Genomic DNA, 55278 nt, shown 5'->3' with positions numbered 1-55278 from the left:
AGCGTCCATCCGGCCACGAGTGTCGCCGGACGCTTCGCCGAGCCGGTCACCGCGTGGGAAGGCGTGCTGCAGAGCGTGGGCGTGGAGGAACACCATGAGGAGGGAATCCTCATCGAGGCCACCGCGACCCCGCCCGGGATGGGCTCCTTCGTCCTCCCCGGACTGGGAACCGAGCTCCGCCGTGAACTGGAGGACGCCGACCGGCTCGCCACACTCGGCGCGATGATCGCCGACCGTCCCTCCGGTCGCGTCCTCGGCCGCGACCGCACACTGGTCCGCTACGACGTGGACCCCCGCGACGCGGGACGCCTCGTGCGGGCCCTGCGTGCCATGGGCGAGCTGCTGTTCGCCGCCGGCGCCGAGGAAGTGCTCACCGGCATCCCGGGCACACCCCGCGTACGCGGCCTCCCGGAACTGGACGCCGTGCTGGCGGGCACGAGCGTGCGGCGGCTGCATCTGTCCGCCTACCATCCCACCGGCACGGTCGCCGCGGGCCAGGACCCCCAGCGTTGTCCCTGTGACCCGCTGGGCCGGCTGCGCGGCGTACGGGGTGTACTGGTCGCCGATGCCTCCGCACTGCCCAGCTGCCCCCAGGTGAACCCCCAGTTGAGCATCATGGCGGGAGCCCTGGCGATCACCGAGGCCTTCCTGGACGGCCGGTGAGGCCGCCGCCCCGCGCATGGCCGGCCGGTCGGCTGCCGGTGCAGTGGTGCGGCAGCGTGCACGCAGGTCATGGCGCGGTCGGGCGACCCGCGAAGAGCGGGAGACCTACGCCCGCAGGGCGCCGGAGGCACTCCGCTCGGTCTGTTCCAGCGCCGTGCGCAGTGCCAGCGGTGTCGCGGCCGCCCATGCCTGGGGTGAGGACGCGTGGGGATAGGGAACCGGTCCGGTGGTGGCGGCCCGGTCGTAGCCGGCGATGACCTCGGGCAGGCGGTGTCCGTACCGGGTGGCCGCCGCCACGAGGCCCTCGGTGACGAGCTCGACCTGTTCGGCGAGTCCGTAGCGGGCCAGGCCCAGGGCGATGAGCGCGTTGTCGTGCGGCCAGGCGCTGCCGCGATGGTAGGACAGCGGATGGTAGGGCCGCTGACCGGCGGCCAGGGTGCGGATCGCCCAGCCGGAGAAGAAGTCCGGCTCCAGCAGGCGTCGCCCGACTCGGCGCGCGCGTTGCGTGTCGAGGATGCCGGACCACAGCAGGTGGCCGGCGTCCGACGCCAGGGCGTCGGCCTGACGGCCGGCGCCGTCGAGCGCGAGCGCGGGAAAGTCGGCGTCCGGCATCCAGAAGTCCGCCGCGAAGCGGTCGCGCAGCCGCTGTGCCGCCTCGCGCAGGCGGAGCGCGTACGGCGCGTCCTGCCATACCTCCTGGGCCAGTTCCGCGGTGCGCAGCAGGGCGTCGTAGGCGTAGCCCTGGACCTCCGACACCGCGATGGGTCCCTGTGCCTGGGTTCCGTCCGCGAAGCAGATCGCTCCGGCCGAGTCCTTCCAGTTCTGGTTGACCAGGCCACCCGGGTCGGGGGTGTAGACGAGGTAGCCGTGTTTCTCCAGGCCCCCGTCCGTGAGCATCCAGTCCACGGCCCGCCGGGCATGGCTCTCCAGGCGTACGGCCAGTGAGTTGTCGCGGGTCGTCTCGTGGTGCGCGTGCAGAAGGACGAGAAAGAGCGGTGTGGCGTCGACGGTTCCGTAGTAACGGCCGTAGGGCACCTGCCGGAAGTGGGCGAGTTCGCCGTGGCGGGTCTCGTGGACGATGCGACCGGGTTGTTCGCCGCTGAAGGCGTCGTGGCGCTGCCCCTGGACCGCGGCGAGCGCGCTCAGGGTGGCGGCGGCCGTCTCCGGGCGGTACGGCAGGAGGAAGTAGGACGTCAGCAGGGAGTCGCGGCCGAACAGGGTGAGGAACCACGGGATGCCCGCCGCGGGTACGTGCGCCTCCTCGCCGTCGACGCCGGTGACCGGGATGGTCAGCAGGTCGACGTCGTCCAGTCCCCGTTCGCAGGCGCGGGCCAGGTCGTCGCCCGCCGGCGGAGTCCGGTGCCGCTGCGGACGCGGTGCCGCCGGCGGCCGGTCCGGCAGCCCGTGCGGGCGGGCGCGGACGGTCAGCTGGAGTTCGGCCTCGCCGTGGCTGTCGAGGCCGAGGTCCCAGGTGAGGGTGCGCGCGGTGGGCTCCGTCGTCGTCCGCACGGCGTCGGGGGCCGGGTCGCAGGTGAGGACGGTCCGGGAGTGCCAGTCGGCGCGCCGGTAGTCGAAGCGCAGTCCGTCGGCCGTGGTGTGCGTCTCGTGCCGGCCGCCGGGTTTGGGGTAGGTGCGGTCGTCGGCGCGCAGTTCGAACAGGTCGGCGAAGTCGGCGTCGACGGTGAGGTCGATGCGTGCGGTCACCGGTTGGGGGCGGTTGCTGACCAGCCGCAGGTGTTCGGTCAGTGTGCCGGCGGTGACGGTCTGGCGGCGGAAGACGGTGTAGGCGGGCGGATCGTCGCGTGTGCCCCGGGGGGTGAGGACGCAGGACGCGGTGTCGTCCGACTCCGCCGCGGCGGGGACCAGGGCCACGGGGGCGGTGTCGTCGACGGTGAGCTGCCAGCGGCTGAGGTGACGGGCGTCGCGCAGGAACAGGCCGTCGGGTGTCGTCCCGCGGCTGCCGCTGATGCCTCCTGCCGCGTCCAGGTGGGCGAAGGTGGCGTCGCGCACCAGCTGGACGCGGTGGGCGGCGGTGGTCATGGCGTGGGCTCCTTCGGCTGCGTGCTCAGCAGGTCGAGCGTGAGGGCGGCGGTCCATGAGAACTGCCGGGCGCCGCGGGCGGTGCCGCTGACGGGGTCGACGTATTCGGCGAACCGCGATCGTCCCGCCTCGGTGAGGAAGCCTTCACGGAGGCGTTCGGCGTCCGTGTGGAGGTGGTGGGTGCGCAGTCCGCGGTGGATCAGCCAGGCGGTGTTGAACCAGGCCGGGCCGCGCCAGTAGCGCTGGGGGTCGAAGGCGTGGCCGGTGAGGTCGTAGCTGGGAACGAGCTGCGTGCCGGGCGCCGTGAAGTGCGGGCTGCCGAGGGCCGCGTGCAGTCGCCGGACGATGTCCTCGGGCAGGTGCGGGAGGATGAGCGGGACGAGCCCGCTGATGCTGCGTTCGTCCACCATGGCTCCGGTGGCCAGGTCGCGGGCGCGGAAGATGCCCGCGGTGTCGTCCCACAGCCGGTCGACCAGCCGCAGGCCGAGGTTCCGTGCGCGCTCCGCGTGCGCCGCGCCGGTCTGGCCCAGCTCGCGGGCCATTGCCCCGAGGGCCAGTTCGCTGACGGCGAGCAGCGCGTTGAAGCAGGGGTCCTCGACCGCGAAGCGGTGCCGGGTCGCGCGGTCGTCGTAGCCCGCGTCGCGGTAGTCGGCCGCCAGCCGGACGTAGCGGCCGTAGTCGAGGTCGGTGGGCCGGTCGGCGGGGTGGCCGTGGTCGAGGTCGGCGCGGTGGAACGCCTCGGGCGCGGCGGGCTCGACGCGTTCCAGGGCCCGGTCCCAGCAGGGGCTGTTGTCCATGCCCGGCTCCCATGGGTGCACGACCGCGGCGAGGCCGGCGCCGCCGAGGTCGCGGCGGGTGAGGAGGTAGTCGTGCCAGGCGGCGAGCCGTGGGTGGACTCGGGCCAGGAAGCCGCGGCGGCGGGACTCGCCGGGATCGGCCTCGTGCACGAGCCAGGCGGCCAGTGCGTGCACGGGCGGCTGGACGAGGCCGGACGTCTGCGGCGTGGAGGGCGCGCCGGAGGGCCGGCCCGCGTGTGCGGACTGCCAGAAGTCGGGGCTCGGGAAGTAGGCGTCGTACGGTACGGCGGGGTTGAAGACGATGTGGGGGATGCGGCCGTCGGCCCACTGCCCGGCCAGCAGGGACTCCAGTTCCTGCTGGGCGCGGCGCACCGAGAGGTGGCGCAGTCCGATGGCGATGAACGCGGAGTCCCAGCTCCACTGGTGCGGATAGAGGGTGCGGGAGGGCACCGTGGAGGTGCCCGTCCAGTTGTCGATGAGGACCCGCGCCGCACCGCGCCGCAGTGTCAGGTCTGCGGCGGCGGTGGGCGCGGGCCGGTCCAGGAGGGACTTCACGCGCCGGACCTCTTCAGGAAGGCGGGGATGGAACGCACCGCTTCCACGGGGTCTCCGGTCAGGCGGCACTCGGCGGCGAGGTGGCCGTCGTAGCCGATGGTGTGCAGGGCGCCCAGCCAGGCCGGCCAGTCCAGGTGTCCGGCGCCGGGCTGGAAGCGGTTGGAGTCGGAGACCTGGGCGTGGCCGATGAGGTCGGCGTGCGCGATGATCGCGGCCGCCGGATCGCTCTCCTCGATGTTCATGTGGTAGCTGTCGATGCCGATCCTGATCGAGTCGAGACCGGTGGCGCGGATCAGGTCGGCTGCCTGCTCGAGCCGGTTGACCATGTGGTCCTCGTACCGGTTGAGCGGCTCCAGAAACAGCGTGACGCCTTCCCTGCGGGCGTGCTCCCCGAGTTCGGACAGGCCGGCCAGCAGGATCTCGCGGTCCTCCTCTTCGGAGCGCGGCGGCTCGAAGGGGGGAAGCCGGCGGGAGAACATGCCGTAGGAGGCGGGGGTCTGGGCGCCGAGCCCACCGATCTCGGCGATCACGGTCAGCTGCGACTTCATCTGCGCGATGGCGTCGCGGCGCAGGTCGGCGTCGAAGGCGCCGAAGAAGTGCAGCATGTCGACGCACACCGTCGGCATGACCACGCCGTCCTTGCGGGCCTGCTGGAGTTCTTCGATCCGGGAGGCGAAGTGGAAGTCGCCCTTGGCGCGCAGTTCGATGGCGTCGTAGCCGGCCTGCTGCGCGAACTCCCACTTGGCCTGGAGGGTGTCTCCGGGCAGGAGTTGTTCCTGTACGGCGGTCTTGAGCATGAGAGGGCCTTTGCCTTTCAGAATTCCAGGACGACCTGCAGCGCGTCGGCAGGACGCTCGTCCAGCAGCACGTACGCGTCGGCGGCTTCGGCGGCGGGGACGACATGGCTGACCAGGGAGGCCACGTCCACGTGCCCCTCGGCGACCAGGCGCAGGAAGGTCTGCTGAAGGCGTTCCACGCTCCAGCGGTGGGACAGCTGCGGGGGGACACCGCCGATCTGGGAGCAGACGAGCTGGACGCGGTTGTGGTGGAACTCGTCGCCCAGCCGCAGGCCGATGCCGTCGCCCTGATAGAAGCCGGAGGCCACCACGCGACCGCCTGCCGCGACCGAGCGCAGGGCTTCGTGCAGGGCCGGGTAGGCGCCGCTGATCTCGATGGCGAGGTCGGCGCCGAGACCGTCGGTGGCGTGGCGGATGGCTTCGGCGACGGCCTCGGTGCGGGCGTTGAGGGTGTGGTGGGCGCCGTAGCGCTTGGCGGTCTCCAGACGGCCGTCGAGGGCGTCGACGGCTGTGACCCGGGCGCCGTTGAGCTGCGCGAGCCGTGTGGTGAGCAGGCCGATCACGCCCTGGCCGAAGACGGCGACGTCCTCACCGAGGTGGATGTCGCCGGCCAGGACGGCGTTGTAGGCGATCGCGCCGACGCGTGCGAAGGCTCCGGCCAGGGGCTCCAGTCCGGTGGGCAGGGTGTGGCCGATCATCCGCTCGGCCGGGACGATGCCCTCGCTGCGGTGTCCCCAGATGCCCCAGACCAGGTCGCCGGGGCGGGGCAGGCCGGCGGTGCCCTCGAGCTCCGGGGAGATCTCGACGACCTCTCCGACCTCGGAGTATCCCCAGCCCGCGACCGGGTACTGGATGCCGGCCGCCCCCTCGCGGAACAGCCGCGCCTCGGGGTCCCAGGTCCGCGTCAGGTAGGGGTTGGTGCCGCGGTACGCGGTCAGTTCGGTGCCGGCCGAGATGCCCGAGTAGCGGGTGCGGACTCTGAGGTGGCCTTGGGGCAGTGCGGCTTTGGCGTGCTCGGCGACCTCCACCTGGCGGGGGCCGGTGAATTGGACGACGCGTTCCACGGGGGCTCCGGAGGGGTTGCGGATGTTGGTTGCGTCGACAATATCTCGCACTTATGTCTTGTCAACCAGCAAAAGTGATGCTGAGATGCGTGCTCAGTAGACGTAAGTCGGAACGAGGACACGCAATGCACACCAAGAGCCGGCGGTCGAGGACGACCGCGGTGGGCATCACCGCAGCCCTGGGACTCGGGCTGCTCGCAGGCTGTGCCGGCGGCACCGGGCCCGGGAAACCGGACCGCGAGATCACCGTCTGGTCCCAGGAGAACCTCCCGGACCGGGTCGCCGCGACGCAGAAGATCATCGACGGGTTCGAGAAGAAGACCGGCATCAAGGTCCACCTCGTCGGGGTCGACGAGGGGCAGATGCCGCAGCTCATCATGTCCGCCGCGGCCGCCGGCAAGCTGCCCGACGTGATCGGCGCGGCTCCGATGGGCCAGGTGTGGCAGATGTACACCAACGGTCTGCTCAACACCGACATCCCGAAGAAGATCGTCGCCGAGCTCGGGAGGAACACGTTCAACGCGAACGCGCTCCAGCTGACCTCGGACGGGAACACCAGCCTCGGTGTGCCCTCCGACGCCTGGCTCCAGCTGCTGGTCTACCGCAAGGACCAGTTCGACGAGAAGCACCTGGCGGCCCCCGACACCTACGCGCGGGCTGTGACCGCCGCCAAGGCGCTCACCACCAAGGGCCACGACGGCGTCTCCGCGGCCACCGACCCCAGTGACGTCTTCACCTCCCAGAGCTTCGAGAGCCTCGCCCTGGCCAACGACTGCCAGCTCGTCGACGACCACCACGACGTCGCCCTGGAATCCCCGCAGTGCCAGACCGCGTTCCGCACCTACGACCGGCTCGCCCGCACCTACGGGGCCCCCGGTACCCAGACGGTGGACTCCACCCGCGCCACCTACTTCGCCGGCCGGTCCTCGATGATCGTCTGGTCCTCGTTCCTGCTGGACGAACTCGCCGGCCTGCGCAAGGACGCCCTGCCCAGCTGCCCCGCGTGCAGGAACGACCCGCGGTATCTGTCCGACAACAGCGGGATCGTGACGGCGATGAAGGGGCCCGACAGCTCCGAACCCGCCCAGTTCGGCGAGATCACCTCATGGGTGACCACCAAGACGGCCGAGACCGCCGCCTCCCGCGAGTTCATCGAGTACATGATGGGCACGGGTTACGAGTCCTGGTTCGGCATGTCGCCCGAGGGCAAGATCCCCGTCCGGAACGGCACGGCCGCGCAGCCGGAGCGCTACCTCGACGCCTGGCGTCACAGCCCCATCGGCGTCGACACCCGCAAGCCCTTCGACCAGGTCTACCCGCCCGCCCTGCTCAATCAACTCGCCGCCGGCGTCAGCCACATGCGGCGCTGGGGCATCACCCAGGGTGAAGGAGCCCTCGTCGGCGCCACCAACGGCGAACTGCCCGTTCCCAAGGCCATCGGCGCCATGACCGGCGGCCAGATCTCCCCCTCCGAGGCGGCCCGCGAAGCCGACGCCGACGTCGCCGCCCTGAAGAAGTCCCTGCAATAGCCGCCCGCCTGCACGTCGCAAAGGTCCCCTCATGACTACAGCTCCCGCCGGCGCGCCACAGCGCCGGGCGACCGGCCCCCGGTCCACCGCCGGGCCCGCCTCCCGGACCACCCGCCCGATGACCGCGAGCCGCCGCGCCAACCGCGCCGGCCTCGCCTTCGTCTCCCCCACCTTCGTCGTGGTCCTGGTGGTGGTCGTCCTGCCCATCCTGTGGACCGTGCTGCTGGCGTTCCAGAAGGCCAGGCTCGTCGACATCCAGGGCATGGGACTGTTCGGCCACTGGTCACTGGACAACTTCGCCCAGGTCTTCGACTCCGCCGGCTTCTGGTCGAGCCTGACCACGACCCTGCTGTACACCGCGGGTGGCACTCTGGGCTCGGTCGCTCTCGGCCTCGTGGCCGCGCTCGCGCTGCGCAAGCCCTTCCGCGGCCGCGGCCTGCTGCGCGCCGCGATGCTGCTGCCCTACGTGGCCCCCGTCGTCGCGGTGGCCTTCGTCTGGGAGGTCGCGCTCAGCCCGCAGTACGGCGTCGTCAACGACTGGGGCCGGCGCCTGTTCGGCTGGGACCACCCGATCGCCTTCCTGTCGACCCGGGAGTACTCGGTCCACCTGCTCGGTGTGCACGTCGACGTCCCCCTGGCCCTGCTGACCGTGATCGCCTTCGAGTGCTGGCGCTACTTCCCCTTCGCCTTCCTGTTCATCCTCGCCCGCCTCCAGGCGGTGCCCCACTCACTCGAGGAAGCCGCGAAGGTCGACGGGGCCACCCCCACCCAGCGCTTCCGCCACATACTCCTCCCCCAGCTCATGCCCGTCATCGCCCTGTTGTGCGTCCTGCGGTTCATCATGACCTTCAACAAGTTCGACGACGTCTACCTGCTGACGGGAGGCGGCGCCGGCACCGACGTCGCCGCCGTGCGCGTCTACGACTTCCTCACCGCCCGCTACGACGTGGGAGCAGCGGCCGCCCAGGCCCTGGTTCTGGCCGCCTCCCTGATGCTCCTGCTGGGCCTCTACTTCAAGTTCTTCGGCAACAAGGTCCAGGAGGAATCGTGACCCGCAAGGCCGCTCTGAGCAGGGCCCAGTTCGAGGAGCGACTCTTCGGCGTCCTGCGCCGGCTCGTCATCGCCTTCCTCGCGGTGATCACCCTGCTGCCCTTCTACTACATGCTGCTGCTGTCGGTGAAGCCCATCGACGCGCTCCTCCTCGACCCCGGCTCCCTGTGGGTGTCGGCCAAGGACTTCACGCTGTCGACCTACCACGACGTCCTGCGCTCCACGGACGACGGCGGGCAGGGCTTCGTGAAGTTCCTGCTCAACTCCGCACTGGTCTCCCTGGGCACCGTCGCCCTGACCCTGCTGGCCGCCGTACCCGGCGCCTACGCCGTCAGCCGTCTGAAGTTCTTCGGCCACCGCCAGGTCAGCGCGCTCTTCCTGGCCGTCTATCTCTTCCCCGCGACCCTGCTGGCCGTTCCGCTGTTCGTCATCTTCGCCAAGATGGGACTGTCCTCCAGCCTGGTCGGCCTCGCCATCGTCTACGTCGCCCAGACCGTGCCGGTGTCGATCTACATGCTGAAGAACTACCTCGTCACCATCCCCTACTCCATCGAGGAAGCCGCCGCCCTCGACGGCTGCAGCCGGTTGCAGACCGTGCGCAAGGTGATCCTCCCGCTGGCCCTGCCCTCGCTGATGGCGACCGGGTTGTACATCTTCATGATCGCCTGGAACGAGTTCCTCTTCGCCCTGCTGTTCCTGGCCGCCGACCCGGACAAGTGGACGGTCTCCCTGGGCCTGGCACAGCTCTCCAACGGCATCGAAGTACCCAAGACCGTGCTCATGGCCGGTTCGGTGGTCCTGACGATTCCCGTGGTAGTTCTGTTCTTCGCCGCCGAACGCCTACTCACCGAGGGCCTCACCAGCGGCGCCGACAAGAGCTGAACCGTGGGGGATGGACGATGACACCGAATCAGGTAAGCGCCGGAGAACTGCTGCAACTGATCCGCAGCGGCCGCGCCAACACCCGCGCCGCACTGCAGCGCGCCACGGGACTGTCCCGCTCCACCGTCGGCCAGCGACTGGACCTGCTCAACCGGGCGGGATGGCTGCGCCACACCACCGGCACCTCCACCGGTGGCCGGCCCTCGGACCGGATCGTCTTCGACCCCACGCACGCATCGGTCATCGCCGTCGACCTCGAGACCCGGCACGCCCGCACCGCGGTCCTGGACCTCGCGGGCACCATCCTCGCCGAGCACACCGGCCCGTTGGAGATCACCCGGGGCCCGGAGGAGGTGCTGGCCCACCTGGCGGCCTCGTTCCCGGACCTGATCGCCGCCGCCGGTGTCGACCCCGGCCATGTGTGCGGCATCGGCATGTCCGTGCCGGGACCCGTCGACTGGGAGACGGGACGCGTCGTCGAGCCGCCCATCATGCCCGGCTGGGACCGGTACCCCATCCGGGAGCGCCTGCAGAAGGCCTACGCCGAGCATGTGGCATCCGGCCCCGAGGACGGGATCCCCGTCTTCGTGGACAACGACGCCAACCTCATGGCCCTGGCCGAGCGCCAGGCCAACCACCGTGACTGCGCGGCCTTCGTCCTGGTCAAGGTCTCCACCGGCATCGGCGCCGGCGTCGTCATCGGGGACAGCGTCTACCGCGGCATCGACGGCGGCGCCGGCGACATCGGCCACATCCGCCTGCACGACCAGCCCGAAGCCCTGTGCATGTGCGGCTCCCAGGGTTGTCTGGCCGCCGTCGCCAGCGGCCGGGCACTCGCCCGGCAACTGTCCGAACTCGGTCTGGAAACGACCTCCGGATCCGACGTCAAGCGGCTCCTCGCCGAGGGTCACCCCGACGCGATCCGGCTGGCCCGGGAGGCCGGACGCCGAGTGGGCGAGGTCCTGGTGACCGTGGTCACCCTCCTCAACCCGGGCGTCCTGATGCTCGCCGGAGACCTCTCCGGGGTGCCGTTCATGACGGGCGTCCGCGAACTCCTCTACCGGCGCGCCATGCCCCGCACGACCGCGAACCTGCAGATCGTCACGTCACGACTCGGCGACCACGCCGGCGTCATCGGCGCGGCAGGCATGGTGGTCGAGATCCTCTACTCCCCCGCCCAGGCCGACGCCCGCCTCGCACACCTCGCCACCTGAACCGGCACGAGACACAGCCCTGTGCGCGGCACAGAGCACACCACCGTGCGCGGCGCCAAGCACACCACCGTGCGCATACCGACAGGAACACCGTGACCACTGAACCAGCCCACTGGAAGCACCAGCCCGTCGAGGTCGGCCTCGTGGGCGCCGGCCCCTGGGCCCGGGCCATGCACGCACGCATGCTGGCCACCGGCCCGGAAACCCGGCTCGCCGCCGTCTGGGCCCGCCGCCCCGACGCCGCGCGACAGGCCGCCGCCCCCTACGGCGCCCAGGTCGCCACCGAGTTCGAGGAACTCCTCGACCGCTGCGAGGCGGTGGCCTTCGCCGTCCCGCCCGCGATACAGGCGGAACTCGCTCCGCTGGCCGCCAAGCGAGGCAAGCACCTGCTCCTGGAGAAACCCCTCGGCCCCGACCTGCCCACCGCCCAGCGGCTCGCCGATGCCGTGGCGGAGGCCGGTGTCGTCTCCCAGCTCGTCCTGACCAAGCGCTACCACCCCACGACCCGCGCCTTCCTGGACACCGCCCGCGCGCGGGAGGTGACCGGAGCCCGCTCCTGCTACCTTCACGGCGCCTTCCTGGGCGGCGACTTCGCCACCGGCTGGCGCCTCGAGCACGGCGCGCTGCTCGATCTGGGGCCTCACCTCCTCGACCTGCTGGACGCCGCCGTCGGTCCCATCACCGCAGTCCGCGGCAGCGGAGACCCCCGCCGCTGGATCGAGCTCACCTGCGAGCACGCCAACGGTGCGATCAGCCAGGCGTCGCTGTCCGGCGCCGTCGACGTTCCCCGGGCCCTGACCCGGGTGGAACTCTTCGGAGCCGAGCCGCCGTTGACGTACGACACCGCGGGCATCGACCACGAGGAGTGCTGGCCGATCCTGCGCCGCGACTTCGCCACCGCCGTACGCACCCACACACCCACGGGACTGGACGCCCAGCGCGGCCTGTACCTCCAGCGGCTCATCGATCAGGTCGTCGGCCACTGAACCCGCCACACGACGCGGTGCTTCCCCTCGGAAAAGGAATTGAGCGAGGCGGAGCCCCGCTGCTACTTTCGCGGTGGACCGTGAAGTCGTCGTAGGGAGGTGAGACCCGTGAACACAGTTACCCATGGGTGCTCCCTCAACCCGTCACGGTCCGGCGGCTGACGTTCGGTGTCGCCAGGAGCGCCTGAGATCGAGGCACTCCTGGAGGGAGACTCCGATGAACACGAAGCCTTCGACATCCGGTCTGAGCGAGAACGCGGTGATGATCACCCGCGTCGCGGACCGGCAATGGCACGCACTGGATGACGACCTGGTGGTCGGGCGGGGGTATGCGCAGCACCGGCCCGACGGCCGCTTGTTCGTCGGCATCGACGCCTGGCACGACGCCGCCTTCGACCTGCTCGCCCAGGCGATGCCGGCGGAACTTCCGGCGCCGCTGTACACGGTGGTCGACGAAGCCGACGTCGAGTTGACGGCCCGCTGGCGGCGGGCCGGTTTCACGATCCGGCGCCGCGAGTGGGAGTACGTCGTGCCGACCGACCCGCGGGTCACGGGTCTGGAGGAAGTCCTGCCGCCTTCGGGCGTGACGATCGTGCCCGCCGGTCAGGCGGACGAGGGCCTGCTGCGGGAGGCGGACCGCGCGATCCGTGACGAGGTCGAGGCGACCGTCGGGTGGTGGCGGTCGATGCCCGCGGAGGTGATTCCCCGCCTCGAGGGCGACACCATCGTCGACCCGTCGAAGTACGCGGTGGCCGCGGCGCCGGACCGCTACCTGGGGCTGATCCGGGTGGTGAGGGTGAAGCGGCCACGCATCGGACTGGTCGCGGTCCGGGGCGGTGAGCAACGCCGCGGCATCGCGCGGGCGCTGCTGGCCCACGCGCTCGGGACGCTGCACCGCTCCGGGTGCTCCGCGGCCTGGACCGAAGTGCAAGAGTCCAACCAAGCAGCCTCGGCGCTGTTCCAGGGCATCGGCGCCCGGCCGATCGGCAGCAACCTGGAGCTGGTGCGATGACCAGGAACAAGAACGTCATCGAAGTCGAGGGCAAGGTCGTCGAGTGCCTGCGCAGCGCCATGTTCACCGTGGAGCTCGAGAACGGCCACCAGGTGCTCGCGCACATCAGTGGGAAGATCCGCAAGAACTACATCAAGATCATGCTGGAGGACCGGGTGCTGGTGGAGCTCCCGCCGTACGACCTGACGCGCGGCCGGATCGTGTTCCGGTACCGGAACTAGGGGCGGTCGGCTCCCTCCGCGGCAGCTGATCCTCGGGCCCCGGTCACGGCGTTTCCGTGACCGGGGCCCCGATGACGGCCCGCTCCCGCCTGACGGCGGCCACCGGGTCAGGGCACGACAGGGCTCGTCGCACGGCGCCATCGCACGTAGCACAGTGCGCTCGCTGTGACGGTCAGTGGCCAGAGCAGGTACCAGCCCGTCATGACGAGGAGTGCCGCGACCGCGACGAGCGCGAGAAGTGCGCAGCGGTGGGACAGGGTCCCGCGGGGAAGGAGGCGCAAGGCGGCTGCGGTGCCCAGGGCGTACACGGTCACGAACGACCCGGTGGTGAGCAGGACGAGTGGCCGCGGGCCGACGGCGGCGACCGTGGTGACGGTGAGGGCGAGAGCGGACAGCCCCGACACGACCGCCAGACTGCGGCGTGGTACCTCGCCGACGCTGCCGCCCTGGCTGAGCCAGGCGGGCAGCGCGCCGTCCCGGCCGAGCGCGGCGCCCAGTTTGGCCGCACCGGCGAAGTAGGCGTTCATCGTGCCGAGAGTGAGGAGCAGGGCGGCGGTGGCGGCCAGCACATGGACCGTTCCGCCGATGCCCAGGGCGAGCAGTTCGGCCAGTGGGGCGTCGGAGGTACCGGCGGCCGGGCCGAGCACGAGGACGCTGGTGGCGGCCACGGCGAGGTAGAGGACGCCGACGACGGCGACCGCCAGGGCGGTGGCCCGGGGCAGGTCGCGCGCCGGACGGCGGAAGTCGGCTGCCAGATGGGTGATGGCCTCCCAGCCTGCGAAGCTCCACACCAGCAGCGCCGCGGCCGAACCGATCGCGGGCCGGCCGTGCGGCGCGAACGGATGCAGGTTCCGCACGTGGGCGTGCGGCAGCGCGGTGACCACGGCGGCCAGCAGCAGCGCGACGAGGAGCACCGCGAGCACGAGTTGCGTACGGCCGGTGACGGTCACGCCGAAGCCGTTGGCCGCCGTGACGATGATCAGCAGCACCACCGTTGTGATCACCACCGTGCGCCGGCCGCCGCCCACCGCCGCCTCGACGTACGCGCCGGCGAACATCCCCGCTGCCGGAGCACCGGCGGGCACGGCGAAGTAGAAGCACCACCCGACCACCGTCGCCGCCCGTGCGCCGAAGGCATGCCGGACGTAGGTGGAGACGCCGCCGCCGTCCGGGTACCGGGCGCCCAGCGCGGCGAACGTGGCCGCAAGGGGCACCGCCAGCAGGACCAGTGCGAGCCAGGCCAGCAGCGAGGCCGGTCCGGCCGCTCGCACCGCCAGTGCGGGAAGGGCGATCACGCCGGTGCCGAGGACCGCTCCGACGTACAGTGCGGCGCCCTGCCAGACGGTCAGTCCCCCGACCGGCTGAATCGAGAGTTCCGGCGCGGCCGGCGCCCGGGTCACGCGGAACCCTCCCGCGTCCGGCGGAAGGCCATGGTCCAGTTGGTTTCCCAGCTCTGCCAGTCGTCGTGGAACCGGCCGACGACGGGTGGCTGGAGGAGCCCGGTCCGGCTGTTCACCCAGTTCAGTGACCACTGCGCGCGCACGGGGTCGAACAGGCGGAGCGTCAGGCCGCTGAAGCCCTTGGTGTCGAAATCGCCGATACCGGGCTCGCGGGTGGATGGAGTGCTCATTCTGCACGTGTCCTTTGCCGTATCCAGTGCGCTGGGGCGTGCGCCCGGCCCGAAAGCTATTCGGGATCCCCTGACATCCCATGTCAGTGAACTGCGGCAGACTTTCGTCATGCGTGCGAGCCGACTGCTGTCCGTCCTGTTGCTGCTCCAGACCCGCGGCCGGATGACCGCCCAGCAGGTGGCCGACGAGCTGGAGGTGTCGGTCCGGACGGTGTACCGGGACATGGAGTCGCTCGCCGCAGCCGGTGTTCCGCTCTACGGCGACCCCGGTCACGACGGCGGTTACCGGCTGGTCGGCGGGTACCGCACCCGGCTGACCGGGCTGACCCACCAGGAGGCGGAGGCACTCTCCCTGGCCGGCCTGCCGGGCCCCGCCGCGGACCTCGGGCTCGGCACCGTGCTCGCCACCGCTCAGCTCAAGCTGACGGCCGCGCTGCCCGACGAGCTGCGCGACCGGACCGGTGCGCTACGGCAGCGGTTCCACCTGGACACCTCCGGTTGGTACACCGAGGCGGACACCACTCCGCACCTGGCCGCCGTGACCGAGGCGGTGTGGCGGCAGCACCGTATCCGCGTCCGATACCGGCGCTGGAAGGCCCCCCAGGAGGTGAACCGGACGCTGGAGCCCTACGGTTTGGTACTCAAGTCCGGCCGCTGGTACCTGATCGCGGGGAGTCCTGACCCCGTCCGCACCTACCGCGTCTCCCAGATCCTCCGGGCCCATCTCCTGCCCGACCGCTTCGAGCGGCCCCCGGGCTTTGACCTGGCCGCGCACTGGCAGTCCTATCTGGCCGACTTCGACGCCCGCCGTCACCAGGGCGAGGCGGTGGTACGGCTCTCGCCCCGGATCCTGAAACAGCTCCCTGACCTCATGGAACCGGCGGTGGCACGGGCCGCCCAGGACAGCGCCGGGCCACCGGGCCCCGACGGCCGCGCCCAGGTCGTCATCCCCATCGAGTCCGTGGACCACGCCGTCGGCATGCTGCTCCGGCTCGGCGCGGAGGCCGAAGTCGTGGCACCCACCGAATTGAGGGCACGGATGGCGCGGACGGTCGCCGCCCTGGCCAACACCTACCGGCAACCGCCCACCACGGAATGACGCCGTGAGGCACGTCCCAGAATCGACGATCCTGCCGTGTCCGCAGAGGTGGAGCGGCCTTGCGTCCAGCATGCTCGTGCGGGCGGTTCCGGCGTGGGCTGAACGCCTGCGCCCTGACCGTCGTACTGAGCGGGAGGCAGACCGACAAGCGCAGCCCGCCGGAGGTATCGCACCCGTGGCAACCACGAGACCAGCCCCCACCCCCAGAACGGGCGACCGTGACGCGATGGTACGAGCTCCGGGCGGCCGGGACGGACTGGCGGACACCGCGGGTGAGCGTACCGGTGGGGAACGTGCCGCCGGTGACGGCTGGCACATGAACTCGTCCGTGGCCCTGATCATGGTCCTGCTCCTGACGGTCGTGGCGCAGGGCCCGATCCGCGAGGCGCTCGCCGTTCCGGTGATGCAGAGCTGGATGACGGTGTTCGTGGCGGTGGTGGTCCAGGCGTTGCCGTTTCTGGTGCTGGGCGTCCTGCTGTCCGCGTTGATCGGCGTCTTCGTCCCTCCCTCGTTCTTCGCCCGGGTACTGCCGAGCCGCCCCGGTCTCGCCGTGCCGGTCGCGGGTATGGCGGGCGCGGTGCTGCCGGGCTGCGAGTGTGCGTCGGTCCCGGTGGCGGGCGCGCTGGTCCGCCGTGGCGTTACTCCCGCGGCGGCACTCGCGTTCCTTCTGTCCGCCCCGGCGATCAACCCGGTGGTGCTGACGGCGACGGCGGTGGCGTTCCCCCGCCATCCGGAAATGGTGTGGGGCCGCTTCGCGGCCGGCCTGCTCGTCGCGTGCGCGACAGGCTGGTTGTGGCAGCGCCTCGGCCGCACGGACTGGCTGCGTCCACCGGCACACGCGAGGCTTGACGGGCAGAGCAGGGGTGCGGCGTTCTGGGGCTCGGTCCGGCACGACGTGATGCACGCGGGTGGTTTCCTGGTGCTGGGCGCGATGGCGGCCGCGACGCTCAAGGCGCTGGCCCCGGCGAGCTGGCTGCGCACGGCGGCGGGCAATCCCCTTGCGGCCGTGGGTGCGTTGGCGGTTCTCGCCGTAGTGCTGTCGATCTGTTCGGAAGCGGACGCGTTCGTGGCGGCCTCGCTGACGCAGTTCTCGCTGACGGCGAAGCTGGTGTTCCTGGTGGTCGGCCCGATGATCGACCTGAAGTTGTTCGCCATGCAGGCGGGCACCTTCGGCCGCGGCTTCGCCCTCCGGTTCGCCCCGGCCACTTTCGTGCTGGCGATCGCGGGTGCCGTCCTGACCGGGGCGGTGCTCCTGTGAACCGACAGGTCCAGGCGGCGATCATGTTCCTGGTCGGCGCGGCACTACTGCACGCGGGGTGGACGGACCTGTATCTGCGGTACGTCAAGGCGGGGTTGCAGCCGCTCCTGCTGGCGTCGGGGGCGGTGCTGATCGTCGCGGCGGCGGCGACGGTCTGGTACGAGAGGAAGAGCCGGAGAGGGAACGCCAAGCCGAACCGGCACGAGGACGCGTACACGCATACGCACGAGGCCGAGGAGGCCCATGACGCAGGCCATGAGCGCGAACACGGCACAGACGGTCATGGTCACCGTGAACCCCGCGTCTCATGGTTGCTCCTGGTCCCTCTCTTCGCGCTGATCCTGGTGGCGCCGCCGGCGCTCGGCTCCTACAGCGCGATGCGCACGGGTACGGCGTTGCAGCAGCCGTACGGATACGCGAAACTCCCTGCCTCGAACCCCCTGCCGATCAGCCTGGTCGACTACGCGGGCCGCGCGGTGTACGGCCACGGCCGGTCACTGGGCAACCGTGAGGTGCGGATCACGGGCTTCGTCGCCCTGGATCCAAAGGGCGCACCGTACCTGGTCCGCATGGCCCTGAACTGCTGCGCCGCGGACGCCCAGCCGGTGAAGGTGGCCTTGACGGGCGACATCCCGCCGGTCCTGCAGCCCGACACATGGCTCCAGGTGACGGGCACGTACACCCCGGAGCAGACCAGGGACTCGCTGAACAACCGCCCGATCCCCTACCTGCGGGTCACCGGGGCGAAACCGGTGCCGACACCGCGCGATCCGTACGACGAGAGCTGGAACCAGTGAATCCTCCCCTCCCGATGCCTCCGAACATGGTCGACAAGCGGGTTGTCGAAGCGACCGTGGCCGATACCGAACGGGCGGTGGCCGAGTACGACGGGGCCCGTCAGTGGCTTGCCGCCGCGCGACAGGGGTGCCCGGGCGCTGTTGGTGAAACACCGTTGGCGGGGGTGGGTTCCGCCGAGCGGGAAGGTGGAGGCCGGAGAGACGCCCCGTGAGGGGGCGCGCCGGGAACTGCTCGAAGAGACGGGGCTTCAGTGGCGGGCTGGTCGGATGGGTGGTCGCTGAGGGCGAACACCTTCAGACGGCTCGACCGTGCAGTGCGTGCCCTGTCCGGAGAGTCCGGCCCCCGGTCTTTTATCGGCCGACGCCGGTTTCGATATGGAACCGCGTGAGCGCGAACAGGATCAGGAGATCGAGTGCCATCATGGGGATGGCCCACGCCGGATAGTGCGGTACGAACATGAACTGCGTGATCAGGCTGGCTGCTACCACCGCCGCGCCGGCCCCGCGACCCCAGCTCTTGTCTGCGAGGACCGCCAGGCCGGTGATGACGAGCAGGACACCGACGACGAGGTGGATCACGCCCCATGTGGTCAGGTCGAACCAGTAGGTGTAGTGGGACGAGGTGGCGAACAGGCTGTCCTGTGCGATGCCGGACACGCCCATGAGGATGCTGAACGACCCGCTGAGCGTCATCATGGCCCCAGCGGCCAAGGAGGCGCCCTTGAGCGTATTGCTGCCGCGCCCTCGTAGCGCCTTGTCGGGTGTCGCTGTCATGTGCATCGCCTCCCTGCCGGCGCACTCAGCGACGCACAGTGCCGTACGCGAAGCCGACCACGCCTCGCTACCAGGATCGCCGTAATCGTTCGGTATCGCGACCGCGATCTCGCGACATGGCCGCCGCCCCACTGCTGGGGCCGGGAGGGACAGGCTTCGATCACAGTGAAACTCGCTCGCCCTCGATGCCTCTTCGAAGAGACCATACGGCCATGGAGTACCTCTGCTACCACCGCGACCGGCCCGGTTCCCTGCCACTGCGTGATGACCTGCTGGAAGAGCACTGGTCCTACATGGATCGGTACGCGAAGGAGATGATCGCCCGGGGCCCGACGCTCGCCGACGACGGCGACACACCCACCGGGAGCGTGCACATCCTCGACCTCGCCGATCCCGCCGCTGCCCGCGCGTTCGCCTTCGACGAGCCGAACTACCAGGCCGGCGTCTACCGGGACGTGCTGCTGCGACGGTGGCGCAACAGCCTGGGACGCACCATGTGGGACTTCCCCGGCGGCCGGACCGGCGGCAACCGGTATCTGGTGCTCGGCCTCGGCACGGGGCAAGCCGCCGACCTCACGGTGCCGCCCGACCGGGACGAGTTGATCGCCTACGGACCGTTGCTGTCCGACGACGGCGCAACCTGGCTGGGCACGGCGGCGCTGCTCCGGGCGCCTGACTCGGACGCGGCACGCGCCATCCTGACGCCGGAGCGGTACGCCGCCATCGAGGTGCACAACTGGCAGTTCGGCGGGCGGCCGTCCTGACCGAGCCATCGTCGCCGAGGGCGGTCGGTCCGGGATGAACTCCTACTCCTTCAGGCCCACCGCCCCGACGGCGTGGCCTTGCTCTTGAGTGATGTCCGTCGAGTCGGAGTCCGGCCGCCATTCGGCGGATCTGACCAAGCCCGGCTCGACCAGACGCAGCCCTCGCAGAAAACTCCCGATGTGCTCGGGTGCGCGGAGGTGATACGTATTGACGGACTGGGCGTTGTACCCCTCGACGGCCGCCTTGAGTTCTTCGTCGGTGTCCGTCCCGTCGCTCAGGACCACGTAGCTGCCCCGTGGCAGAGCATCGATCAACTGGGCCACGATCCGCTCGGGCTTCTCCTCGTCCGAGACCTGGCCCATGATGTTGAGCAGCATCAGGCCGATGGGCTCGTCGAAGTCCAGTGTGTGAGCCGCCCGGGCGAGGATCTTCTGCGGCTCGCGCACATCGGCATCGAGGTAGGCGCATTTTCCTTCGGGCGTACTGCGCAACAAGGCGTCCGCGTGGGCGAGGACGATGGGGTCGTTGTCCACGTAGACGATCTTGCTTTCGGGCGCGATGCCCTGCGCGACCTCATGGGTGTTGTTGGCGGTGGGCAACCCGGTACCGATGTCGAGGAACTGACGGATCCCGGCGTCGCGCGCCAGGAACCGCACCGTTCGGACCAGGAAGCGCCGTTGCACGCGGGCGAGGGCCGCGAATTCGGGGAAGGTCTGGAGGATCAGGTCGCCGGCCTGACTGTCCACCAGGTAGTGGTTCTTTCCGCCGAGCAGGTAGTCCCACACACGCGCGGAGTGCGGTCGGTCCGTCTGCAGTCTTGAGCCCCAGTCACCTCGGTCAGTCATGATCAAAGCATGACACACGGCAACCCCCAGGACCCCTCAACTGACGTACATCTACTCGTCATTGCTCGCGCCCTTCGTGGCTACGAGGTCATCACGAACGAGGCGGGCGAGTGGTGGGCTGGTTCGCGGGCGTTCTAGCGTGAGGAGGGACCCGGGGGGGCGCGATGAGGCATCGGTGGTGGCGAGGGCTACTGGCCGTGGTGGTGGGGCTGCTGCTGGCGGGCTGTTTCCCCCCGCAGCCGCCGATGTTCGGGGACGGGGAGTCCGTACCCGAGGAGGCTTCGCGTGTTCCGCTGCCGGTGCGGCCGGGCCCCGACGGCACCTGGGCGGTGAACGCCCCCGCGGCCGGCCTGCTCGGCCAGGGCCGCACGCTGGTCCGTCTGGACGTCACGGGGAACCGGGACCGGCGGCTGGCATTGCCGGCCGAGTTCGCCCTGACCTCGCACCAGCCCGGAGCGGCGCACTCCGCGCTCGTCCGTGGTGACCGGGTGGTGCTGGTCGGTGGCAGGGACGGCCGCCGGGGGCCGAGTGCGATCGCCGGACTCGACCCGGAGCTGGGGATCCTGACCTGGCGGCACGCCTTGCCGCCCGGCAGCCGGGTTTTCCTGTTCGAGGACGCCTTCGAGGTACTGACGTCGGTCTGCCGCCCCGGGTCCTGCCGCCTGACCGGCTGGGACGCCTGGTCGGGTGGGCGCCAGTGGACGCGCACGGTGTCCGGGGCGGTACGGGTCGTGGACGCCTGCCGGGTCGAGGCGCACGCCGCCGACGGCCGCTCCGGGGACGGCTGTGGGTTCCATCTGGTCTCGTCCGACCGTGTCGGCACCGTCGACGCGGAGGACGGCGGGCCGCACTGGCAGGCGGGGCTGCGGCCGCCCGAGGGCGTCGTCGACCGAATCATCAAGGACAACGACCGGGTCATCATGGTCACCGCACCGGCCAAGGGCACCTGCCGCGCCACCGTCCTCGCCGGCGGTGTGACATCCGGTGACGGGGACCGGGGCTGGCGGTACGGCTTCGTCTGGGACCAGCCTCAGGTCCCGCGCGACGCGCGCACCGGATGCCGCTGGGACCGCACGCTTCCGCTGATCGTCGGCCACCACATGGTTCTGCCCGACGCCAAAGGCGCCCTGGTCGTCGATCCCTACTTCGGCACCCTGCACCCCTCCCAGCGACTGGCCCCGGGCGAGTACCTGGTCACCGACGGCACCCCGCACGAGATCGTCCGCGCGCCGGGCCGCCCGGACCGGCTCCTGTACGAAGGCGCCGACCAGCTGGTCCGCCCCCACGGGCTGAGCCCGGCGGCGCGGTCCCTCACACTCGGCTTCTGGCAGGACGGCCGCCGACTGCTCCTGCTGGACTACAGGGACAACGCCCTCTGGAAGGGCACATCGGACTGCCAGGCGTTCACACAGTCCGACAAGGGCTTCGGCGGACCGCTCACGTACTGCGACGGCAACGACCTGGTGACCGTGCGTCCCGTGGACAAGGACTGACAGACCCACATGCGGGCGGCGACAGGTACCACCTGCCGGCGTACGGCGCGTCAGCCGGTGATCTGGCCGGGCCTTGGGCAGACGATGCTCCACCGGAAACCCGCGTGCGCTCGGCCCTGCTCGCCCGCTACCGTTCTCCATGTGCAGGTGCGCAGGCAGTGGCTACTTCTCCTGTCAAGAGCGTGACGCGGGTTCGAATCCCGCCGCCGGCTTCGCGCCGGTGTCGTCCAGCGGCCCAGGATGCGTATGTCGCCGCAGCCGACCTTGACCTCTGCACCTTCGGCACGAGCCGCCCGCCACGGGGGATTTCAGGCGGGCGGCTTCGTCGTGCTCAGCCCGCCCGATCGACGGGCCTGGCTCATTGACGCAGATGGGCCAGGTCCCCGTCGTTGACGGGATAGGGGCGTTCACGGGGCAGTAGTTGCCGTGCGGTGTCCAGGTCTCCGTCTCGTACATGCGCGTGGATCGTGTGGGCGAGCGAGGTGACGTCGGCGATGGAGACGATCCACTCATCGGCGTAGAGGTGTGCGGCTTCGCCGGCGAGGCCGAGTTGCAGCGACCGGTGGGCAAGCGGCTGAAGGCACAGGTCTCGTTCGGGGTCCCATTGCACCCGGGCCGGAGCTCGCTTCAATTGGCGCTTCCACATGGCGCGGTCGGCGTGGAGCCCGTGCTCGTAGTGGGACAGGCAGGCGTGTTTCAGTGCCCACTCGAAACCGTCACGGGAGATCTCGACGGCGAGGACGATGTCCTGCCCTTCTTTGGTGCCCCACCCGCAGCGGTACATCATCCACAGGAACGACGGCTTGATCCATGTCATCCGGTCCCGCCGCCACACAGCCGGGAAACGGCCCTCCCGGGCCGCCGGCAGGCCGATCTCCGGGGCGTACGCTTGGTAGACGGTGACCGTGGAGTCCGTGTGCAGGGCTCGAATCTGATACTTGGGTTCTGCCACAGGCACCAGGGTGGGCACACTGTTTGCCGCACGCCATCGAATTACGGCGGTGCGAGGCCGCCGAGCCCGCGAGGGCGGATGAGGGTGGCGGCGATGCCGACGGAGGCGAGCAGTGCGCGGTCTTGCGATCGTAGCGGCGGGGTGCGCGGGAGGCGGCATCCTCAACGGCGCTCGCGGGCGGCGGTCGCCCCGCCGAGCAGCACAGCGCAGGCCCCGACGGTCACCAGCCCGCCGGCGAGAAGGGTGCTCCGCACGTCGGCGAGCGGAAGGACCAGCCCCCCGAGCGCGGCGCCCGCTGCGATACCGGCGTTGTAGGAACCGGAGTTCGCCGCGAGTGCGATGTCCGTGCGGCGCGGTGCGCAACGCAACATCTCGTTCTGGGTGGTCATGAACACCGGCCCGAGCGCACCGCCCATCAGTATCAGGAACAGCACCGCCGCCGCGGGTTCGGCGCCGGCCGCGTACAGGCCGAGCATCCCCACTGCCTGCGTGGCTACCGCAGTGGCCAGTGCGGCGCGCGGAAAGCGGTCCACAAGCAGCCCGGTGATGCTCATCCCGGCCAGACACGCCACGCCGAAGGCCACGAACAGGACGCTGACCGCGTTCGGGGAGAACCCGCTCACGTCGCCCAGAAACTTCACGATGTAGGTGTAGCCGGTGAACGCCCCGGTGGCGGACAGAGTCCCGGCCGCCAGAACGGTCCCGAACCGGCGGGCGTCGGGACGGGTTCCGTACGCGGCCGGTTCCTCTTCCGGATGCGAGGTCGGCAGCAGAACGGCGATGGTCACGAGGGAGATGAGCCCCAGCACCGCCAGGCCGGCAACGGGCATCTGCCAGCCGCTCCGCCGGCCCAGCCAGGTCCCTGCGGGAACGCCGAGGACGAGGGCGAGGGACCCGGCGGCGGACAGCGCCCCGACCACACGCCCACGCACCTCGGACGTGAACAGGCCGACGGCGACCGGCCCCATCACCGCCCAGAACAGTGCCTGGGCGAGCGCGGTCAGCAGCCGCGCCACGAGGAGCAGCCCGTAGGAGGTCGCCCATGCCGCAACCAGACTGGACACGACGAGCGCGGCCAGCAGGCCCGTCAGCACATGACGCCGGGGCGCAGCCCGCACCGCGTGGGCCAGCGGCACAGACGCCACGGCCACCGTCACGCCGTAACCGGTGACCAGGAGACCGACCGCGGACGGGGACACCCGAAGGCTTTCGGAGATGAGCTCCAAGAGGCCGACCGGCAGGTTCTCCGCCGTGTTGAAGGTGAAGGCGGCCAGCATGAGGGCCACGAGCACCGCCGGGCCGTGCCATGGCGCCGGCTGCCTCGTACGCGCACGGCCTGTTCCCGCCCCCGCCTGTTGCGCCTGCTCCGTGGACCCGTCCATGGGATCAGCCCACCGGACGCACTGGAGGTGCCGCAACCGAGATCCTCTGCCCTCGGGCGAGTGCGCTCCGGCGATCTCGGCGAAGGCGAGACCGTCGGCAGGACTCAGCGCGGTCTGCCGGCGTTCCCGCTGCGCGAGCCCTCCTCTCTGCACGGTTGGAACGAGGGACGCCTCGAGCGGCCGGCCACACCCTCGGAGGCGGGGAGGTGCGAGCTCCAGCACGGCTCCTCAGTACTTCTTCGCACCGGCCTTGATCGCCTCGCGGATGCGGTGGTACGTGCCGCACCGGCAGACATTGCGGATCTCGTCCAGGTCCGCCTCACTGATCTCCCTGCCCTCCTCCCGGGCCTGGCGGACCTTGGCGACGGCCGTCATGATCTGTCCGGGCTGGCAGTAGCCGCACTGGGCGACGTCGTTCTCCAGCCAGGCCTCCTGCATCGGGTGCAGTTCCCTGCCCACGGTGGCGGGCAGGCCCTCGATGGTGGTGATCTCGTCGTCGGCGCCGATGTCCTTCACCGGCACCGAACACGGGTTGAAGGCCCGGCCGTTGATGTGGCTGGTGCAGGCCTGGCACACGCCCAGACCGCAGCCGTACTTCGGTCCGGTCACGCCGAGGACGTCGCGCAGCACCCACAGCAGCCGGACGTCGTCCTCGATGTCGACGGTCACCCGCTCGCCGTTGAGGATGAAGGTGTGTTCGGGCACGGTGGCTCCTAGTAGGCGCGGTCGAGGCCGTCGGTGGGCGACGCGGGGATGGGCGGGGTGGTGGGCAGCGGCTCGAAGCCGAGGGGGCCGTCGTGGTTGATCGGGAAGGTCGTCGGCATGGCGCCGGTGGCGCGGCCGTAGGCGCAGGCCACGGCGGCCGCTGTGGCGGGGACGCCCAACTCCCCGGCGCCGCCGGGCTGCCAGGTGGTGGGCGGCATGACGACGATCTCCAGCTCGGGCGGGGTGTTCCACTGGCGGGTGTAGAAGTAGTTGTCCCAACTTCCTTCCAGAAAGCGCCCGTTGTCGAGGTGGAGGCCGGAGCTGAGGATGATGGCGATGCCGTCCATGATGCCGCCCGTCATCTGTGCCTCGAGACCGCGGGGGTTGACGGCCAGGCCCACGTCGACGGCGCACACGACCTTGGTGACGCGGGGGCCCGTGCAGGCGTCGCGGATCTTGCGGCCGGTGGTCTGTGGCCGGCAGTCGATCTCGGCCAGGACGGCGACGCAGGCGTGGTACTCGGGGTGGAGCGCGATGCCCTGCGCCGTCCCCGCGGGCATGCTCCGGCCCCAGTCGCCGACCTCGGCGACCTTGTCCAGCACGGCCCGGGACCGATCGTCCTTCACGAAGGAGCGGCGGAAGGCGTACGGATCCTTCCCCATCCGCTTGGCCAGCTCGTCCACGACCAACTCCTGCGCGCATCGCACGTTCGGCGAGTAGATGTTGCGCATGGAGCCGGTGTTGAATCCCTTGTCGGTCTCGCTCAGCAACTGTGTGACGACACCGAAGTTGTACGGGGTCTGCTGGGTCAGCGCGAAGATCGTCTCCGAGAAGGTGAGGTCACCGACGGGCAGCCGGGCCGCCTCGGAGGTGATGATCTCGCCCACGCCGTGGCCGAAGTCGGTGGCGACGGAGGTGTGCCTCTGGTCGTAGGTGAGGACATTCCCCAGCGCATACGTGGCGCGCACCCGCGAGGTGGCCATCGGGTGGGCACGGCCCTGCCGGAAGTCGTCGGTACGGTGCCACATCACCTTGACCGGCTTGCCCATCGCCTTCGAGATCTCGGCGGCCTCGGCGGCGGCGTCGTGGAAGAGCTTGCGGCCGAAGGAGCCACCGCCCTCGGTGACATGGACCTTCACCGCGGAGACGGGAAGCCCCAGCTTCAGCGCGATCTGCTCCTGCGCGACGATCGGGGACTTCAGGCTCCCCCAGATCTCCGCCGATCCCTCGCGCACGTCGGCGATCGCGCAGTTCGTCTCCAGCGCACTGTTGCTGGCGAAGTGGAACGTGAAGCGGACGTCCACCGACCTGGTCAGCAGATCCAGGGAGGGCAGCGGGAGCTCTGCTCGGCGGAGTTCGTCACGGATCGTGGCGTCCGAGGCGCCCTCCGCACTCCCCGGCCCCCAGGAGACCTTCAGCGCGCGCACGGCGTCGATGCACTGGCCGAACGTACGGCCGCGGACGGCGACACCGGTGGAGACCGTCACCACATCGGTGATGCCGGGCATCGCCCGCACCTCTGCGAGATTGTCCACCGAGCGGACCGTGCCGTTGATCGTCGGCGGACGGCACACCATGGTCGGCAGCGCGTCCGGGACCCGCAGGTCCATCGCGAACCGCTTGCGCCCGGTCACCGCGTCGCGGGCGTCGATCCGCGGCTGGGCAGTGCCGATGACCTTGAAGTCGCCGGCCGCCTTGAGGGTGACCGACTCCTGACTCGTCGTCACGGACGCGGCCTTCTCCGCCAGGTCGCCATACGTCAGCGACCTTCCGGTCACCGCGGAGGTGATGACACCGGCCTTGGCGGTCAGGGTGCCCAGGGCCACCCCGAGTTCCAGGGCGGCCGCCTTCAACAGCCGGCCCCGGGCCACGGCGGCCGCCACCCGGATCGGCGTGAAGGTCGAGATCGTGGTGTTGGAACCGCCGGTGAGCTGGTTGAACAGCAGCTCGGGCCGCGCATCCGCGAGCGTGACCCGGATCCGCTCCAGCGGCAGGTCGAGCTCCTCGGCGATCAGCATCGCGCTGGAGGTGGTGATCCCCTGTCCCACCTCGGCCCGAGGCAGCGCGAAGGACGCCGTACCGTCCGGGTCGATCCGGATCGTGATCAGGTTCGCCGTCGGCAATGCCGCATGCGTGAGCATGTCGTTGAGGTCGTAGATCTCCGCCGGCCCCGGCAGGGACGGCACGACGGCTTCCGCCTCGTCCGGGGCGAGCGTCGCCTCGCCGAGTTCGGCGGCCACGGTCAGCGTCGAGGCGGCCAGCACATACCCGAGGAATCTCCGGCGCCCCGTCCCGACCGGCGCGTATGCTCCAGCCCGTCGCGCAGAGCGCTCGTCCGCGTTCGTCAACTGTCCTCCTGACCGGGCGGATTGCTCGTGTTCACCAACGGCTCCCTGCTGTGCTTCCGGTGCCGCTTCCTGCCTGAGGATCCTCTCGGTCGCGGGCGTCGGCAGGGAGTCCCGGGAGCATGGTGGTTCTCCAGTGGTACGGTGTCGGCCGTGCGGCGCGCAGGTGAAGATCCTCGGCAGGGCCGCCCGGGTCACCGCCCGCCCGCCTCCTGGGCGATCCGGTCGAACTGGGCTCCCATGGCCTCGGCGAGCGCCTTGGCGGCGGAGAGCGGCCGGACCATGACCAGGAAGTCGTCGATCTTCCCGTCCTTGTCGAAGTGGAGGAAGTCGCAGCCCTGGATCCGCCTGCCGTCGACGGTGGCGGTGAAGACGAAGGCATGGTCGCGGCCGTCCGCGTTCGCGATCTCTCGTACGTACGTGAAGTCCTCGAAGACGCGGGACACCCCGCGAAGGATCGCGGCGGTGATCGCCTTGCCCGAGTACGGCTTGAAGGCGACCGGGCTGGTGAACACGACATCCTCGGCCAGCAGGGCCTCCAGGGCGGCGTGGTCTCGGGTCTCGACGGCCTTGCGGAAAGGGTGCACCGGGCTCACCTCTAGTCAATTTATTGATTAGGTGCATCGGATACTATGATCGGGCCGCGCGGGTTGTCGACCCTCCTCCGCGGCGAGACGGCGGCACATCAGCACAGGTCCACCGTGGTCACATCCGCGAGTAATCAACGACGCGATAGCCTCCCGGCATGGCATTGCGCAACGCGGTGATGGCAGCGCTCCTCGAAGGAGAGGCGTCCGGCTACGACCTGGCCAAGGCGTTCGACGCCTCCGTCGCGAACTTCTGGATGGCCACCCCTCAGCAGCTCTACCGGGAGCTGGAGCGCATGGAGAGTGAGGGGCTGATCACCGCCCGGGTCGTCGAGCAGGAGCGTCGGCCGAACAAGCGGCTGTTCTCCCTCACCGAAGCCGGGATGGAGGCCGTACGCGCCTACGTCGCCGAACCGCCGGGCAGGCCGACGACGATCCGGGACGAGCTCCTGGTCAAGGTGCAGTGCGCGGACGTCGGCGACATCGAGGCCGTACGAGCGGCGATCAGCGAGCGCATGGAGTGGGCCACGGCCAAGCTCGCGCGCTACGAACGGCTGCGGGACCACCTCTTGAAGGGGCGCACGGAGGACGAGTACTTCGCCGGGGCCGAACGGATCGGGCCGTACCTGACGCTGGTGCGCGGCATGGCCTTCGAGCGGGAGAACATCCAGTGGGGCGAGATCGCGCTCCGCAGACTCGAGCGACGTGCGACGGCCACCGGCGGACGGGATCGCCCAGGCTGATGCCGGTGTCACTCAACGGCGCCGACCGGCCCGGGCGTTGCACAGACCCGGGAAAATACCGGTGAGCCGTTGGATGGCCCCCGGTTATCCTGCCTCGTCCCGAACAGGCCAGGGAGGTCCCGCAGCATGAGCAGCACCACGTCGTCCTTTCCCGAGCGGATCGAGCTCTCGGGGGAGGGTCTCGTCCTGCGCGACTGGACGGAGACGGACCTGGCCGCGATGCCGGAGCTGTTCGACCACCCCGACATCGCGTACTGGACACCGATCGTCTCCCCCTTCGACGAAGCGGCCGCCCGCGCACGGCTGGACCGGGACCGGCAGCTGCGGGCGGAGGGCACGGCCATCCTGCTCGCCATCACCGTCGACGGCGGCGCACCGCTCGGCGAGGTGATGCTGCGGCGTGCCCCCGAGGGCACAGAGCTCGGTTACGCGGTCGGCCCGGCGCACCGCGGCCAGGGCCTGGCGGCGCGGGCGGTACGGGTGATGGCGGCGTACGCGTTCGAGCAACTGGGCGCGGAGCAGGTGATCCTGGAGCTGGAGGCCGAAAACGCCGCCAGCGTCGCCGTGGCCACCAAGGCGGGCTTCACACTGCTCGACGTGCCGCTGATCGAAGGGGAGGAGAAAGGGCGGCCCTACGCCCTGCAGACGTGGGGTCTGCACCGCCCCTGAGCCGCGGGCGTCGACCAGCACCTCCGCATACCGTTCAGGACCGGATCCAGGGCGGTCCGCCTCCGGGGCGGGCATCATGCTCCCGAGGGCGCCGGGAGGTTCGGCGAGTGACCCGACGCTCCGCGCGGCACTGCAGGTTGCAGGGGTCGATGCACAACTTCTGCCGACGCCAGGGCCGGGTGATGCGGGTCGTCAGCTCCGTGGTGCCGGAGCGGGACCGACGACGTCTTGACGGTGAACCAGGAGACGATGCGCTGCCACCCGTCGCATCGCCGTCGATGGACGGCTCCGCCGGGGCCGCGACCGAGCGGCAGGTCTCTTCACCGTGCGCGTCGGCGGACCGTGAAGCCGCTTCCCACACCTGCGAAGTGCAGGGCCAGAACCGTGAGGCCGAGGAGCATGACATTGGTCGAGGTGAAGGTGTGGTTGGTCGAGATGTCCGCCGCGTCGATCAGAAAGGCGATGAAGAACAGGGCAGCGGAAACGATGGCCAGCATGGTTTTCGGTCTCCTCGTCGGGTGACGCCTGTGTGCCACTGCACTGCGCATTCCCACCGCCCGGCAACTCACACCGGCGGCGTCGCACAAGTCCGCCGAGTCATGGCGGGGAGGGCCCCGGGACATCCGGTGTCGCTCAGGGCACGAAGAACCCTGGCGACCGCTGTCCGGCAGCTGCCTTCGGCGGCAAGCCGGATTTCCTGAACGGACCGATGTTCCGCCTCGGCGACAATTCGAGGAATGAGAGAAATGGCGGTACTTAAACGAGGATCGCATCACCCGAATGACCCACCAATTCTACATATTATTTACCCTCTGTCCCAGCTCACAGCATTTTCGAACACAAAGGCGGGGCTGACGGGCCGTCGGACGGGTAAGCGCGTATTCAACGGCATCGAGGAAGGGGAAAGCCATGTCAGTGGAACCCGAACGTGCCGAAGCGAGTTCTGCCGCGGAGCACGTCGCCGAAACGATGATCACGTTGTGGCAACAGGCCCATGAGGACGTCGCCCCCACGGTTTCCGACGAGCAGATGCGCGTCCTGCTGGCCCTGGACGGCGGGCCGGCCGATTCTGACCGGATGGCCCGAGACCTCTGCGTCAGCGCTTCCTGGGCGGCCCGGTTGCTCGACCGCTTGGAGCTGCGCACGTTGGCACGGCGCCTGCCGTCCGGCGAGTTCGCCCTCACCGGCGCCGGAAAGTGTGTGCTCGAAGCGACACGTCAGCGCCGTCGTCAACTTCTGGAACAGACACTGGTGACAGCCGCACCAGCGGACCGCCCGGTACTGCGGGACACGTTCAACCAGCTGTACGGGGTGGTGAGTCCCCTGGCGCGGGTGCCTCGTAGCCGCTCGCCGCTCTGACCATCAGGACTTGATCAAGGCCGGGCAGCTCGCGGGCAGCAGCCCGAGCGCACTGAACAGCTGCTGCCCGCAGGTCCCACCCTCGCGCTGGAGAGCGGAGACCGCCACTCACGCGCGCCCCTTGGACGTACATCGTGATCACCCCGGTCTGCCGGCAGGCCGACCCTGTGCTGCCGGCTCAATTCGGTGGCGAGCGGAGTTGCCCCGCACGAGGATGCCCGCATGGACTCAGGCGAGCGCGTCGATGAAGCAGCGGTGACTCGGTGGACGCGGTCCACCGTCCACCCGGACATGTGGGTCGATCCGGACGAAGACCCTCGCGAGAGCGATGCGGAGAGCGTCGATGAACGCAGCGCGCTGCTCGACGGCCTGCGTCACTTCCGCCTCACCCTGGAGATGAAGTGCGCGGGCCTGGACCCGGAACAGATGGCCCTGCGCGCCGTACCACCGTCCACGATGTCCCTGCTCGGGCTCGTGCGTCACATGGCCGAGGACGAACGGCACTTTCGCCGGTTGGCCGGCCAGGACTCGCCCAGGATCTACCGCACCGCCGAAGACCGCGACGGCGAATGGAACGGCGCGACCGCCGACCCCGCGGTCGTGGAGGACGCCTGGCGTCGGTGGCGGGCCGAGATGGAACTGACCGACCGGTTCATCGCAGGCTTCCCGGACCTCGGCGCCCGGCCTGCCGGGGACGCGCAGCTACGCGACATCCTGGTGATGCAGATAACCGAGTACGCGCGGCACTGCGGCCACGCCGACCTCCTGCGCGAGCGCATCGACGGCCGAGTAGGCCAATGACCATCGCGACGGTCGGCGTAGTCGCCCTCCCTCACTGGTGCGGCGGCTCGGGTTCGCCGGGCTGAGCCCGCGGCGGTCTCGGCAGGCGGCTCACCGCGTTGCGGCGTGAAGGCCCGGTGGCGTGCGGCGACCGAGCGAGGTCGATGCGCCGAACTGCGTAGGCCGGGAACGGCGCGGCGCGCTCTGGATCGAACCGGGACGCGGCGATCAGCGGGCCGTGGATGCCCGCCTGCCGCAGATCGGCCCGGTCGATGTGCCAGGTGCGTACCGGGCGACCTCGCAGTCGACCAGGTGGCCGTGTTCGGCGACCAGGCGGTCACGGTCGATGGCGTCCGGGCGGGCCTCCCGCCTGCTCACGGCGGTGGTCTCCCGGGTCCTGGACGAGGACGGCCCCGTACGGGACCACGGCTGTCAGGCCAGTGGGCGCAGGCCGTTCTCCAGGAGGTCGAAGGCGTGCTGCGCGTCGGCGACCGCGCCCGGGTAGCGGGCGTCGGCGGGTTCGCCGAAGGCGAGGCGGTCGGCATTGTCGGAGGCCAGGGCCCACTGCACACCGACGATCTGGACGGCGGCCAGACGCGCCGTCAACTCCGTGGCCTCGGCGGTCTCCCGGAGTGCCTCGGCGAGCGCGCGTTCGGCACCCGACTTGAACCGCTCCATCCGAGCGACCAGGGAGGGCGCCGCGAGGATCATCCGGTGCACCCGGCGCACCTGGGGGTGGTCGTTGAGGCCGGTGATCGGGTCGCGGTCGCGAAGGCCGTCGAGGAAGTGCGCGCGCAGTGCGGCCAGTGGGGCCGTCCCGGGCGGGCGGGCCCGGACGACGCGGGCCGACTCGGTCTCGTGGTCGGCAAGGCGGTGCACGACCAGGTCTTCCTTGGAGGGGAAGTAGGCGAACAGGGTGCGCTTGGAGACCTCTGCCGCCTCGGCGACCTGGGCCACGGAGGTCTCGTTGAACCCCTGCTCCAGGAACAGGTGGATCGCGGCGTCGGAGATCGCGGCGCGGGTCCGCTGCTTCTTGCGCTCGCGCAGCCCTGGCTGCCCTGGCTGCCCTGACTGCCCCGACGGTCCTGGCTCCGATCTGCCTTCCACGCCGCCACGGTAGCAAAGTCTCCCCAGGTCGATTTCTGCACCTGGTATACATTTACCCTCGGGCGAGAAAGAGGAGAGTGCGCCATGGTGGATGAAGTCGCCGGGATCGAGGCCATCGAGACCCAGGTCGTCGAGGCCGAGGTCGTCGTCGTGGGAGGTGGGCCGACCGGGCTGATGCTGGCCTGCGAGCTGGCACAGGCAGGTGTGGACACGCTGGTCCTCGAGCAACTGGCGCAGCGCGTCGAGCAGGTGAAGGGTGGCGGTATCCAACCGCGCACCGCCGAGCTGCTGGAGATGCGCGGGCTGCTGGAACCGCTGGAGAAGCGGGCTCCGGCGCGCGGCCCGGTCGGCGGGCACTTCGCGACACTGCCGGTGCCGCTGGACTGCTCCCCCTGGAAGACCCGGCACCCCTACCCGATCGGGCTCCCCCAGTGGGAGATCGAAGAGGTGCTGGAGGAGCGCGCGACCGCGCTCGGCGCGCGGGTGCGGCGCGGCGCCGCGGTCACGGCGGTCGCCCAGGACGCCGACGGGGTCTCCGCGCGGACTGCGGACGAGTGCCGGGTGCGCGCGGGGTGGCTGGTGGCCTGCGACGGCGGGCACAGTACGGTACGGAGGCTGGTCGGGGCGTCCTTCCCGGGGCGGCCGGGCACCCGCCCGGGGGTACTGGCCGACGTACGGCTGTCCTCGGTGTCGGAGCTGGTGCCGCGCGAGATCGGACACATGAACACGATGATGCGCCAGGCGGGCGGCTACTGGGCGATGACCGTCCCGATGCGCGCGGGCTGGTACAGGGTCACCTTCGGGCCGCTCGGCGAGGGAGCGGTGGACCGCGACACCCCGGTCACCCGCGAGGAGATCGCCACCGCGCTGGAGGCGCTCTACGGACCGGAGACGGTGCTCGCCGAGGTGAAGAACTCCTCGCGGTTCACGGACGCCACCCGGCAGGTGGAGCAGTACCGCCAGGGACGTGTGCTGTTCGCCGGCGACGCCGCGCACATCCATCCGCCGCTCGGCGGTCAGGGGCTCAACCTCGGCGTCCAGGACGCGTTCAACCTCGGCTGGAAGCTGGCCGCGACCGTCCGGGGCCGCGCCCCCGAGGGCCTGCTGGACAGCTACCACACCGAGCGGCACCCGGTCGCAGCGCAGGTCCTCCACCACACCTCGGCGCAGCGGGTCCTCGCCGACCCGGACCCGAGCGCGGACGTGGCCGCGCTGCGTGACATCGTCGTCGACCTGCTACGGCTGCCCGACACCAACCGGCACCTGGCCGGCCTGGTCTCCGGCCTCGCACTGGCCTATCCGCTCCCGGGCGGCCCCGACGGCCCCGACGTCCCCGGCAGCTCCGACGAGTCCGGCGACTCCGGCAGCCCCGACGAGTCCGACGGCTCCGACGAGTCCGACGGCTCCGGCGAGTCCGGCGAGTCCGGCGAGTCCGGCGGCTCGGGCGAGTCCGGGAACCACCCGCTGGCCGGACACCGGGTACCGGACGTGGAGCTGGTCACCGCGGACGGCGACCATCCGGTGCGGCTTTCGGCGCTGTTCCGTGAGGGTCACGCGGTGCTGCTCGATCTGGCGGGGGCCCTACCGCGGGGACTGACGTTGCCGGAGCGGGTCGACGCCACCCGGGCCGGGTACGCCCTGGGTGCGGAACCGCTGGGCGCCGACGTACTGCTGATCCGCCCCGACGGCTACGTCTGCTGGGCCGCGACCGGCCCCGTCGCCCCCGACGCCCTGCTCGCCGCGATCGCCCGCCACCTCGTCAGGGCATGACACCGCCTGGGCTCCCGGGAGCGTGCGGCGCCTACGCGCTGGTTCCGACGGGTGAGCCGGCGCACCGACGGCGCCGTGGCGTCACAGTGACCGGCGCATGCAGACCCGCGGCCACCGGTCCAGGCCATGGGCCGCTTCACGCTCGCGGATCTTCCGCAGCCCGGGAGCAAGCCTGGTGTCGTCCATGAGCTGAAATCCACAGCGTGCGTAGTAGGGGGCGTTCCACGGGACCTGGGCGAATGTGGTGAGGGTCAGGGCGGGCGCGCCCTCGCCCATGGCGTGTGCCGCCAGATGGTCCAGCAGCGACCGACCGACGCCACGACGCGCGCTGTCCGGATGCACCGAGACCTGCTCGACATGGAGGTTCCCGTCGACGCGATCGGCGATCAGGTAGGCGACCGGGGCGTCGGCGTCGTCGGCCACGACCCAGGCCAGGCCGGCGTGCAGGTAGCGGGCGAGTTCACCGAGCGGGAGCGGCTCGTCCTCGGCGATCTCCGGCATACCGATGTCCCGGAAGCACCGCCCTGCGGCCCTCTCGATGTCCTGAAGGACGGGCAGCTCGTCCAAGGGCACTGCTCGGATGGACATGGACACATTCTCCACGGCGCACCGGATGGCGCCACTGATCAAGGGCCGACCACGTCAGCGCGTCCCACCGGCGCGGGCAGTGTGCCGCAGGCGACGATCAAGAAGATCTCCGAGTCCGCGCACCGAGCGGCTTTCCGCCTGGCGTCGGCGCGGGCGCCGGCACTCGGGTGCTGATCCGTTCGGCGACGAGCCGACGGTAGTTCGGGCACTGGGTGAAGTCCTCGTGCTCGCAGTTCAGGCCGCCCTCGATGAATTCCAGTGAAGCCTGGGCCGCCGCGATTCTCGATCGGAGCTCCTCGGCCTCGTGACGGAGGATCTCATGCCGGCCGGCGCGGTCGACGGTGGCGGACAGGCTCCTGATGGTGTCCAGACCGAGGCCGGCCCGCTTGCACAGGAGGATCACCGCCACGCTGGTGAGGTCGTCGGCACCGTAGCGGCGGCGCCCGCCCGCGTCGCGTCCGGGATTCAGCAGGCCCATCGACTCCCAGTGCCGCAGGACGTGCGTGGCCAGGCCGAACCGTGCCGCGAGGGCGCCGATGCTCATCGCTTCGGCGCCACTGTCTTCGCTTGACTTCATGCCGACATTAAGTCGCAGCCTGGCGTCCATGTCCAAGAAACAGGAAGCGGTGGAAGAGCACCGCGACACCAAGGCCCTGTTGTCCCTCCTCGATGCGGCGGACCGGATGCCGAGCGCCTCCAGGCTGCGCGCTCGCTCCTACGAACTGCTCTCCCTCGTCCCGGACTCGACCGTCGTGGACGTGGGCTGCGGCGCCGGACGCGCCGTCGCCGAGCTGGCCGAACGCGGGGTCCGAGCGGTGGGCGTGGACCCCGACCCGTGGATGCTGTCCGCGGCCCGGGAGCGGTGGTCGGCGGCCGAGTTCCGGGAGGCGGGCGCGGAGGACCTGCCGTTCGCCGACCGAAGTGTGCAGGGCTACCGTGCCGACAAGGTCCTGCACATACTTCCGGAGCCGGCGAGCGCGCTGGTGGAAGCGCGGCGCGTCCTCCGTCCGGGCGGCAGGATCGTCCTGGTCGGGCAGGACTGGGACGCGTTCGTGATCGACTCCGATGACGCGGCCCTCACCCGGACGATCGTGCACGCCCGCGCCGAGCTGCTGGGCGCGCCTCGCGCCGCCCGCCAGTACCGCAACCTGCTCCTGGACGGCGGCTTCGAGGACGTCACGGTCGAGGCGCACACCATCGTGTTCACCGAGCCCGCGATGCTGTCGCTGCTCACCAGGCTCGCCGAGCCGGCCTGCACGAGCGGCGCCGTGAGCCGTGACCAGGCCGACCAGTGGCTCGCCGAGCAGCGCCGACGCGCCGAGTCCGGTCGCCTCCTCATCGCCATCCCGTTCTTCCTGGCCGCCGCCTCCGCCCCTGGCCCGGCCTAGGGGACTCAGGCCAGGGGCGTCGTCACCGAGCGGGCTCGACTCACGTGCCGTGACGCGCCGACAACGGCTGTTGTTGACGCGTGCGGTCAGCGTCGGGCGATCATGCTCCATGACTCGCGCTGTGTCGACGCCGCCCGTCATCGCCTCCGGCCTGCTCGGTGGCTCCCCCCAGCCCGTGCTCCCCGCCGCCGGGGGCTTGCTGCTGCGCCCCTGGCAGGAAGCCGACGCACCAGCGTTCCTGTCCGCTTACCAGGACGACGAAATCCGGCGCTGGCACACGCGCCGGCCCACCACCGATCTCCAGGTCCGGGACTGGTTCGACACATATCGCCAGGACTGGAAACACGAGAGAGGCGGCCACTGGGCGATCACCCGCGAGGGCGTCGAGGTACTCGGCCGGATCGCGCTACGCGGTCTGGACTTCGACGACGGCACAGCCGACGTGGCCTACTGGGTGCTCCCGGCCGCCCGTGGCGCCGGTGTGGCCTCGTGCGGCCTGTCCGCGCTCACCGCCTGGGCCCTGGACGAGATCGGATTCCATCGGCTGGAGCTCGACCACTCGACCCGCAACCACGCCTCGTGCAGAGTCGCCACCAAGTCCGGCTACCTCCTGGAAGGCACCAAGCGCAGCGCCGCCGTGCATGACGACGGCCGGCACGACATGCATCTGCATGCCCGCATCCGAGGCGACTGACCCGGCCCGATGCGCTGCACCGCTGACGGACTCCGTCGTCGTCCCGGCTCTCGGGCCAACCGCGTGCCGGACAAGGGGTGGTTCCGTGGAAGAGCCGGCGGCCGGGAGTGGCTGCGGCCGACAGTGATCACCGTGGTGTCGGCCCCGCAGGACGCGGGAGGGGTGTACTGCCGGTACACCCCTTGCTGGTGACTCGCTGCCCGCGCGGATGAGCGGTTGTCTGGAAGAGGTGGCACCTCGGCCACCCCGGCCACGCAGGCCACCCCGGCCACTGCGGGCCCCCCGCACCGCCGCGCGGGCACGCACGGCGGGGCCCTGCCCATATGTCCCGACCCTCTCTGTATGTAAGGAACGACCTCTCATGCGCGGAGCAGTGATCCACGCCCCCGGTGATGTGCGCTTCGAGACGCTCGACGACCCCGGAATCCTCCACCCGACCGACGCGATCATCCGTACCGCCGTGACCTGTGTCTGCGGCTCCGACCTGTGGTCCTACCGCGGCCTGGAGCCGGTCGGCGACGCGCACCCGATGGGCCACGAGTACGTCGGTGTGGTGGAGGAGGTCGGGCCCGAGGTCACCGGGATCAAACCGGGCCAGTTCGTCGTCGGCTCCTTCGCCACCTCCGACAACACCTGCGCGAACTGCCGCAACGGCTGGCAGTCCAACTGTCTGCACCGGGAGTTCATGAGCACCTGCCAGGCCGAGTACGTGCGCATCCCCCACGCCCAGGGCACCCTCGTCGCCACCGACCAGGTGCCCGGCGAGGAGTTCTGGCCCGGTCTGCTGGCCGTCTCCGATGTGATGGGCACCGGCTGGTACGCCGCCGACGCCGCCGACGTGCGGCCCGGCTCCACCGCCGTGGTGGTCGGTGACGGCGCGGTCGGCCTGTGCGGGGTGATCGCCGCCCGGGAGATGGGCGCGGAGCGGATCATCGCGATGAGCCGACACGAGCCGAGGCAGAAACTCGCCCGCGCGTTCGGCGCCACCGACATCGTCACCGAACGCGGCGAGGAGGGCGTGGCGCGGATCAAGGAGATGACCGGCGGTATCGGCGCCGACTCCGTCCTGGAGTGCGTCGGCACCGCGCAGGCCATGCGGCAGGCCCTGCGCTCCGCCCGCCCCGGCGGCAACGTCGGTTTCGTCGGCGTCCCCCACGAGGTCGCCATCGACGGCCAGGAACTGTTCTTCTCCCACGTCGGCCTGCGCGGCGGCCCCGCCCCCGTGCGCCGCTACCTGCCCGATCTCATCGACCGCGTCCTGACGGGCCGGATCGATCCCGGCAGGGTCTTCGACCTCACCCTCCCCCTCGAACAGGTCGCCGAGGGCTACAAGGCCATGGACGAACGCCGCGCCATCAAGACCCTCCTCAAGCCCTGACCGTCACCTTCCACAGGGCCGGCACCTCATCGCGCCAGCGTTCGCTCTCCCGCCAAGGACGCACCTCGACCCGTTCGCTCGCGCCGGCGCCGGCCCCGGCCCGGGGCTCGCCACCGCCCGCCGCTCCACCGGCCGGATCACCGGCCTTGGGCACGGGCACGGTCCGCCCCTTGGCGAGTTGGCCGCGAGTTCGAGATTGTCTTGATCGTGGGCACGGTCGACAATGGCCGACCATGACGTCCGACGGTTCCAGAAGGCGCGTCGTGGCCCACGCCGCGCAGTCGTCGCCCCGCAGGATGCGGCGGCTGTCGCGACATGTGGCTGTCGTGCCCGTGGTGCTCGGAGTGCTGCTGGGCGGTGGCGCGTGCGGGCCGGGCGAGCCGGGCGCGGGGCACGGGGTGGAGTTGACCGTGCCGAAGGTCTACTACCTCCGTCCGCCCGGTGACCGGGCCGGTCAGGCCGACAAGGTCGGCTTCAAGGTCGAGGTCGACGGGGTGCGTCAGCCGGGCGGTGAGCGGACGCCGCCGGAACGGCCGTCGGCAACACTCACCATCGACGCGCGAGGGGCGGACAAGGTCGTCCGCCTCAAGAGGCGCAAGAGCTCGTACTGTACGGGCGACACGGCCAGTGTCACCTGCTCGATCGGGCCGGGCCCGGACCCCGGCCCCCTGCACCTCGCGGACGAGGTGACCCCGATCGCGGCCGAGGGCAGCAAGGCCGGCGACACCGGCCTGATCCACTACCGGCTCACCACGGCCGACGGAACCGTACGTACGGCCGGCACACGCGTGGTCGTCGGCGAGCCGGTGCTGGAACTGTGGCACCGCGAGAACGTGACGGCCGCCCCAGGCGGCCGGGTGACGTTTCCACTGACCATCCGCAATACCGGCGAGGTCGCCGTACAGGGCGTCGGCTTCGGGATCGACGCCCAGGCGATGGCTCCCCGGCAGCGGTACCGCAACTGCCGCTACATGGACTTCCACAAGGGCCGTGTGGCGGTGTGCCGCTTCCCGGATCTGCGTGTCGGCCCCGGTGAGACGGTGACGTTCACGCCGGCACTGGAGTTCGACGCGCCCGCGAAGCAGGTGTCCTCCATGGTCCGCGAGTCGGTGTGGCCGCTGGTGACGGGACCATGGCCGGACGACGGCTGGCCGACACAAGGGGACCTGGGCGACGGCGACGAGCTGACTCCTCACACCGCCTCCCGGCCGCCCGCCGGTCAGGGCGCGTTCAGCGGCGCACACGTGGCGTGGACGAACGTCGGGCTGGGTCTGGGCACCGACTTCGCCGCGATCGGCGCCACGGTGCGCGGCAAGCTCGGCACCGAGCAGCGGATCAGCATCGGCGCCCGCAACAACGGGCCCGGTGAGCTGGGTCCTGGCACGGTGGTGCGCATGGTGTTCACCGTCCCCCTCGGCTCCATGGTGGTGAAGCAGCCGATGCGGGCGATCGACGTCGATGTCGACGAGCCGCTCTGCGAGCACGCCTTCGACGCGCAGCAGCGTGACACGTACACCTGCGACCTGGCCGCGATGCCCGAGGGCGAGACGCGCACCCTCGACTTCACTCTGCGTCTGAACGAACCCGGCACCGGCCAGGTACAGCTGAGAGACTCGCCCTCCGACAACCGTCCCGGGAACGGAACGGCCCTTGTCACCATCGCACCCTGAGGGCGACTGCTCATCAGCCGGAGAACCTCCTCGCCAGGTCCCGGTGCCACTCCGCGGACTTGGCCGCCTGGTCGCTGGTGATGTTCACGCCGGGCATCCGGCTCAGACGCTCGATCTGGTCGGCAGAGCGCAGATACTGCCGGTGTGCGTGTTCCCGGCATGCCAGACAGGTGACCTTTTCGGGGTGGGGGGAGGTCATGGCGTAGGGCACCTGACGTCCGCAGCCGGTGCTGACGACGGCCGGTGCGTCGCCCGCGCGGCCCAACGTCGACGCGATCATGTTGCGGACGGCGGCTCCGGCCTCGATCACCCTCTGCTCGACATGGATGTGTGGATCGGTCTCTGTCATCTGCACCCGCCCTCCGCCCGAGCCGTCAGGAAGCACCAGGCTAACGGTGCGATCCTGGGCCGAGGCCGCCGTCCTTGCCGACCGGTTCCCCTCGCGGAGCGACCAGGGCGGCCTTCACACGGGCTGTCGGGTGTCAGGAAGCCGTTGGCTCCTCGGAGAGGCGTACGGCCAGAGCCGCCACGTCGTCGTCGAGTCCCCCGCCACTGTGCTGGAGGAGATCCCGATAGAGCCTGTCGAGCAGTGCCTTGGGCCCGGCCGCGTTCTGCCGGCGCATCCAGTCCTGCAGTGAAAAGTATTCGCCTGTGGGATTCCGGCTCTCGATGACACCGTCGGTGTAGAAGAGCAGCTGGTCACCGGGGGCGCAGGTGATCGTGTCAGTGGTGTAGCAGGGACCGAGGAGTGCCGCGAGGTTGAGGCCCGGCGAGGCAGCGGTGGGGTCCAGGACGAGGACCTTGCCGTGGTGCAGGAGCAGTGGTGGAGGGTGCCCGCAGTTGAGGAGCTTGACGTGGCCGCCCTGATGCGGGAACTCGGCGAGCACCACGGTGATGAACTGCTCCAGTGAATCATCGGTGGGGAACGTACAGCTGTGGCGGGTGCTGCTGGCGTCCAGGCGGCGGGCGATCCCCTCCAGGCTCGGCTCGTCGTACGCGGCTTCCCGGAAACAGTTGACCACCGCCGCAGCCGCTCCTACTGCCGGCAGGCCCTTGCCCCGCACATCGCCGAGGATCAGGCGCACGCCGTAAGGAGTGGCGAGGGCCTCATAGAAGTCCCCGCCGATGTGGGCCTGTGCGGCGGCCGCGAGGTACATCGACTCGACCTCGACGCTGCCGACCCGGCGCGGCAGGGGGCGCAAGACGACCTTCTCGGCCGCGTCGGCGACGAGGCGGAGCTGGACGAAAGCCTGTTCGCGCTGGATCCGGACACGGCACGCGTATGCGGCGGCCGCGGTGACCGCGGCGATGGCACCGACGGTGAACCAGGTGCCCAGATCGGGGTAGACGAGGCTCAACCCGATCATGATCAGGACGCAGACCCCTCCCAGCAGAATCGTGGGAAGCAGCGGCCAGGTAGCGGCGGCGAGGGCGGGCGCGGCGGTCAAGAGGCGGCTGAAAGAGATCTTTCTCGGCGTGGCGAACGCCAGGCTGGTGACGACCACGGTGAAGATCACCGGCGAGAGCAGGGCGGCGTCCCACCGCCTGCGGAGAGGGCGAGGGAGCCGCATCCACCCAGTCCAGAGCATGGAACGTACCATATCGGTAAATATCGGACACCGGGATCAGGCCGGGCCCGCTCATCGGACTCCCAGGCGGTGACGCTGCCCAGGGAAGACGTTGCCGGTGGTCAGCGGCTGCGTACCGCCGTGATGGTGAAGCGTTCGACGTCGGCGACGTGCCCGCCGGTGACCGCGACCACCGTGAGCACCGGGTCACGGGCGCCCGAGAAGGACACCGGCACGCTCCACCGCCCGTCGGCGCCGCCGGCCGGAGTACAGCACGGGGAGGTGCCCAACGGCGCCGCCGACGAGGGCTGGCGCACCTGGACGCGGATGTTCTCGTCCACTCCGGTGATCCGCCCGCCGGTGACCATCGGGGAGCGCACCGGCGAGCCGTACGCGGGCGTGGTCAGGGAGAACGTCGTGTCGTCGCTGCCCACGACCTCCCACGGGGCGTCCGGGCCGGTGCCGTACCGCACCAGGTGAAGGACCGCCGCCGTACCGCCCCCGGACCCCGTCCGTGCGACGCCGACGCGGGCGTGCCGACCGCTGACCGTGCGCGAGGAGACCCGACCGATCTCCTCGAAGCCCAGGTAGCCGCGGGTGAAGGAGAGGGCGGTCTGCTCCGGGTCGAGATGCCAGGGCTGGTGGCCGCCGGAACGGTAGGCACGCTGCCACGCCTGGGCCTGGGCGAGTGTGGCGAACGGCCACATCGGCCGCAGGCTCCACGAGCCGAGCGGCGGCGTTCCGAGCGGCGCCTGCGCGGTCGGCGGACGGGTGCCTGCCGGAGCGTCCGCCGACGGTGCCGGCGAGCGCGGGGGCGTGACTGTGTGCGACAGCGGCGGCGCGGATGTCCCCGGCGCGGTGGGCGGCGGTCCCGACACGGTCGGGGACCCGCCAGAGCCACCGCAGCCGGTCATCGCCAGGACGGCGATCGTCGCGACGCCGATCCGGAACAGGAGCGGGTTGTTCATCGGTGCTCCAGGGAAGGTCGAACCGACCGCAGACGAGTCTGCCCGGCCATCGTCCCACCGGACCCGTCCACGTCACAGAGGTCGTTCTCATGGAAGTCGACGTCACAGAAGTCGACGTCACAGGAGTCGACGTCACAGGAGTCGACTCACAGAGGCCGTCGCACGGCGGTCGTCGCGCGGCGGTCGCGCCGGGCCCGTGCGCGCCGCCTCTCCGGTGCTGCGATGATGCGACGCGAGGCCCCGGCACGGTCAGGCGTGTGGCCGGTCGGACCGCCTCTCCTTTCTGCTGCCACCGCTTCCTTCCGGAGTCCACATGGCCCTCGATGTCGACGCTGTCCGCGCGCGGATCCCCGCCCTGAAGTCCCACTCCGCACGCTTCGACGCGCCCGGAGGCACCCAGACGCCCCAGCCGGTCATCGACGCGATCGCCGACGCGCTGGCGAGCCCGCTGGCCAACAGGGGGCGGACCAACGAGGGCGAGCGCAACGCGGAAGCCATCGTCACCGGCGCCCGGCTCGCCCTGGCCGACCTGCTCGGTGTCGAGCCGCGGGGCGTCGTGTTCGGCCGCAGCGCCACCCAGCTCACCTACGATCTGTCGCGCGCGCTCGCCAAGGGCTGGGCCCCGGGCGACGAGGTGGTGGTCACGCGGCTCGACCACGACGCGAACATACGTCCCTGGATACAGGCGGCGGAGGCGGTCGGCGCCACGGTCCGCTGGGCGGACTTCGACCCGGAGACGGGCGAGTTGCACCCCGGGCAGGTGGCCTCGGTGCTGTCGCCACGGACCCGGCTGGTCGCCGTCACCGCGGCGTCGAACCTCATCGGGACCCGGCCGGACGTGCCCGCCATCGCCGAACTGGCGCACCAGGCCGGTGCGCTGCTCCATGTCGACGCGGTGCACTACGCCGCGCACGCCGCCGTCGATCTGGCCGGCCTCGGTGCCGACACGCTGGTCTGTTCACCGTACAAGTTCATGGGTCCGCACCTGGGTGTGCTGGCGAGCCGGCCCGCGCTGCTGGAGACACTGCGGCCCGACAAGCTGATGCCGTCCACCGACGACGTCCCGGAGCGCTTCGAGCTGGGCACGCTGCCGTACGAGTTGCTGGCCGGTGCACAGGCCGCCGTGGACTTCCTCGCCGGCCTGGCGCCGGAGGCGGCCGGCACCCGCCGGGAACGACTGCTGGCGGCGTTCACCGTGATCGAGTCCCACGAGGAAGCTTTGCGTGCGCGCCTGGAGCGAGGGCTTGCGGACCTGGGCGGGATCACCGTGTACTCCCGGGCCGCGCGGCGCACCCCGACGCAGCTGTTCACCGTGCGGGGCCGCAGCTCGGCCGATGTCTCCCGGCACCTGGCGGCGCACGACGTCGCCGCACCGGCCGGATCCTTCTACGCACTGGAGGCCTCCCGACGGCTCGGGCTCGGGAGCGAGGGCGCGGTGCGGGTGGGCCTGGCGCCCTACACCTGCGCCGACGACATCGACCGGCTGCTGACGGCGCTGGGCAGCATCGAACGCTAGACCGGGCGAGTCGACTCGCGGCGAGCGGCTCCCCGAGGAGTGTCCGTCCGGCCGACGCCTGTTCCGCCGGTGCGGGCGGCGGCGGGGAGCACCGCCGCCGAGCCCGACGACCGCAACTCCCCGGGACCCACTGGGACCGGGCGGAGCCGGGGCCGCGGCCTCGGCCTCGGTCTCGGTCTCGGTCTCGGCCCCGGCCCCGGCCCCGGCCTCGGCCTCGGCAAAGATCAATTCGCTTGACCTGGTCACGGAACAACGCTCCACTGTGGCGGGACACCACGAGCCGTGGTGTCGGTATCCCGGGGAGGCAGCGGCAGCAATGGAGATCCGTCCCACGACCGACCAGGATCTCGGCGTCTTCGTCGACACACTCCACGCCGCGTTCGGGCGTTTCCCGGAAACCCCGGCCGAGGGTGGCGGCGGAGTGTGGTGGTCGGCGCTCGAGATGGAACGCAACCTGCTCGCCGTGGCGGCGGACGGGCGGCCCGTCGGCACCGCGGGTGCGTACTCCTTCGAGCTCACCCTGCCCGGTGAGACCCTCGTCCCGGCGAGCGGGGTGACCGCCGTCGGCGTCCTGCCCTCGCACCGGCGCCGCGGCGTGCTCAGCGCGATGATGCTGCATCAGCTCACGGAGCTGCGGGCGCGAGGGGAGTTCCTCTCCGTCCTGCTGGCCTCGGAGGCCCTGATCTACCGCAGGTTCGGCTACGGACCGGCGACCTACACGCAGCGGCTGACGGTGCCGCGCCACCAGGGCGCCCTGGCTCTCCCCCGGGCACGCGCCACGGCCGACGGCCCGGCGACCGGTTCGGACACGGACACCGGCACGGACACCGGCACGGTCGAGGTCCTGCGGCGTGCCGAGTGCGGCGAGATCCTGGAAGAGGTCTACGACCGGTACCGCCGCGCACAGCCCGGAGCGCTGTCCCGGCCGCATGGCTGGTGGGCCTCGGGTGCGGGGCAGCCCCCGATATCGCCGGCGCCGCGCTACGTCGCCGTCCACCGTGACGCCGACGGCGTCCCGGACGGGTACGCCAGCTACTCGGTCGGCGAACCCTCCACCTTGACGGTCGACGAGACCATCGCCGCCGACGACGCCGTCTTCACGGCCCTGGCCGGGTTCGTGCTCGGACACGACCTGGTCACCGAGGTCGTGTTCAAGCACTTCCCGCCCCAGCACCCGCTGCGCTGGCAGCTTGCGGACTTCCGCGCCGGCCAGGTGAGCGGCGACACCGACTGGCTCTGGGTGCGGCTGCTGGACGTCCCGCGTGCGCTGACCGCGCGCGGCTGGTTCGCGGACGGCGAGCTCGTCCTCGACGTCGACGACCCGTTCCTCGGCGAGCACGGCCGCTACCTGCTGACCGTCCGGGACGGCAAGGCCGGCTGCGTCCCGACGGACCGGGAGCCCGACCTGTCCCTGGACGTGAGCGACCTGGGCTCGATCTACCTCGGCGGCACCGCACCGAGCACGCTCGTGCGTGCCGGACACATCCGGGCCCACCGCCCGGGCGTGGCCACCCTCGCCGATGCGCTCTTCCGCGCCGAGCGCTCGCCGCACTGCCTGCACTGGTTCTGAACGGGCGCTCGCCGTTAAGGGCCGTCAAGACCGAGGCCGCACACGGACTCGGTCAGCCGGGCGGTGCGGTCCGGCCGGCGGCTGTCACGATCGTCCGGGCCACCGTCCTCGGGTGGGACAGGAACGGGGAGTGGCTGGAGTCGGGCAACTCCTCGATGTGATCGGCACGTTGGGCCAGCCGACGCTGGACGACGGTGGGCGTCGCGTTGTCGCGGCCGGTCAGCAGGTACGTCGAGGGCAGGCCGCGCCAGGCGATCGCGGTCGGCGCCTGGTCGAGGACCGCGGCGGACATGGGACGCAGATGGCGTACGGCCTCGTCGGCGGCGGCCGGGGCGATGTCGCCACAGAACAGCAACGGGGCCCGGTCGGGCCTGACCCTCATCGTCCCGGAGGCGGGGTCGATGTCGAGGTCCTTCGCCGGGTCGAGGACGTCGGGGCCCGCGTCGGGGAGCGCGTAGCCGAGCAGGGTCTCCCCCTCGTCGGCGATGTACGCGGCGACGTACACGAGATGCCGGACCGCCGGATGCCCGGCCGCCGCCTCGGTGGCCGGAATGCCGCCGTAGGAGTGGGCGACCAGGACCACGTCGTCGTGGGCGTCGAGGACGCGGCGGATCTCGGCGGCGTCGGCATGCATGTCCGCCATGCCTTCGGGCCCCGCCGCCCGGCAGCTCGGCAGGTCGACGAGCACGGACCGGATCCCCTGCCGCTCCAGCTCGGCGACGACCTCGTGCCAGCACCAGGGGCTGTGCCAGGCCCCGTGCACAAGCACCGCGATGTCCGCCATACGTCCCCCTCCTGTCCCTCCCCTGCCTCGGCCGTGCGCCGGGCCCTTCCATGGTGGCACCGGAACGCGTGGGGCGTCCCGGTGCGCAAGCAGGACCAACCGGTGCAGGGCGCAGATCACCTGATCGCCGCGGGGTGGACGGCGACAGCACTGGAATCCGGCCGATACTCGGCAGTTGAGAGACTTGGACCCGGGCTCACAGCAGTCCCAGCCCCTTGGCCAGGCTCGACAGCCCGCCGGCCAGCGCGAGGAGCAGGACGAGCTGCCGGGCCCGGCCCTCCGGGACGCGCTCGGCGAGCACTCTGCCGACGACCGCGCCCATCGCCATCGCGGCGAGGGCCGTCACCCACCCCGTCGAGCCCAGCCGCGGAACGCCGTTGGCCGCTATGGAGAAGACGTTCACGACGATGCCGTAGAACTGCGCGTTCGGCACGAACTCGTGGACGGTCCAGCCGGCGTTCATCGCGTACAGGGAGAGCGGCGGGCCGCCCAGTCCTGCCGAGGCGTTCATGAATCCGCCCGCCGCGCCCGCGGCCACCGCCCCTTGGGTACCGGTCAGGGCGGACACGCGCAGGCCGCGCATCACCAGCAGCACGGCCAGGGTCACCAGGAGGCCCATGCCGACGAACAGGACCGGGTGTGGAAGTCGGGCGGCCACCCATGTCCCGGCGGGGACGGCACACGCGGACGCGGCGACCAGCGGCGCCATCGCGGTCAGCCGCACTCGCCGCCAGCCGCCGGCGAGCCCGACGGCACTGATGGCACCCGCCGCGCAGTTGGCCAGTGCGACGCCCTGGGACGGGCCGAGCAGCAGCACGAGCGCGGGCACGGCGACGAGTGCGAAGCCCATGCCGGTCAGCCACTGCACACAGGCGCCCACCATCACGATGCCGCCGAGGAGGAGTTGTGCCGTCCCGCCGGTCATGCGCCGCCGCGGGTGCGCAGCAGGTTCACGACCGTGACCCGCAGCACCGGCTCGCCGCCCTGGTCGAGGAGTTCGGCGAGCGTGCGCACGATGCCGCGTCGCGGGTCGGAGCGGGAGAGCCGGGTGTCGAGGGTGTGCAGACGCAGGCGGAGCCGGTCGCCGGGGCGCACGGGCTTGAGCCAGCGCAGTTCATCCACGCCGGGGCTGCCGAGACTCGCGACCGTCGACAGGTAGTGCCTGGCGAACAGCTGCATCATCAGGGCGACGGTGTGCCACCCGCTGGCCACCAGCCCGCCGAACGGCCCCTCCTTCGCCGCGACGGGATCGACGTGGAAGGACTGAGGGTCGTACTGGGAGGCGAAGCCGATGATCTCCTCCTGGGTGACGGCGACGCTGCCGTACTCGTATGTCGCGCCCGCCGTGTAGTCCTCGAAGTACCGGTCGTCGATGGGCGCGTCGAATGTGTCCATGTGCTGATGGTCGTTCATGTCTCCACGGTCCCAGTCCCCTTGACGTCGATGGTCAGTGTCTACCAGGCCCACACGGGAGGCGACCGTAGACACTGTCTCTGTCTCCATGGGTGACCGGAGCCGGGGCTTGCGATCACGGCTGCGGCCGACCGCGCGCTCGCCGCCCGCTAGCATCCCTGGTCATGGCGAGGCGGGGATGGCGGCTGGGTGTCACAGCCGCGGTGGCGGTGCTGGCGGCGATCTGTGCCTCCGGACCGCAACCCCCGGGGGCCGTCACCTCGGTGTCGGACCTCGGCCCCCTCCCGGCCGACCGCTACGCGTACACGCCGCAGGACTACCAGCGAGCCCAGCGGGCATCGGCGTTGCTGGTCCGGCAGTGCATGGCCGGACGCGGCCATCCGGACTTCCCGCTCGACCCCCGCTACCCCAGCGACCCCGTCGTCGCCACCGCGGTCGCCACCGACTACGGCGCCCTCGATCTCGGCACGGCCCGCCGCTGGGGCTACGGCTGGGACCCGGCGAAGCCCCTGGCGCCCCGGCCGAAGGGACGCCGGATGACCAGCGCCGAGTACGCGGACTGGCCGGACTGCAACGCCGAGGCGGACCAGCGGCTGATGCGTGGCATCGACCTCGAGCGGGACTGGCTCTACGCGAGCAGCCGGGCGATCGAGGTCGCCGAGGCGGTCAAGCGCGACCCGCGCCTCCGTGCGGCCTGGGACGCGTGGTCCCGCTGTGTGGCAGAGCAAGGATTCACCCGCTACCCCGACCCTGCCGCGGCGTACGCCGACGACGCCTGGCAGCGGGGCAGCGACGGCAACACCCGGCATACGCGCCGGGAACGGGACACCGCCGTCGCGGACGTCATCTGCAAGCGCCGCCACCACACGGTCGAGCTCTGGCACGCCGTACGGGCGCGGAAGCAGGCGGCGGACATCGCACGGCATCGCGACCGGTACACCGCCGGGCTGAGGGCGCTGGGGACGTACCGGGCCAACATCGCCGAGGTGCTGCGCAAGCTCGGCTAGCAGAAGCGGCCGACGCGCCACCGCGAGCGCAGAGCCTGCGGGCCCGGCTCAGCCGAGGAACTCCCCGACGAGCTTGGCCAGCTCGGCCGGCCGCTCGAGCCGCGCCACGTGGCCGCACTCCAGCTCGGCGTAGCGGCTGTCGGGGATGCCCGCCGCGAGCTCGCGCGAGTGCTCGACGGGGATCAACGCGTCCAGTGCGCACCCGATGACCAGGGTCGCGGCCTGGATGCGGGGCAGCGCGGCGCGGATGTCCACCTTCAGGACGGCGTCGAGCTGGCGCAGCAGGTCGGCGCTCGGAGGCATGCCGGTCGCCAGCTCCTCCACGGCCTCGCGGTCGAGGGTGTTGAGGTAGGAGCGGTTGAAGGCCGCCAGCATGGCGTAGCGCGAGAAGGCCGTCGGGTTGCCGGCCAGCGAGCGCCAGACGGTGATGCCGTTCCGGATGTACGGGTCCTCCGGGCCGCACCACCCGGAGAGCGTGATCAGTCGGCGCACCAGCTCCGGGTGGTGCGCGGCGAGCAGGGCGACGACGGGTGCGCCGAGCGAGTAGCCCAGGACGTCCACCGGGCCGCGCCCCAGGTCGGCCAGTACGGCGGCCAGTTGGGTGGCGAGGAGTTCGACGGTCACTTCGCCGCCGTCGTCCTCGGCCGCCTCGCTGCCGGACAGATCCGGGAGGACGACGGTGTGCCGGCCGGTGAAGTGACCGAGCGCCGACTCCCAGGTGACCGACCCCCTGCCGGAGCCGTGCACCAGCACGAGGACGGGACCCGAGCCTTCCAGGCGGTAGGGGATGCGAGCGCCGCCGACGGTCACCACAGGCATGGTTCCTCTTTCCGTAGAGGGTGGGGTTCGTGTTCCGGCGCCCACGATGCGCTGCTCCGGCCCGGATGAGGAGCGGACCGCTCTGCCTAGGACCGGCGATCCCAGGGTTCGCGGGTCCTCATGGCCCGCCGATGCCGGATCATGGGGACATGCCGAGCGCGCTGAACCGCCGTGAACTCGCCGACTTCCTTCGCCGGTCGCGGGAGCGCCTGCGCCCGTACGACGTCGGGCTGGCCTGCGGGCCCCGGCGACGGACGCCCGGGCTGCGCCGCGAGGAGGTGGCCCAGCTGGCCGGGATGTCCGCCGACTACCTGATGCGCCTGGAGCAGGCACGCGGTCCGCAGCCCTCCACCCAGCTGCTCGGTGCCCTGGCACGCGCGCTGCGGCTCACCGAGGACGAGCGCGACCACCTGTTCGTGCTGGCGGGGCACCGCCCGCCGGAAGGCCGCAGGGCGGGGAGCCATGTGCGTCCCGGGCTGCTGTACCTCCTCGACCAGCTGACGCGCACCCCCGCGCAGGTCCTCGGTGACCTGGGCGATCTGCTGGCCCAGAACGCGGTGGCCGAAGCCCTGTTCGGCTGTGTGTGCACCGTGGAGGAGCCCGACCGGAACGTGGTGTGGCGGTGGTTCACCGACCCCTTCGTCCGCGAGGCGTACCCGGAGGACGAGCATGAGCGGCGCGGCCGGCTGGTCGTCGCCGACCTCCGCACCGCGGTGGCGCGTCGCGGCCCCGGCGACGCCGAGGCGACGGCGCTCGTCGCGCGGCTGCGTCGGGCGAGCGACGAGTTCGCCGCGCTGTGGGACCGCCACGAGGTGGCCGTCCGGCGGGAGAGCCGGCTGCGCGTGCGGCACCCGGAGGTGGGGCTGATCGAGTTCGACTACGAGGCGCTTCTCAGCCCGGCCGAGGACCAGCGGCTGCTGGTCTTCACGCCCCCGCCCGGCACCCCGAGCGCCGAGGCCCTCGACCTGCTGCGCGTCGTCGGACCCGAGACGGCGCACCGCAGCCACCGGTGACCAGGGGCCGGGGACTCACCGCGGGCCGTGCGCCTGAGACGTACCGCGACGCTGCCGCCCGCATCTGATGCGGCACTAGTGACACGGAGACGCGCAGTTGCTTGGATGTGACAAGCGCTTTCCGGCCGAACCTTGGAGCGTGCCCGTGCAGCCCTCGCGTCGTGCTCTGTTGTCGGTGTTCCCCGCGGCGACCCTGCTGGCGGTGGCGCAGCCGCTGAAGGCATGGGCCGTGCCCCGGCCGGACGCGACCGTCACCGACGCGGCCGGCGACCATGCCGTACTGATCGGCAACGTCGTCGCGATGTTCGCCGGCACCGCGGAATCCAACGCCCGGCCCGAGGTGGGCCCCAAGCTCGCGTCCATCGACGCGACCGCCCGGGCCCGGCTGACCGCGATGGACGGAGCCGGGCCGGGCGAGCTCTTCAAGGGCGTTGCCCTCGGCACGAGTGACACGAACCTGACGACGTCGTTCCAGTACCTCTACGAGATCGCCCTCGCGACCCGCACGCCCGGCGGCACGGCCTCCGGTCTCCGCGACAACGTGACCGTCCAGAGAAGGGTCATCGACGGCCTGGCCCGGCTGTACGACGACTACTACGGCACCCAGTCGAAGGGCTACTACGGCAACTGGTTCACCTGGGAGATCGGCATCTCCTCCCACGTGAGCAAGACCCTCGTCCTGCTCAAGGACCAGCTCGCGGAACACCGGCCCGACCTCACCGCCGCCTACGTCGCCTCCATGGACGCCTATCTGCGCAACGGCAAGGACGGCGACGTCGACCTCGACTCCCGCTTCCACACCGGCGCCAACCTGGCCGACATCACGACGAACCGGATCCTGCAAGGCGCCGTGCTCGACGACGGCGCCCGCATCGGCAAGGCCATCACCGACCAGCTGACCGTGTTCGCGACGGTCGACCCGTACCAGCCCCGACACGGCGTCACCGACGGCTTCTACTCCGACGGTTCGTTCATCCAGCACGCCTCCGTCGCCTACACCGGCTCCTACGGCACGGGACTGCTGACCCGCGTCGTGCAGACCCTCAAGATCCTCGACGGCACGGGCTACGCCCAGGACATCGGCGGCCTCGTCGACACCGTGCGGGAGTGGGTGGCCGACGGCTTCGCTCCGCTGATCTTCGAGGGCTGGATGATGGAGATCGTCAAGGGCCGCGCGGTCTCCAGGACCGCCACCGGGTACGACTCCGTCGCCTCCGTCGTCGAGGCCGTCGTCGACCTCTCCGACCGTGCGACCGGGGCCGGCGCCACGGCCCTGAAGAGCTACGTCAAGTACATACGGCAGACGTCGAAGGCCGTCCTCGACCCGAAGAGCTTCGTCTCCCCGGTGAGCATCGCCCGCTACACCGCCCTCCTCGCCGACGCCTCGATCCCGGCGCGGGACCTCAACCCCGCCGAACGCAACGTCGCGTTCAACGCGATGGACAGGACCGTCCACCGGCGTCCCGGCTACGCCTTCGCCCTGGCCCGCAGTTCCACGAGGATCAGCAAGTACGAGTACATGAGCGGCGAGAACCTCATGCCGTGGTTCCAGGGCGACGGCGCCCACTACCTCTACCTCTCCGGCCAGGACCAGACCCAGGCCTTCGGTGTCGACTACTACACGGCCGTCCCGCCCTACCGCCTCGCCGGCGTCACCGCCCCGGTGGAGAGCCGCAAGACGATTCCCGAGCTCTACGGCACCCAGTGGTACGACAACCCCGAACGCGGATTCACCTCCTCCTCCGAGTCGCAGAACATCTACGTGTACTTCCCCCGCGGCACCAACGCCTTCTCCGGCGGCGCCGGCCTCGGCGCGTACGGCGCGGTCGGACTCGTCCAGGCCGACGACGTCGCGTACGCCGCGAAGCAGGCCGGCGACCTTCCCGACGACTTCGTCGCCTACCGCAACGCCGAGGCCACCAAGTCGTGGTTCATGTTCGACGACGAGATCGTCGTCCTCGCCGCGGGGGTGGGTGACGCCGCCGGCCGCCCGGTGACGACGACCATCGACAGCCGGATCGCCGGCCCCTCGGACGCCATCACCCTCACCGGGGAACTCCGGGACGGCAGGGCCTGGTCCGGCCCCGGTACGGCGCCGCTGGCCTGGCTGCGCTACGCCGATGCCGGCCAAGGCACCGCGGTGGGATACGTCTTCCTGGACGAGCAGCGGCCCACCGTCGCGCTCGACACGGTCACCCGCAGCCGCCGCCTCGTCCGCGCCTCCAATCCCGACACCCTGGTGAGCAAGCAGGTCTTCTCCGTCTCCGTCGAGCAGGCGGCCACCGCGCCGCCCACCTCGATGGCCTACGCCCTCGTCCCGAACGCCTCCGAAAGACGGTTGAGGTCGTACGCCCACGGACCGGTGTCCGTTCTGGTCAACACCCCCCGGGTGCAGGCCGTGCGGCATGCGGGACTGCGCATCGTGGCCGTCAATGTCTTCGCACCGGGCACACACCACGCCGAACGGCTCTCGACCGACGGCCCGGCATCGGTGATCCTCCAGGAGGCACGCGACGGCACCACCAGGGTCGCGGTGTCCGACCCGACGACGCAGCGGGACACGGTGTCCGTCACCGTCCACGGCCGGACGATGACGGCGCTCTCGGCGGACGACGGGGTCAGGGTCGGCCGGACCCGCGGCGGCACTCGCCTCGACATCACCACGCGCCACGCCTACGGCCGGAGCTTCACCGCGACACTGCGTTAGCCTCCGTCGCACACCCGGCCCCATTCCGGGTCGGTCGGCCGTTCGGCACCGAGCCCCGCTCGCGGGGGCCGAGGCTGGTCGCGGCGGCCGGCGAGCGGGGCGATGGCGGGATGTGTCTTCTCGTCTCAGTTCTGTCGCAGGGCCGGCATCGGGAGCGGGATGTCGTAGGCCGTCGCGCCCGCGCCGACGCCGCCTTCGCAGGTGTTGGGCGGGGTCGTGCCGGTGCCGCGAGTGGAGGGGCGTTCGGCGGCCCAGAACATGTAGCCGAGCATGCCGGAGGTGGTGCCGGCGCCGTTGGGGGCGACGGTCCGGGTGAAGGAGCCGGTGGAGTTCTGCAGGGAGTCGGCGAAGTCCGTGCACTCGGGCAGCGTCTTGCTCTGGTCGCTGATGTAGACGGATCCGGTGAACTTGGCCGGTGCCAGCGGCGGCACGGGCGGCGAGTACGTCGGCTTGCCGTCGACGTGCTCCTGCCAGTTGGCGACCGCCGAGCCGGCCGAGGGCTGGCGGGCGGGCACCATCGCGTTGGCGTAGTCGAGCACGGGGGTGTCCGTGCGCAGCCAGTCGGCGGTGGCCTTGCGGTCGAGGTCGATCAGCCACCGGTCACCGGCGGCGACGTCGATGGTCAGGCGGGCCGTCGGGTCGGCCCCCGTGGCGTCGTAGGGGTGGACGGCCCGGTAGGCGCCGATGAAGGACTGGAGGCCGGTGAGGTCCGGGCCGCTGTTCTGCTCGTAGTCGATCTCGATGCCGACGCCCAGATCGCTCGCCAGGGCAGCGGCCCGCTGTCCGAGCAGGGTGGGGTTCTCGGCGAGCGCGCTGTCCCACGCGTCCGTGTAGGTGATGCCGCCGATGGAGAGCATCACGCGGATCCCGTGGGAGGTGAAGTACTGCACGATGTCCTTGGTCATGCCCCTGGGCACGCCGTTCAGCGTGGTCGCGTCGGTCGTGCCGTGCAGCAGTTTGAGGGGCTCGACGAAGCTGAGCACGACCAGGTTGACGGAGGGCCGGCCGTCCCCGCGGTCGATCAGCCAGTGGTTCTGCGCGCCGAACTCGGCCACGGTGCGGACGGTGCCCCAGACGCAGGCGTCGTTCGAGCAGTGCCAGGCGCCGTAGATCTGCGGCGGCGTGCCGCCGGCGGCCGAGGCGGAAGCAGCGTGCGGGACGAGCAGGGCACCGAGCAACCCGAGCGCGACGAGCAGACGGTGACGGAGTCTGTGGCGCATACGTGCCTCCGGAGAAGATGCGGCCTACGGGACGCGGGAGGTGGCGCGGGCAGCGTGTCAGGTTCAGACCAATACGACAAGAGGGCGGGCGACCGGGCCACGGCGAGTCCCCGTGCTGCGCACCGCCGTTGGGCGGTATGCGCTCGCCCCAACTCCTGGTGCTGCTGCCCGGGCCGCTCTACTGTCCTTTCTCATGACGTTTTCGATCGTGGCCCGGTCCGGTGAGGCCTTCGGGATCGCAGTGGCGAGCAAGTTCTTGGCGGTCGGCGCCGTGGTACCGGCGGCGGAGGCCGGGGCCGGGGCGGTGGCCACCCAGGCGGCGGCGAACCTCCGCTATCGCCCGCAGGGACTGGCGCTGCTGCGAACGGGCGTGCAGCCCACCGACGTGGTGGCGGGTCTCGTGGCCACGGACCGGGATCGCGCGCACCGTCAGCTGGGTGTCGTGGGCTCCCATGGCCTCGGAGCGACGTACACGGGTGAGGAGTGCATGGACTGGGCCGGTGGGACGGCAGGCGACGGCTATGCGATCCAGGGCAACATCCTCACCGGTCCGGAGGTGATCGAGGCCATGAAGTCGGCCTGGCTCTCCTCGCGGGGGGTCACGCTCCACCGGCGGCTGGTCGCGGTGCTGGAGGCGGGCGACTCCGCGGGCGGTGACCGCCGGGGCCGCCAGAGCGCGGCCCTGTATGTGGTGGCTCCGGGCGCGGGGTACGGCGGCGGCAGCGATGTCGCCTGCGACCTGCGCGTGGACGACCATGCCGACCCCGTCGCGGAGTTGAGGCGCCTGCTGGACGTGCACGAGCTGTTGTTCGGCAAGCCCGACCCGGACACTCTGCTGGACCTGTCGGGCGAGCTCAAGGAGGAGGTCCAGAACCTGGTCGCCGCCCGCGGTCACGCCTCACTGGAGATGTGGGCGGGGGTGGAGAACCTCGAGAACCGTCTGGTTCCCGGCATGATCGACCCGGTGGTGCTGGCCCGTCTCCGGGACGGCCGAGCCGGCGACGAGGCCTGACCCCACTGCCGGTCTACTGGGGCAACCGCAACTGGGCGCCGTATCTCACCGACACCCTGCGGGACATGGTCCGTGACGGCCGCCGCCGCATCC

55 protein-coding genes, 1 tRNA gene and 1 pseudogene (1 of these 57 only partly in view) are annotated in these 55278 nt (G+C 71.1%); 30 read left to right on the top strand and 27 right to left on the bottom strand.

What is annotated here, in order from left to right:
• On the top strand, window positions 1–663 hold the 3' portion of the coding sequence (locus tag ABZ484_RS17825) for a GMC family oxidoreductase (protein WP_358866819.1). It extends 1173 nt beyond the left edge of the window; only the last 663 of its 1836 coding nucleotides appear in the window; its start codon lies beyond the left edge, outside the window; it ends in the stop codon at window positions 661–663.
• Window positions 664–768: 105 nt separating this feature from the next.
• On the opposite strand, the gene ABZ484_RS17820 is transcribed toward ABZ484_RS17825, so the two are convergent.
• Genes ABZ484_RS17820 through ABZ484_RS17805 form a run of 4 tightly spaced genes read right to left on the bottom strand, consistent with a single transcriptional unit; the run spans window position 769 to window position 5916 of the window.
• On the bottom strand, window positions 769–2703 hold the full coding sequence (locus ABZ484_RS17820) for a glycogen debranching N-terminal domain-containing protein (protein WP_358866818.1): 1935 nt from the start codon (window positions 2701–2703) through the stop codon (window positions 769–771).
• Window positions 2700–4055, bottom strand: coding sequence for a trehalase family glycosidase (locus tag ABZ484_RS17815; RefSeq protein WP_358866817.1), 1356 nt, complete (start codon window positions 4053–4055; stop codon window positions 2700–2702). Before ABZ484_RS17815 ends, ABZ484_RS17820 begins: the two co-directional genes overlap by 4 nt.
• On the bottom strand, window positions 4052–4852 hold the full coding sequence (locus tag ABZ484_RS17810; protein WP_358866816.1) for a sugar phosphate isomerase/epimerase family protein: 801 nt from the start codon (window positions 4850–4852) through the stop codon (window positions 4052–4054). Before ABZ484_RS17810 ends, ABZ484_RS17815 begins: the two co-directional genes overlap by 4 nt.
• Window positions 4853–4869: 17 nt before the next feature.
• Window positions 4870–5916 carry a zinc-binding alcohol dehydrogenase gene (locus tag ABZ484_RS17805; RefSeq protein WP_358866815.1) on the bottom strand — a complete coding sequence of 349 codons (1047 nt, stop codon included), beginning with the start codon at window positions 5914–5916 and terminating at the stop codon, window positions 4870–4872.
• A 125-nt stretch (window positions 5917–6041) separates the two neighbouring features.
• Between ABZ484_RS17805 and ABZ484_RS17800 the strand changes: the two genes are divergently transcribed.
• From ABZ484_RS17800 to infA, 7 genes are all read left to right on the top strand, one after another.
• A complete protein-coding gene (locus ABZ484_RS17800; protein WP_358866814.1) occupies window positions 6042–7445 on the top strand; it encodes an extracellular solute-binding protein in 1404 nt (467 codons plus the stop codon).
• 31 nt (window positions 7446–7476) lie between these two features.
• The gene (locus tag ABZ484_RS17795; protein ID WP_358866813.1) at window positions 7477–8496 is read left to right on the top strand and encodes a sugar ABC transporter permease; all 1020 of its coding nucleotides are present in this window, start codon (window positions 7477–7479) and stop codon (window positions 8494–8496) included.
• Window positions 8493–9377 (top strand): carbohydrate ABC transporter permease, encoded by an 885-nt coding sequence (locus tag ABZ484_RS17790; protein ID WP_358866812.1) that lies wholly within the window; start codon window positions 8493–8495, stop codon window positions 9375–9377. The genes ABZ484_RS17795 and ABZ484_RS17790 overlap by 4 nt, the downstream gene beginning before the upstream one ends.
• 17 nt (window positions 9378–9394) lie before the next feature.
• Entirely contained in the window at window positions 9395–10591 is a 1197-nt protein-coding gene (locus ABZ484_RS17785) for an ROK family protein (RefSeq protein ID WP_358866811.1), read from the top strand.
• Window positions 10592–10683: 92 nt separating this feature from the next.
• On the top strand, window positions 10684–11577 hold the full coding sequence (locus tag ABZ484_RS17780) for a Gfo/Idh/MocA family oxidoreductase (RefSeq protein ID WP_358866810.1): 894 nt from the start codon (window positions 10684–10686) through the stop codon (window positions 11575–11577).
• Window positions 11578–11794: 217 nt separating this feature from the next.
• The gene (locus ABZ484_RS17775; RefSeq protein WP_358866809.1) at window positions 11795–12589 is read left to right on the top strand and encodes a GNAT family N-acetyltransferase; all 795 of its coding nucleotides are present in this window, start codon (window positions 11795–11797) and stop codon (window positions 12587–12589) included.
• A complete protein-coding gene (infA, locus tag ABZ484_RS17770; protein WP_007386266.1) occupies window positions 12586–12810 on the top strand; it encodes a translation initiation factor IF-1 in 225 nt (74 codons plus the stop codon). The genes ABZ484_RS17775 and infA overlap by 4 nt, the downstream gene beginning before the upstream one ends.
• Window positions 12811–12917: 107 nt before the next feature.
• Here infA and ABZ484_RS17765 read toward each other — a convergent pair whose 3' ends face one another.
• Window positions 12918–14210 (bottom strand): amino acid permease, encoded by a 1293-nt coding sequence (locus tag ABZ484_RS17765; RefSeq protein WP_358866808.1) that lies wholly within the window; start codon window positions 14208–14210, stop codon window positions 12918–12920.
• Window positions 14207–14440 carry a hypothetical protein gene (locus ABZ484_RS17760; RefSeq protein ID WP_358866807.1) on the bottom strand — a complete coding sequence of 78 codons (234 nt, stop codon included), beginning with the start codon at window positions 14438–14440 and terminating at the stop codon, window positions 14207–14209. The genes ABZ484_RS17765 and ABZ484_RS17760 overlap by 4 nt, the downstream gene beginning before the upstream one ends.
• Before the next feature lie 109 nt (window positions 14441–14549).
• On the opposite strand from ABZ484_RS17760, the gene ABZ484_RS17755 reads away from it, so the two are divergent.
• From ABZ484_RS17755 to ABZ484_RS17740, 4 genes and pseudogenes are all read left to right on the top strand, one after another.
• Window positions 14550–15539 carry a WYL domain-containing protein gene (locus tag ABZ484_RS17755; RefSeq protein WP_358866806.1) on the top strand — a complete coding sequence of 330 codons (990 nt, stop codon included), beginning with the start codon at window positions 14550–14552 and terminating at the stop codon, window positions 15537–15539.
• Window positions 15540–15855: 316 nt separating this feature from the next.
• Entirely contained in the window at window positions 15856–16797 is a 942-nt protein-coding gene (locus tag ABZ484_RS17750; RefSeq protein WP_358866840.1) for a permease, read from the top strand.
• A complete protein-coding gene (locus ABZ484_RS17745; protein ID WP_358866805.1) occupies window positions 16794–17594 on the top strand; it encodes a TIGR03943 family protein in 801 nt (266 codons plus the stop codon). The genes ABZ484_RS17750 and ABZ484_RS17745 overlap by 4 nt, the downstream gene beginning before the upstream one ends.
• Window positions 17595–17702: 108 nt before the next feature.
• Window positions 17703–17843: pseudogene (locus ABZ484_RS17740) on the top strand (NUDIX domain-containing protein); the annotation flags it as partial.
• 102 nt (window positions 17844–17945) lie between these two features.
• On the opposite strand, the gene ABZ484_RS17735 reads toward ABZ484_RS17740, so the two are convergent.
• Window positions 17946–18368 (bottom strand): hypothetical protein, encoded by a 423-nt coding sequence (locus ABZ484_RS17735; protein ID WP_358866804.1) that lies wholly within the window; start codon window positions 18366–18368, stop codon window positions 17946–17948.
• Between the two features lie 212 nt (window positions 18369–18580).
• Here ABZ484_RS17735 and ABZ484_RS17730 point away from each other — a divergent pair, with 212 nt between their 5' ends.
• Window positions 18581–19132, top strand: coding sequence for a YciI family protein (locus tag ABZ484_RS17730; protein ID WP_358866803.1), 552 nt, complete (start codon window positions 18581–18583; stop codon window positions 19130–19132).
• Between the two features lie 42 nt (window positions 19133–19174).
• On the opposite strand, the gene ABZ484_RS17725 is transcribed toward ABZ484_RS17730, so the two are convergent.
• Window positions 19175–19978 carry an SAM-dependent methyltransferase gene (locus ABZ484_RS17725; protein ID WP_358866802.1) on the bottom strand — a complete coding sequence of 268 codons (804 nt, stop codon included), beginning with the start codon at window positions 19976–19978 and terminating at the stop codon, window positions 19175–19177.
• Between the two features lie 164 nt (window positions 19979–20142).
• On the opposite strand from ABZ484_RS17725, the gene ABZ484_RS17720 reads away from it, so the two are divergent.
• Window positions 20143–21471 (top strand): hypothetical protein, encoded by a 1329-nt coding sequence (locus ABZ484_RS17720; protein WP_358866801.1) that lies wholly within the window; start codon window positions 20143–20145, stop codon window positions 21469–21471.
• Window positions 21472–21614: 143 nt separating this feature from the next.
• Window positions 21615–21683, top strand: a tRNA-Ser gene (locus ABZ484_RS17715).
• A 146-nt stretch (window positions 21684–21829) separates the two neighbouring features.
• Here ABZ484_RS17715 and ABZ484_RS17710 read toward each other — a convergent pair.
• The 5 genes from ABZ484_RS17710 to ABZ484_RS17690 form a co-directional block, all read right to left on the bottom strand.
• The gene (locus tag ABZ484_RS17710; protein WP_358866800.1) at window positions 21830–22423 is read right to left on the bottom strand and encodes a DUF4291 domain-containing protein; all 594 of its coding nucleotides are present in this window, start codon (window positions 22421–22423) and stop codon (window positions 21830–21832) included.
• A gap of 161 nt (window positions 22424–22584) precedes the next feature.
• Window positions 22585–23700, bottom strand: a complete 1116-nt coding sequence (locus ABZ484_RS17705; RefSeq protein WP_358866839.1) for an MFS transporter — start codon at window positions 23698–23700, stop codon at window positions 22585–22587.
• Window positions 23701–24033: 333 nt separating this feature from the next.
• Window positions 24034–24510 (bottom strand): (2Fe-2S)-binding protein, encoded by a 477-nt coding sequence (locus ABZ484_RS17700; protein WP_358866799.1) that lies wholly within the window; start codon window positions 24508–24510, stop codon window positions 24034–24036.
• An 8-nt stretch (window positions 24511–24518) separates the two neighbouring features.
• Window positions 24519–26858 carry a molybdopterin cofactor-binding domain-containing protein gene (locus tag ABZ484_RS17695; protein ID WP_358866798.1) on the bottom strand — a complete coding sequence of 780 codons (2340 nt, stop codon included), beginning with the start codon at window positions 26856–26858 and terminating at the stop codon, window positions 24519–24521.
• A gap of 191 nt (window positions 26859–27049) precedes the next feature.
• Window positions 27050–27442: a nuclear transport factor 2 family protein gene (locus ABZ484_RS17690; RefSeq protein WP_358866797.1), complete on the bottom strand. Its 393-nt coding sequence runs from the start codon at window positions 27440–27442 to the stop codon at window positions 27050–27052.
• A 158-nt stretch (window positions 27443–27600) separates the two neighbouring features.
• On the opposite strand from ABZ484_RS17690, the gene ABZ484_RS17685 reads away from it, so the two are divergent.
• Window positions 27601–28185 carry a PadR family transcriptional regulator gene (locus ABZ484_RS17685; RefSeq protein WP_358866796.1) on the top strand — a complete coding sequence of 195 codons (585 nt, stop codon included), beginning with the start codon at window positions 27601–27603 and terminating at the stop codon, window positions 28183–28185.
• A 126-nt stretch (window positions 28186–28311) separates the two neighbouring features.
• Window positions 28312–28854: a GNAT family N-acetyltransferase gene (locus tag ABZ484_RS17680; RefSeq protein ID WP_358866795.1), complete on the top strand. Its 543-nt coding sequence runs from the start codon at window positions 28312–28314 to the stop codon at window positions 28852–28854.
• A gap of 320 nt (window positions 28855–29174) precedes the next feature.
• On the opposite strand, the gene ABZ484_RS17675 is transcribed toward ABZ484_RS17680, so the two are convergent.
• Entirely contained in the window at window positions 29175–29351 is a 177-nt protein-coding gene (locus ABZ484_RS17675) for a hypothetical protein (protein WP_358866794.1), read from the bottom strand.
• 412 nt (window positions 29352–29763) lie between these two features.
• Here ABZ484_RS17675 and ABZ484_RS17670 point away from each other — a divergent pair, with 412 nt between their 5' ends.
• Complete coding sequence (locus ABZ484_RS17670; protein WP_358866793.1) at window positions 29764–30213, top strand: hypothetical protein; 450 nt, start codon at window positions 29764–29766, stop codon at window positions 30211–30213.
• Between the two features lie 222 nt (window positions 30214–30435).
• On the top strand, window positions 30436–31014 hold the full coding sequence (locus tag ABZ484_RS17665) for a DinB family protein (protein ID WP_358866792.1): 579 nt from the start codon (window positions 30436–30438) through the stop codon (window positions 31012–31014).
• A gap of 207 nt (window positions 31015–31221) precedes the next feature.
• Here the strand turns inward: ABZ484_RS17665 and ABZ484_RS17660 are convergent, their stop codons facing one another.
• The gene (locus ABZ484_RS17660; RefSeq protein WP_358866791.1) at window positions 31222–31371 is read right to left on the bottom strand and encodes a hypothetical protein; all 150 of its coding nucleotides are present in this window, start codon (window positions 31369–31371) and stop codon (window positions 31222–31224) included.
• 54 nt (window positions 31372–31425) lie between these two features.
• Entirely contained in the window at window positions 31426–32100 is a 675-nt protein-coding gene (locus tag ABZ484_RS17655; protein WP_358866790.1) for a TetR/AcrR family transcriptional regulator, read from the bottom strand.
• On the opposite strand from ABZ484_RS17655, the gene ABZ484_RS17650 reads away from it, so the two are divergent.
• Window positions 32065–33870 (top strand): FAD-dependent monooxygenase, encoded by a 1806-nt coding sequence (locus tag ABZ484_RS17650; protein WP_358866838.1) that lies wholly within the window; start codon window positions 32065–32067, stop codon window positions 33868–33870. The two genes, ABZ484_RS17655 and ABZ484_RS17650, sit on opposite strands and share 36 nt — an antisense overlap.
• Before the next feature lie 81 nt (window positions 33871–33951).
• On the opposite strand, the gene ABZ484_RS17645 is transcribed toward ABZ484_RS17650, so the two are convergent.
• Together ABZ484_RS17645 and ABZ484_RS17640 are read right to left on the bottom strand one after the other, a co-directional pair.
• Window positions 33952–34458 (bottom strand): GNAT family N-acetyltransferase, encoded by a 507-nt coding sequence (locus ABZ484_RS17645; RefSeq protein ID WP_358866789.1) that lies wholly within the window; start codon window positions 34456–34458, stop codon window positions 33952–33954.
• 97 nt (window positions 34459–34555) lie between these two features.
• On the bottom strand, window positions 34556–35035 hold the full coding sequence (locus ABZ484_RS17640) for a MerR family transcriptional regulator (RefSeq protein ID WP_358866837.1): 480 nt from the start codon (window positions 35033–35035) through the stop codon (window positions 34556–34558).
• Window positions 35036–35063: 28 nt separating this feature from the next.
• On the opposite strand from ABZ484_RS17640, the gene ABZ484_RS17635 reads away from it, so the two are divergent.
• The 3 genes from ABZ484_RS17635 to ABZ484_RS17625 all read left to right on the top strand — a co-directional run bounded on the left by ABZ484_RS17635 (window position 35064) and on the right by ABZ484_RS17625 (window position 37918).
• The gene (locus ABZ484_RS17635) at window positions 35064–35846 is read left to right on the top strand and encodes a methyltransferase domain-containing protein (protein WP_358866788.1); all 783 of its coding nucleotides are present in this window, start codon (window positions 35064–35066) and stop codon (window positions 35844–35846) included.
• Window positions 35847–35955: 109 nt separating this feature from the next.
• A complete protein-coding gene (locus ABZ484_RS17630) occupies window positions 35956–36540 on the top strand; it encodes a GNAT family N-acetyltransferase (protein WP_358866787.1) in 585 nt (194 codons plus the stop codon).
• A 361-nt stretch (window positions 36541–36901) separates the two neighbouring features.
• Window positions 36902–37918 (top strand): zinc-dependent alcohol dehydrogenase family protein, encoded by a 1017-nt coding sequence (locus ABZ484_RS17625; protein WP_358866786.1) that lies wholly within the window; start codon window positions 36902–36904, stop codon window positions 37916–37918.
• On the opposite strand, the gene ABZ484_RS17620 is transcribed toward ABZ484_RS17625, so the two are convergent.
• Entirely contained in the window at window positions 37908–38078 is a 171-nt protein-coding gene (locus ABZ484_RS17620) for a hypothetical protein (protein WP_358866785.1), read from the bottom strand. The genes ABZ484_RS17625 and ABZ484_RS17620 overlap by 11 nt on opposite strands.
• Window positions 38079–38151: 73 nt before the next feature.
• On the opposite strand from ABZ484_RS17620, the gene ABZ484_RS17615 reads away from it, so the two are divergent.
• The gene (locus ABZ484_RS17615) at window positions 38152–39588 is read left to right on the top strand and encodes a hypothetical protein (protein WP_358866784.1); all 1437 of its coding nucleotides are present in this window, start codon (window positions 38152–38154) and stop codon (window positions 39586–39588) included.
• Window positions 39589–39601: 13 nt separating this feature from the next.
• Here the strand turns inward: ABZ484_RS17615 and ABZ484_RS17610 are convergent, their stop codons facing one another.
• The 3 genes from ABZ484_RS17610 to ABZ484_RS17600 all read right to left on the bottom strand — a co-directional run bounded on the left by ABZ484_RS17610 (window position 39602) and on the right by ABZ484_RS17600 (window position 42124).
• Window positions 39602–39937 carry a hypothetical protein gene (locus ABZ484_RS17610; protein WP_358866783.1) on the bottom strand — a complete coding sequence of 112 codons (336 nt, stop codon included), beginning with the start codon at window positions 39935–39937 and terminating at the stop codon, window positions 39602–39604.
• Window positions 39938–40070: 133 nt separating this feature from the next.
• Window positions 40071–41177: a PP2C family protein-serine/threonine phosphatase gene (locus ABZ484_RS17605; RefSeq protein WP_358866782.1), complete on the bottom strand. Its 1107-nt coding sequence runs from the start codon at window positions 41175–41177 to the stop codon at window positions 40071–40073.
• A gap of 101 nt (window positions 41178–41278) precedes the next feature.
• Window positions 41279–42124, bottom strand: coding sequence for a hypothetical protein (locus ABZ484_RS17600; RefSeq protein ID WP_358866781.1), 846 nt, complete (start codon window positions 42122–42124; stop codon window positions 41279–41281).
• 313 nt (window positions 42125–42437) lie between these two features.
• Here ABZ484_RS17600 and ABZ484_RS17595 point away from each other — a divergent pair, with 313 nt between their 5' ends.
• Window positions 42438–43640: a cysteine desulfurase-like protein gene (locus ABZ484_RS17595; protein ID WP_358866780.1), complete on the top strand. Its 1203-nt coding sequence runs from the start codon at window positions 42438–42440 to the stop codon at window positions 43638–43640.
• Window positions 43641–43956: 316 nt separating this feature from the next.
• Window positions 43957–45210 (top strand): GNAT family N-acetyltransferase, encoded by a 1254-nt coding sequence (locus tag ABZ484_RS17590; RefSeq protein ID WP_358866779.1) that lies wholly within the window; start codon window positions 43957–43959, stop codon window positions 45208–45210.
• A 52-nt stretch (window positions 45211–45262) separates the two neighbouring features.
• Here the strand turns inward: ABZ484_RS17590 and ABZ484_RS17585 are convergent, their stop codons facing one another.
• The 3 genes from ABZ484_RS17585 to ABZ484_RS17575 all read right to left on the bottom strand — a co-directional run bounded on the left by ABZ484_RS17585 (window position 45263) and on the right by ABZ484_RS17575 (window position 47389).
• Window positions 45263–45994, bottom strand: coding sequence for an alpha/beta hydrolase (locus tag ABZ484_RS17585; protein ID WP_358866778.1), 732 nt, complete (start codon window positions 45992–45994; stop codon window positions 45263–45265).
• 196 nt (window positions 45995–46190) lie between these two features.
• A complete protein-coding gene (locus ABZ484_RS17580; RefSeq protein WP_358866777.1) occupies window positions 46191–46919 on the bottom strand; it encodes a sulfite exporter TauE/SafE family protein in 729 nt (242 codons plus the stop codon).
• Window positions 46916–47389, bottom strand: coding sequence for a MaoC family dehydratase (locus ABZ484_RS17575; RefSeq protein WP_358866776.1), 474 nt, complete (start codon window positions 47387–47389; stop codon window positions 46916–46918). The genes ABZ484_RS17580 and ABZ484_RS17575 overlap by 4 nt, the downstream gene beginning before the upstream one ends.
• A gap of 182 nt (window positions 47390–47571) precedes the next feature.
• On the opposite strand from ABZ484_RS17575, the gene ABZ484_RS17570 reads away from it, so the two are divergent.
• Entirely contained in the window at window positions 47572–48414 is an 843-nt protein-coding gene (locus ABZ484_RS17570; protein ID WP_358866775.1) for a hypothetical protein, read from the top strand.
• Between the two features lie 48 nt (window positions 48415–48462).
• Here the strand turns inward: ABZ484_RS17570 and ABZ484_RS17565 are convergent, their stop codons facing one another.
• Window positions 48463–49233 (bottom strand): alpha/beta hydrolase, encoded by a 771-nt coding sequence (locus ABZ484_RS17565; RefSeq protein ID WP_358866774.1) that lies wholly within the window; start codon window positions 49231–49233, stop codon window positions 48463–48465.
• A 149-nt stretch (window positions 49234–49382) separates the two neighbouring features.
• Here ABZ484_RS17565 and ABZ484_RS17560 point away from each other — a divergent pair, with 149 nt between their 5' ends.
• Together ABZ484_RS17560 and ABZ484_RS17555 are read left to right on the top strand one after the other, a co-directional pair.
• Window positions 49383–50246, top strand: coding sequence for a helix-turn-helix transcriptional regulator (locus tag ABZ484_RS17560; RefSeq protein ID WP_358866773.1), 864 nt, complete (start codon window positions 49383–49385; stop codon window positions 50244–50246).
• A gap of 145 nt (window positions 50247–50391) precedes the next feature.
• The gene (locus ABZ484_RS17555) at window positions 50392–52953 is read left to right on the top strand and encodes a polysaccharide lyase family 8 super-sandwich domain-containing protein (RefSeq protein WP_358866836.1); all 2562 of its coding nucleotides are present in this window, start codon (window positions 50392–50394) and stop codon (window positions 52951–52953) included.
• Window positions 52954–53078: 125 nt separating this feature from the next.
• Here the strand turns inward: ABZ484_RS17555 and ABZ484_RS17550 are convergent, their stop codons facing one another.
• A complete protein-coding gene (locus ABZ484_RS17550; RefSeq protein ID WP_358866772.1) occupies window positions 53079–54173 on the bottom strand; it encodes a hypothetical protein in 1095 nt (364 codons plus the stop codon).
• A gap of 193 nt (window positions 54174–54366) precedes the next feature.
• Between ABZ484_RS17550 and ABZ484_RS17545 the strand changes: the two genes are divergently transcribed.
• Window positions 54367–55185, top strand: coding sequence for a DUF1028 domain-containing protein (locus ABZ484_RS17545; RefSeq protein ID WP_358866771.1), 819 nt, complete (start codon window positions 54367–54369; stop codon window positions 55183–55185).
• Window positions 55186–55278 lie beyond the last annotated feature (93 nt).

Source organism: Streptomyces sp. NPDC006393 (genome assembly GCF_040628575.1).
Classification (GTDB): domain Bacteria; phylum Actinomycetota; class Actinomycetes; order Streptomycetales; family Streptomycetaceae; genus Streptomyces.
This window is presented reverse-complemented; position numbering and strand designations above follow the sequence as displayed.

Excerpts from the sequence above, each read along its gene's own strand:
- ABZ484_RS17820 (WP_358866818.1), bottom strand. The coding sequence starts at position 2,703 with ATGACCACCGCCGCCCACCGCGTCCAGCTGGTGCGCGACGCCACCTTC.
- ABZ484_RS17810 (WP_358866816.1), bottom strand. The coding sequence starts at position 4,852 with ATGCTCAAGACCGCCGTACAGGAACAACTCCTGCCCGGAGACACCCTC.
- ABZ484_RS17800 (WP_358866814.1), top strand. The coding sequence starts at position 6,042 with ATGCACACCAAGAGCCGGCGGTCGAGGACGACCGCGGTGGGCATCACC.
- ABZ484_RS17795 (WP_358866813.1), top strand. The coding sequence starts at position 7,477 with ATGACTACAGCTCCCGCCGGCGCGCCACAGCGCCGGGCGACCGGCCCC.
- ABZ484_RS17785 (WP_358866811.1), top strand. The coding sequence starts at position 9,395 with ATGACACCGAATCAGGTAAGCGCCGGAGAACTGCTGCAACTGATCCGC.
- ABZ484_RS17775 (WP_358866809.1), top strand. The coding sequence starts at position 11,795 with ATGAACACGAAGCCTTCGACATCCGGTCTGAGCGAGAACGCGGTGATG.
- infA (WP_007386266.1), top strand. The coding sequence starts at position 12,586 with ATGACCAGGAACAAGAACGTCATCGAAGTCGAGGGCAAGGTCGTCGAG.
- ABZ484_RS17760 (WP_358866807.1), bottom strand. The coding sequence starts at position 14,440 with ATGAGCACTCCATCCACCCGCGAGCCCGGTATCGGCGATTTCGACACC.
- ABZ484_RS17755 (WP_358866806.1), top strand. The coding sequence starts at position 14,550 with ATGCGTGCGAGCCGACTGCTGTCCGTCCTGTTGCTGCTCCAGACCCGC.
- ABZ484_RS17750 (WP_358866840.1), top strand. The coding sequence starts at position 15,856 with ATGAACTCGTCCGTGGCCCTGATCATGGTCCTGCTCCTGACGGTCGTG.
- ABZ484_RS17735 (WP_358866804.1), bottom strand. The coding sequence starts at position 18,368 with ATGACAGCGACACCCGACAAGGCGCTACGAGGGCGCGGCAGCAATACG.
- ABZ484_RS17730 (WP_358866803.1), top strand. The coding sequence starts at position 18,581 with ATGGAGTACCTCTGCTACCACCGCGACCGGCCCGGTTCCCTGCCACTG.
- ABZ484_RS17725 (WP_358866802.1), bottom strand. The coding sequence starts at position 19,978 with ATGACTGACCGAGGTGACTGGGGCTCAAGACTGCAGACGGACCGACCG.
- ABZ484_RS17720 (WP_358866801.1), top strand. The coding sequence starts at position 20,143 with ATGAGGCATCGGTGGTGGCGAGGGCTACTGGCCGTGGTGGTGGGGCTG.
- ABZ484_RS17705 (WP_358866839.1), bottom strand. The coding sequence starts at position 23,700 with ATGCTGGCCGCCTTCACCTTCAACACGGCGGAGAACCTGCCGGTCGGC.
- ABZ484_RS17685 (WP_358866796.1), top strand. The coding sequence starts at position 27,601 with ATGGCATTGCGCAACGCGGTGATGGCAGCGCTCCTCGAAGGAGAGGCG.
- ABZ484_RS17680 (WP_358866795.1), top strand. The coding sequence starts at position 28,312 with ATGAGCAGCACCACGTCGTCCTTTCCCGAGCGGATCGAGCTCTCGGGG.
- ABZ484_RS17675 (WP_358866794.1), bottom strand. The coding sequence starts at position 29,351 with ATGCTGGCCATCGTTTCCGCTGCCCTGTTCTTCATCGCCTTTCTGATC.
- ABZ484_RS17670 (WP_358866793.1), top strand. The coding sequence starts at position 29,764 with ATGTCAGTGGAACCCGAACGTGCCGAAGCGAGTTCTGCCGCGGAGCAC.
- ABZ484_RS17665 (WP_358866792.1), top strand. The coding sequence starts at position 30,436 with ATGGACTCAGGCGAGCGCGTCGATGAAGCAGCGGTGACTCGGTGGACG.
- ABZ484_RS17645 (WP_358866789.1), bottom strand. The coding sequence starts at position 34,458 with ATGTCCATCCGAGCAGTGCCCTTGGACGAGCTGCCCGTCCTTCAGGAC.
- ABZ484_RS17640 (WP_358866837.1), bottom strand. The coding sequence starts at position 35,035 with ATGAAGTCAAGCGAAGACAGTGGCGCCGAAGCGATGAGCATCGGCGCC.
- ABZ484_RS17635 (WP_358866788.1), top strand. The coding sequence starts at position 35,064 with ATGTCCAAGAAACAGGAAGCGGTGGAAGAGCACCGCGACACCAAGGCC.
- ABZ484_RS17630 (WP_358866787.1), top strand. The coding sequence starts at position 35,956 with ATGACTCGCGCTGTGTCGACGCCGCCCGTCATCGCCTCCGGCCTGCTC.
- ABZ484_RS17625 (WP_358866786.1), top strand. The coding sequence starts at position 36,902 with ATGCGCGGAGCAGTGATCCACGCCCCCGGTGATGTGCGCTTCGAGACG.
- ABZ484_RS17615 (WP_358866784.1), top strand. The coding sequence starts at position 38,152 with ATGACGTCCGACGGTTCCAGAAGGCGCGTCGTGGCCCACGCCGCGCAG.
- ABZ484_RS17610 (WP_358866783.1), bottom strand. The coding sequence starts at position 39,937 with ATGACAGAGACCGATCCACACATCCATGTCGAGCAGAGGGTGATCGAG.
- ABZ484_RS17605 (WP_358866782.1), bottom strand. The coding sequence starts at position 41,177 with ATGCTCTGGACTGGGTGGATGCGGCTCCCTCGCCCTCTCCGCAGGCGG.
- ABZ484_RS17600 (WP_358866781.1), bottom strand. The coding sequence starts at position 42,124 with ATGAACAACCCGCTCCTGTTCCGGATCGGCGTCGCGACGATCGCCGTC.
- ABZ484_RS17595 (WP_358866780.1), top strand. The coding sequence starts at position 42,438 with ATGGCCCTCGATGTCGACGCTGTCCGCGCGCGGATCCCCGCCCTGAAG.
- ABZ484_RS17590 (WP_358866779.1), top strand. The coding sequence starts at position 43,957 with ATGGAGATCCGTCCCACGACCGACCAGGATCTCGGCGTCTTCGTCGAC.
- ABZ484_RS17585 (WP_358866778.1), bottom strand. The coding sequence starts at position 45,994 with ATGGCGGACATCGCGGTGCTTGTGCACGGGGCCTGGCACAGCCCCTGG.
- ABZ484_RS17580 (WP_358866777.1), bottom strand. The coding sequence starts at position 46,919 with ATGACCGGCGGGACGGCACAACTCCTCCTCGGCGGCATCGTGATGGTG.
- ABZ484_RS17575 (WP_358866776.1), bottom strand. The coding sequence starts at position 47,389 with ATGGACACATTCGACGCGCCCATCGACGACCGGTACTTCGAGGACTAC.
- ABZ484_RS17570 (WP_358866775.1), top strand. The coding sequence starts at position 47,572 with ATGGCGAGGCGGGGATGGCGGCTGGGTGTCACAGCCGCGGTGGCGGTG.
- ABZ484_RS17565 (WP_358866774.1), bottom strand. The coding sequence starts at position 49,233 with ATGCCTGTGGTGACCGTCGGCGGCGCTCGCATCCCCTACCGCCTGGAA.
- ABZ484_RS17560 (WP_358866773.1), top strand. The coding sequence starts at position 49,383 with ATGCCGAGCGCGCTGAACCGCCGTGAACTCGCCGACTTCCTTCGCCGG.
- ABZ484_RS17550 (WP_358866772.1), bottom strand. The coding sequence starts at position 54,173 with ATGCGCCACAGACTCCGTCACCGTCTGCTCGTCGCGCTCGGGTTGCTC.
- ABZ484_RS17545 (WP_358866771.1), top strand. The coding sequence starts at position 54,367 with ATGACGTTTTCGATCGTGGCCCGGTCCGGTGAGGCCTTCGGGATCGCA.